Origin of the sequence: Polynucleobacter ibericus (assembly GCF_018687955.1) — a bacterium.
Lineage (GTDB): Bacteria > Pseudomonadota > Gammaproteobacteria > Burkholderiales > Burkholderiaceae > Polynucleobacter > Polynucleobacter ibericus.
Map to the genome: position 1 here is coordinate 1,763,610 of NZ_CP061309.1, position 55,083 is coordinate 1,818,692.

Sequence of the window (55,083 nt, forward strand, 5' to 3'; positions counted from 1 at the left end):
GTAGGCCAGCCTGAAAGATGCCATTTTCTTTTCCGGGGGCAAAGTAGCTAAACACACTGTATGCCAGACCGCGCTTCTCTCGTACCTCAGACATCAAACGAGATACAAAACCGCCACCACCCAAGATGTAATTACCAACCAGCAAGGGGAAATAATCGGGGTTGTTACGTGCTACAGCCGTCATCCCCATCGCAATATGGGCCTGCTGGGAATCAAAAGGGATTTGAATTTCTCGCTGCGCCAAGGGCTCTATAGGAGAACGCTCTAATTCAGGTAATTTTGCAATTGGCTGGCCTGATTGAGGAATCTCTTTCAATAAAGTCTGGACAATTTCATTGGCCTGCGCGCGATCAACATCGCCAACAATACTCACAATCATCCGATCGCCGCGATAAAACTGTTGATGGAATTTCTTCAAATCGCTCGTATTTACTGCAGCAACTGATTTCACAGTTGGCGAATCTGCCAAAGGGTAGTTTCCGTAAACTGATTTTTTGAAGCGGCGCTCAAGAACAAACTCGGGCTTAGTTTCTGCCTCAAGCAAACTTGTGATGGTTCTTTGTTTCTCGCGTTCAACTATTTTTGGATCATAAGTCGGCGCACTCAACATCGCTGCCGCTAATTGCACCGCCCTATCACGCAAATCTTTTCTACTGAGACTGCGAATACGCAAGATAGTGCGCTCACCACCTACAGACAAACCAATATTGGCGCCTAAATCTGCGATCTCATCGGCAATTTGGGCCTCACTAAGCAGGCCTTTGTTGCCTTTAGCCCCATAATTCATTAGGCTTGCTGCCATGTCCGCTAAACCGCTCTTACCTGCAGGATCATAGCGATCGCCAGCATCAATACTGACTTCAATATCTACCATTGGCAGGGCTTTGGTTTGAACCAAGTACGCTTTAGCACCCTTAAATGAATCTAACTGATCAATAGGTAAGATCGCATACGCATGACTAAGCAGCCCCATACCAAGGAGAAAAACAATAGTTGTCTTAAAAAAGGCTTTCATTATTTAGCCTCCTTAGGTGGAGAGGTGCGGGCTTGCGGATCTAATACTGCAATCGTTAAACCTTCATCAACCAGGTATTTTTTAGCAACTGCTTGTACTTGCTCAGGCGTTATGGTTTGCATTTTCTCCAGCATGTAATCAATATCTTTCCAAGAGAATCCAGCCATTTCAGTGCTGCCAATTTCCATGGCTTGTCCGAAGATAGAGTCGCGCTTATAAATTTGCTCTGACAAAATACGCACCTTAATTCTCTTGAGCTCAGTCTCCAGAATCCCATTCTTTTTTAGCTCATCAAGCGCCTTCCGAATACTTGCCTGTGCCTGAGCAACCGTCTTGCCCTTGGCCATGCTTGTGCCAATCAAAAATAGCTCGGGCCCGCGTGAGACCATGTCGTAACCAACACCGACATCATTGACCACTTTCTCTTGTTTAACGAGGACGCGATTTAAGCGGGCATTGTCATAGCCATCAAGCACTGCCGTTAAAAGCTCCAGAGCATATGGCTCAGGATCATCTAACTTGCTAGGCTCCAGGCGCGGCACCTTCCAAGCCATCGTCAACTGAGCGCTATCCGCAGGTGCTTTTACCTGTACTTGCTTAATACCTTTTTGAGGGGGCTCAATCTGTGGCTTACGAACTGGCAATTCATGAGTCTTAGCGACACCATAATATTTTTCCACCAAGCCTAAAACTTTTTTTGCATCTACATCACCAGTGATCACTACTGTTGCGTTATTTGGCGCATACCAGCTACGATACCAATCTCGTGCGTCTGATGCCGTCATATTCTGCAAGTCATTCATCCAACCAATAACAGGATGACGATAGGGTGAACTCATATATGCCGTTGCCATCAAGGATTCGTTTAGCAAGCTCCTTGGATTATCTTCGGTGCGTAAGCGACGCTCTTCCATGACCACTTGAATTTCTTTCAAAAACTCCGCGTCATCAAAATTAAGATTTGACATTCGATCCGCTTCAAGTCTGATGACATCTTCTAATTTTGATTTTTCAACTTGCTGAAAGTAGGCGGTGTAGTCACGCGAAGTAAAAGCATTTTCGCGCCCACCTACAGCAGCCACTAAGCGCGAGAACTCGCCAGCTTTCACTTTATGCGTACCCTTGAACATCATGTGCTCAAGCACATGGGCAACCCCCGTCTTGCCATTGACCTCATCCATGGATCCCGCCCGATACCAAACCATGTGAGCTACCGTTGGCGCGCGATGATCTTCTCTCACAATCAATTTAAGACCATTACTTAGCTGATATTCATGCGTATCTGCTGATTGAGCGCTGGCAGCACAAGCAAATTGTGAAAATATGACGAATAAAAAGGAAATTCGGAGTAAATTGGAAAGCATCTGCTAAATCACCATATCCCAAGAATTAAATTGATAAGATGCAAGTTTTAAATTGTATCGATTATGTTCGGCTTACGTAAATCCCTCGGATCTCTTTTCAAATCAAGCAAGGTTGATGAATCTTGGTTTGAAACTTTAGAAGAATCACTGATTCAAGGTGACGTAGGTCTACCTACGACCGAACAACTCATCACCAAACTACGCAAAGCAGCAAAGTCTGAAAAAGCCTCCAGCCCAGAAGAGTTACAAGCACTCCTTATCCAAGAGGTCAGCTCACTCCTTACTGCTATTGAGCCAATACCAAATCCACTATTTACAAGTGATAAGCCTAACACTCCAGAGGTATGGCTGGTTGTAGGGGTAAATGGTGCCGGCAAGACCACAACCATCGGCAAACTTTGTAGACTCTTTCAGTCCCAAGGTAAATCCGTTCTTTTGGCTGCGGGAGATACCTTCAGAGCTGCAGCGCGTAACCAACTTCAGGAATGGGGTGGACGTAATCAGGTGGATGTCATCACTCAAGAGGGTGGTGATGCAGCAGCTGTCGCTCACGATGCTATTCATGCCGCCATTTCTCGCAAGAATGACATCCTCATTATTGATACCGCAGGACGTCTTGCTACTCAAGATAACCTCATGGAGGAACTGAAGAAAGTGAAGCGCGTCATTGGTAAAGCGCTTCCGGGCGCGCCACATCACACATTGCTTGTCTTAGACGGCAATACAGGACAAAACGGTTTAAGCCAGGTTAAGGCATTTCATGCGGCTCTGGGCCTCACAGGAATTATTGTTACTAAGCTCGATGGCACTGCCAAGGGCGGAGTGATTTGTGCCCTGGCCCATACCCTACAAGATGTCCCAAAACCTGCTGTTTTAGCCTTAGGCAAGGGCGAAGGAATTGATGATTTAGCCCCCTTCACGGCAGGGCAATATTCATCTGAATTATTTAATTAAATCAAATACTTATAGATCATTAAAACCATTAGCACTCTCTTGACAAGAGTGCTAAAATAGACTTCTATTAACACCTCATATTTATAAAAAAATGGTTCAAAAGAAATCTGACAAACCGAATTTGCAAACACTGCCAGTCGCGCAGACTGCGGCGGCGTCTGCATTTCCAATGCTGCCAACTCTTGGGGTTGGCACTCTCGACTCATATATTGCGTACGTTAATCGCGTACCGATGCTCAGCGCTGCGGAAGAGTTACATCTTGCGCAGGAATTTCGTCGCACAGAAAATGTGGATGCTGCTAAAACTTTAGTGCTGTCACATTTACGCCTGGTGGTATCTGTTGCTCGCCAATATCTTGGCTATGGCATTCCACACGCTGACTTAATTCAAGAAGGCAATATTGGTTTGATGAAAGCAGTCAAACGCTACGACCCAAACAATGGTGCCCGCTTAGTGTCTTATGCAATTCATTGGATCAAAGCAGAGATTCATGAGTACATCCTTAAGAATTGGCGTTTAGTCAAAACTGCAACAACTAAAGCACAACGTAAGTTGTTCTTTAACTTGCGTAGCAATAAACCTACTCTGAGTGCACTCACTCCAAGCGAAGTAGATGCCTTAGCCAAAGCACTTGATGTCAAAGGTTCAGACGTTAAAGAAATGGAGATGCGTCTTGCGGGTGGTGATGTAGCGCTTGAAGGCGACGATAGTGATGATGAGGCTGCTTACGCACCAATTCAATGGCTTGCAGACAGCTCTCAGGAGCCTACTGCACGCATTGCCAGTGCTGAAGCTGATGCACTTCAAGGCCCCAAGCTGGATCAAGCCTTGATGGCATTAGACGACCGCAGTCGTAATATTGTGCAGTCTCGTTGGTTGGCAATGGATGCTGACGGTAATGGCACAAAAACATTACACGATCTTGCGGATGAATATGGCATCTCCGCAGAACGCGTTCGCCAAATCGAAACTGCTGCGCTAAAAAAGATGCGCGGCTTACTGCAAGCAGCCTAACTAAAAAGAAGTTCAATTAAGAACTTCTTTTGTCTCCTTACTTCAGCAATTCTTTCAAGTCATGCGCCAGGGTCTCTGGACCTTGAGCGTGCTTGATATATAAACGTAGGCGACCATCGGGATCAAATGCGTAGCTTCCTGCTGTGTGATCCATGGTGTAAGAGCCTGCCTTAGTTCCGGGCACTTTCTTGTAATAAATCTTAAAGTCCTTAGTTACCTTCTCTAAGCCAGCCTCGTCTGCAGGACGAAGACCCAAGAAACGAGGGTCAAATGCAGGCACATATTGCTTCAAAATCTCGGCAGTATCACGCTCTGGGTCTACTGTCACAAAAAGCACCTGCACCTTATCTGACTGGGGCCCCAATAGGGTCATGACTTGCTGCATTTCAGTTAAGGTCGTTGGGCAGATATCGGGGCACTGGGTATAGCCAAAGAACATCACTACCACTTTGCCTTTAAAGTCAGCCAAGGTTCTCACCTTGCCATCAGGATCCAGCAAGCTAAAGTCTTTACCAAAGGCTGTACTGCCAGTGATATCTATATTTTTGAATTCTGGTTTAGGACTACATGCAGTCAATACAAAACAAAGGATGGCTACAAAGCAAGCACGCAAAAAATTCATATGGATCTCAGAGGAAATAATGGTCTACCAAGAGCGCTGCAAAAAGTAGCGAAAGATAGGTAATGGAAAAACGGAAGGTTCTCTTGGCCAAGTCATCGCTGTAAGAAATAAAGAGCGCAATCACGTAAGCCAAGAACATTAGACCAAGAATAATTGCCGACACCAAATAGATAATGCCGCTCATGCCGTAAATATAAGGCAACATCGTAGCCGCAATCAATATCAGGGTGTAGAGCACGATATTGAGTAGCGTAAAGCGTTCTCCATGGGTCACGGGCAACATTGGCAGACCCGATTGAACATAGTCATCACGACGATATAAAGCCAACGCCCAAAAATGTGGGGGCGTCCATACAAAAATAATCAGAACTAAAAGCCAAGCCTCAGCAGAGACGGTATTGGTTACCGCTGCCCAACCCAGTGCTGGTGGCATAGCGCCCGATAAGCCGCCAATCACAATATTTTGTGGTGTAGCTGGTTTCAGTAACCAGGTATAGATCACTGCATAACCAACGAATGTAGCAAGTGTTAACCACATCGTTAAGGGATTGCAAAAATTCCACAAAATAATCATTCCGAGCGAACCCAGAATGATGGAGAAAACAATAATATGAAAAGGGGTTACTTCGCCTGTAGCAGATGGACGCCAAGAAGTACGTTTCATCTTGGCATCTACGGCTTGTTCAATCAAACAGTTCACCGCAAATGCAGCTCCCGCCAAAAGCCAAATACCCACGATGCCCCCAAAGAGCACTGGATAAGGAACCATCCCAGGTGTTGCCAGGAACATGCCAATCACCGCACAAAAAACGGCAAGCTGAGTCACTCTGGGTTTAGTTAAAACCCAATATTGGCGCCAACGTGGCATAGCCACTGTTACGCTGGTTTTAGAGTCGCTCATATTTATGCCATCTTCTTTTGAATGAAAGGCTTCCAAGACGCCCAATAACTCATTCTGACTAAACAGAATACCAAAGCTGCAGAGCCACCGGTATGCAATAGCGCAGCCAATAAGGGCCACTGAAATATCACATTCGAAATACCAGTCACGATCTGCAGCAGAAGTACAGCCAATAACAGCTTAGCTACCAAACCCAGACCAGATAAAACAGGGGTTGCTAGCTGCCGAGCCTTAAGGCCTAATGCACCCAGCACTACCACCACCAACACCGCAAAGAGTCGATGTGCCCAATGAATCGTTTGCAGCGCCACGGGGGAGATAAATTCACCTTGGGCATTTAAACCCAATTGGCGCCAAAGGGTAAAGCCTTCGCTCCAATTAGTTTCTGGCCATACGCTACCCATGCAGGTCGGAAAATCTGGACATGCTAAGACGGCGTAATTGGTGCTCACCCAAGCACCCAAGAAAACCTGGATAAAGAGAACCACAAAAGAAAGGGTGAGAAGCTGCGCTGAAATGGGTCGAATACGAAGAATGCGAACTGCAGAAAGTTTTTCTTCCCAAGATTCTTGTGCATACAAGGTCAGGAAGGACAACAAAACTAAAGCCAACATCAAATGAATAGTGACAATAATGGGTTGTAACTTGAGGGTCACAGTCCAGGCACCAAAGGCGCCTTGCACGCAAACCAATACAAGTAAGCCGAGACTACCCAGCAAAGGATTTTTTCCTAAAGATTTGAGCTTACTAAATGCGATTCCTACTTGTACCAAAATGAGTGCGCCTACCGTCATCGCCAAATAGCGATGAATCATCTCGATCCAAGCTTTAATAACCGTCACAGGTCCAGTGGGCATGGCGCTCTCAGCCTGCTGAATCTCACTGAGGGCATGAAATGGATTGGAGGTGCCATAGCATCCAGGCCAGTCAGGACAACCTAAACCTGAGTCAGTAAGGCGTGTAAACGCACCAAACACAATCAGATCAAAAGTCATAAAGACCAATACCCAATTGAGTTTTTGGAAAAAACTATAGCCTGGCTTTCTCCAAAGATAGAGCAGCGGCAGGCCGGCAAAAATAATTGCGATAGCCGCTAACTCTAAAAATAAAATCAAACTTGGCATTACAAATTCTCGCCCTTATGATTTAACTTCAGGAGCTTTTCTAGATCTTTTTTCATACCAGCGAACTCTTTAGGAGAGTTTGTCACCGGGAAGTACATCATCTTTGCGGGGCTTGGGTCTACTAACTGAATCTGCAGACCCGCACCCTCTTTATTTAGCCATGCCTCAAAGTCAGAACGAAGTTTAGGATCCGACGGAAGGGAAACAATTTTGAAGCCCGCAGCTTTTTCGTCATACGCTTTAATGACTTCTGGATCAACAGGCTGACCATCTGTATTAACCCATAGGAGTTGTAGGCGACCGCCCTCCCTCCCCATAGCAACCTTTACTTGACGCATCAAAAATAAGGCTTCAATACATTTCTCATCCTTAACCTTGCATTCACCAGCAGGGCGAGCAATTAAAAGACTCCATTTACCTTTTGTGGGTGTATCAAGCCATGCTGTATTGAATTCTTGAGCTGGGTAAACAAGGGTACCTAAATTGGTTTTACCGCCTGTAGGCTTAATCACGTAATACGTAAAATACGATGCGATTACTGGAGAGGCGCAAGCTAGCAATAGTAATAGCATCTGAATGCGACCACGACGGGTGCGCGCATTAATAGCAGCTGAATCTACCTGTGATGCCGGAATTAATAACTCTTTATCACTCACCCTTGATCCCCATTCGCAAAACCCTGACGTTTATATTGCCGCAAACCTGTAACCAACCAAAATACGAAACCAGCAAAAGCTAAAGCAAACCACTGGAATGCATAAGCATAATGGCGATCGACTCCACTTGTCAGAGGCGGCCACTCACGTAGCAAACCATCATCCGAGCCGACCTCAACCTCACGCAAAATAAATGGAGCTTGCGCCCAACTATGCAACTTGCTTTCTGTGGCTAAATCAAAGTTTTGCTCGATTCTGGGTTTGTCTTTCTCCACAGCGTTCTTGCCGCCACCTAGTTCATAGACTTTTCCAGGATGGGCAAAAACAATCCCTTCAACACTAACTACGGTATTGGAGGTTTGCACGGGCGGGAGAGTCTCCCGATTTTCATTATTACGTGGCGCCCAACCCCGATTAACCCACAGCACCTCACCGCCACCCTCAAGCTTCAAGGGCATCATCAGATAAAAGCCGGACTGCGCATTATTACTACCGACAGGGGGAATCGGTCTTGGCCGATTGTCCAGCCAAATGGCTGCCTCAGGGATATATTGGCCGCGCGCAATCATGCGACGCTCACGCGCCTCTTCTAGGCTCCAAGGGCCTTTATTGGCATTTAAGATGGGCATTTGTTGTCTGGCCTGCAAATTGGCAGCTAAAGCCATTTTGGTCTCAGCCCTACCTAACTGCCAAATGCCAGCGCCACAGCCAATGGCAACGACCAGCAAGGCTGATACAGTAGCAACTATGCGCTTAGTAATGAGGGCAGTTAATAGACTATTCAAGAGATTGAAAAATAAGGATTTGAAATGAAGTGGCTTATTCCGATTGTCCTACTAATGATTGTTTTTAGCTTAGGATCAGCCTTGTATTACATGATGAAAGATAAGGGTAATAGTTCGCGCATGGTTCACTCGCTCATGCTGCGTATTGGCCTATCTGTCGCCTTATTTATAGGTATTCTTTTGGCTAATTACTTTGGCTTGATTGAAGCCACCGGAATTAAAGTGGGTACCAATTAAGACGCTCTAATACATCCCAGTAATTGGGCTCTTAAAAACAAATCGGGGCTTTAGGCCCCGATTTTTATTCTGATTTACATCCAGTAAACAGCAATGTACAGACCAAGCCAGACTACGTCAACGAAGTGCCAATACCAAGCAGCGCCTTCAAATGCAAAGTGATGCTTAGATGTAAAGTCGCCACGAATCATACGACGCAACACAATCGCCAACATCGTGCCGCCAAGGAATACGTGGAAACCGTGGAAACCCGTCAGCATGAAGAAGGTTGAGCCATAGATACCTGAAGTCAATTTCAAGTTCAGCTCATGGTAAGCATGGTAGTACTCGTAGACTTGGAAGCCCAAGAAGATAACGCCCAAACCAACAGTTGCAGCCAAGCCATAAATGGCTTTTTTCATGTGGTTTTCTACTAAGGCATGGTGAGCAATCGTAATCGTCACACCAGAGCTCAAGAGCAACAAGGTATTGATTGTTGGGATTGGCCATGGGCCCATCGTTGTGAACTTCTCAACTAAGCCAGCAGGGCCATCATTTGGCCAAACAGCCTGGAAATCGGGCCAAAGCAATTTGCTCTCAACATCACCCATCCAAGGCATTGCAATATTGCGCGCATAGAAAAGGGCTGCAAAGAATGCTCCGAAGAACATAATTTCAGAGAAGATGAACCATGCCATTGACCAGCGATAAGAGATGTCTACGTTGATCCCATTCTTGCCAGCATTTGACTCTGCAATCGTGTCGCCAAACCAGTTATACAGAACATAAATCACCCATGCCACACCCGCGAGGGTCAGAGGACCACCCCAAGAAGCATGATTTACCCATCCTGAAATACCAAAGCCAAATGCAATTAAACCTAAAGCGGCCATTGCTGGATGTCTAGATAGTCCAGGGACGTAATAGTAAGGGGTTGAATTGGATGACATCTTATTCTCTCTATTCAATCAAAAAATAATCAATGGGACACAACTGCTTTCACTATCAAGAGGAGAACACCCATAAAAATCAAGGCGCCAACTACTCCTGCAATGATAATGTGCACAAAACTCAATGAAGCAACATCTTCCTGCAAACCTGCTTTTTTACGCACCCCCAAAAAGCCCCACATCACGGCTTTCATAGACTGCATAAAACTACTTTTCTTCTTCACGAAGCCAACCTTGGTTTAGGAGCTGGAGGCGTACCGCCCAAGCCCAATTCAAAGAAGGTGTATGACAAAGTAATTGTTTTTACATCATCTGGTAAACCTGCGTCGATCACAAAGATTACCGGCATCTTTTTTGTTTCTTTTGCTGCTAGCGTTTGCTCCTGAAAGCAAAAGCACTCTAATTTCGTAAAAAACTCCGTTGCGCTTTTAGGCGCATAACTCGGTATTGCTTGAGCGCGTACCGGGCGATTTTGATTGTTTGTCACTTCATAAACAATCTCGGTCATCTCACCAGGATGCACTTCTAAAAAGTTTTTTACTGGCTTAAAAGTAAACGGGCCGCGGCTGTTGGAGTCAAACTCAATTGTCACCGTCCGAGCATAGTTAACCTGAGTATTGCCAACCTTATTAGGGCTAAAGGCTCTGACACCATAATCATTCTTACTCGTTACTACATTAATTCCAGTGACCTCACATAAGGCCTTATACATTGGAACCAAAGCATAGCCAAAGCCAAACATCATGACTGAAGCAATCAGTAGCTTCAATAAGATTTGGCGGTTTGCAGAATAAATAACTGACATATTGGCAAGTGGGATTAACCCAAAACGCTCCACTTCATCACAATGCCGATAAAGAAGACAGCAGCAATGCTTAAAAGGATGAGCCCTAAGCGGCGATTATTCGCAGCCAGGGCTTGTTTAGGAGACGTATTAAATTCCTGCTTCACGCATTTGCTCTGCGCTAGGCGGAGTTTCAAAAGTATGGTGTGGTGCTGGTGAAGGGACTGTCCACTCTAGGCCTTTAGCTCCATCCCATGGCTTCATCGGTGCTTTTTCACCCTGACCACGATACGCTGGCATCACAACAAAAAGCAAGAAATACACCTGTGACAAACCAAAACCTAAGGCGCCAATCGAAGCAATCGAATTGAAATCAGCGAACTGAGTTGGGTAGTCAGCATAACGACGTGGCATACCCGCCAAGCCCAAGAAGTGCATTGGGAAGAAAGTGATGTTGAAGAAAATCATGGAAGTCCAGAAATGGATCTTTCCGCGAGTTTCACTAGCCATGTAGCCAGTCCACTTTGGACACCAGTAGTAGAAGCCGGCAAACATCGCAAACAATGAACCTGCAACTAAAACATAGTGGAAGTGCGCTACAACATAGTAAGTATCCTGCAGGCCGATATCAATTGGCGCCATGGCTAGAATCAAACCAGTAAAGCCGCCCATCGTAAATACGAAGATAAAACCAATAGCCCACAACATTGGAGTTTCAAAGGTCATTGAACCTTTCCACATTGTTGCAACCCAGTTAAAAATCTTCACGCCAGTTGGAACAGCAATCAACATGGTTGCGTACATAAAGAATAGTTGCCCAGTTACCGGCATACCAGTTGCAAACATGTGGTGAGCCCAAACGATGAATGACAAGATCGCAATGGATGATGTTGCATAAACCATTGAGCTATAGCCAAACAGGGTTTTTCTGGAGAAGGCTGGAACAATTTCACTCACGATTCCGAACGCTGGAAGAATCATGATGTAAACCTCTGGGTGACCAAAGAACCAGAAAATATGCTGGAACATGATTGGGTCACCACCGCCAACAGCGGAGAAGAATGAAGTACCGAAATGACGATCAGTCAGAACCATCGTAATTGCGCCAGCCAATACAGGCATCACAGCAATCAACAAGTAAGCAGTAATCAACCATGTCCAGCAGAACATTGGCATCTTCATCAATGTCATGCCAGGAGCGCGCATATTCAAAATGGTAACGATGATATTGATCGAGCCCATGATGGAAGAAGCGCCTAATAAATGGAGGGCAAAAATCGCCATATCCATACCAGGGCCCATTTGTGAGGTCAAAGGCGCGTAGATAGTCCAACCACCTGCTGGAGCACCACCAGGAACAAGGAATGAGCTCAATAACAAAGTTGCCGCCACTGGCAGAATCCAGAAGCTAAAGTTGTTCATACGCGCAAATGCCATATCAGATGCGCCAATTTGCAAAGGCACCATCCAGTTAGCAAAACCAACGAAGGCTGGCATGATCGCACCGAACACCATTACCAAACCGTGCATGGTAGTTAGCTGATTGAAGAATTCTGGGCGCAGGAACTGCAAACCAGGCTGGAACAATTCCAAACGAATTCCCAAGGCCATCACACCGCCAGCTAATAAGCTAACGAAAGAGAAGATCAAATACATCGTGCCGATGTCTTTGTGGTTGGTTGCAAACAACCAACGACGCCAACCATGTGGCGTGTGATCGTCATGCGCGTGGTCATGCGCGTGGTCGTGTGCGTGATCGTGGGTAGTAGAGACTGTGCTCATAAATTACTCCGGTTTCGTTTTTATCTGTATTGGTTAATCTGAATTAATTGCCGCCGCGTGCAGTCATAATGTCTTGGGTCTGAATCACTTCGCCCGTCTTATTACCCCATGCGTTACGTGTGTATGTCATTACTGCAGCGATATCGCCGTCAGAAATCACACCAGCCCACTTCGGCATCGCGCCCTTACCATTGATAAGAATGTTGTATTGCGCTGCTTTAGGTCCTAAAACCATCTTGCTGCCATCGAGCGCTGGGAATGCGCCTGCACCTTTACCATTTGGTTGGTGACAAGCCGCGCAATTCGCTGCATATACTTTGGCGCCGCGCTCTTTTTGCTCATCCAAGGTGTAAACCTTAGAAGGATCTTCGCCACCAGCGCCCATTTCTTTCTTCTTCTCTTCTACCCACTTGGTGTAGTCCTCTTGGGAAACTACTCTTACAACGATAGGCATAAATGCATGTTCTGCACCACAGAGCTCAGAACACTGACCACGAAATGTGCCAATCTTGTCTGCTCTAAACCAAGTATCGCGAACAAAACCTGGAATCGCATCTTGCTTAACGCCAAACGCTGGAATAGTCCATGCATGAATGACGTCATTAGCTGTTGTAATCAAACGAATCTTTTTGCCAACAGGCACAACCATCTCGTTGTCCACTTCCATCAAGTAAGTGTTTGATTTAGGTGCCAAGTTATTAATTGCTTCACGGGAAGTAGACAAAGTAGATAAGAAACTAATGCCTTCGCCTTCACCTTTGATGTAGTCGTAGCCCCACTTCCACTGATAACCAGTGGTCTTAATAGTGATGTCAGAGTTAGTTGTATCTTTCATTGCCACAACTGTTTTGGTTGCGGGCAGCGCCATGACAATAACAATGATTAATGGAATCACTGTCCAAATGATTTCCACAGTGGTGCTCTCGTGGAATGAGGCAGATTTGTGACCTAATGATTTACGGTGCTTCAAAATGGAATAGAACATCACTCCAAAAACACCCACAAAAATCAACGCACAAATGACCAACATCATCCAATGCAACCAATGGATCTCTTGCATGATTTTGGTTGCGGCTGGCGCAAAATTTAGCTGATTAACCGCTGGGCCACCGGGCATATTCTCAGCTGCATGAGCAAAAGCAGTACCAAAAGCTACTGCGAAATAGAGCGAAGTCTTAATGACTTTTCCAAATAAATTCATCTTATTCTCTGTTTATTGTCGTGAGCAAAGCGGCCAAAGTGCCACAAAATGCCCAAAAAACGGTCTCAAGCCAATACATCCTGCCGTGATTATAGGGTTATTTAGGCGCAACAACAAACAGGATTAACCCGGCTTGATCCAATCTTGGTCAAGGTTTAAATGATAGTAAGCACTTACACTTAAGCAGAATCTGACCTAGTCTTGCGTCCAATTTGATTTAGATCAATATAGGCAACGTTGTCCTTAGCCTTTGCAAGGTGCTTTCCGATGACCCATGCGTGCCCATAAACCACTTCTAGAGTCAGTTTTTGTGGCAAAACATTCATATTAGGGATCTCGGAAGGGGCTAATTGCATCAATTTCAGAGCGCTGACATCTGCAAGTAATAGCTCTGGCTTCTCATAATCCAACGTCAAATACTCCATGTCCATGACGGGATCGGAAAAACGCTCAGCTAGTAAGGCATCTCCCATATCGTGCATATCCCAAGGGCTTAATAAGTTCTTTAACCTTAATTCCGAAAGCTCCAGAGAACGCAGCTCTTTTCCGGTGTCGGGCCCCAAATAGCTGAAAGCAATTAAACCGCCCTCACGCAATACGCGCCAACACTCTTGTAAAAAAAGCTTAGGATCTGCCAGATCCTGCAATAAAAGATCGCTAAAAACTAAATCAACAGAATTATCTGGAATATCAAATCTTCCAGACGAGGCGTAGCTTGCCAGAGGATGGGTTTTGCCAGTAAAGAGAGAGCGCCAATTACTCATCGCTTTAGCGCGCCACATGTGAAACCCTGAAACACCTGTTTCGGTAATGCTAAAAGTACGTGCATTTGGATAGCGCTTAGCAAGCACATCTAAATGCTTGCCAGCAAAATCTGGGACGATCAAAATGTCCTTTACATCGATCTTAACAATGTCCAATTTTTGCAGCATACGATCTGCAATTTCGTCTTGTAACCATCTGATGGGCTGGGTCATTCGATCAGTATACTCAGCGCCCCATGCGAATTCCAGTGAACATTTTTAAAACGATCTGTGAACATCTTTTGCCCACAGCCTGCGTTATTTGCCAAGAGTTTCAGGCTTGCTCCATTTGCATCAAGTGTCTTGGCCGCTTAAATGATGGGGCGTTATATAACTATCAATGCTGCTACCAATGTGGCGTCGCACTGCACGAGTCAGAATTAACTCAACAACAATGTGGGTCTTGCCAAAGCTTAGCGCCATACTTTGATGAAACCTATTGCCTAGATCGCTACGATGGATTATTGCGACACCCACTTCATGAATTGAAGTATCAAAAACGCATTGCATTCGCCAATGCTCTTGGCAATACATGGAACTTACTTCTCCAAAAAAATCTGGCAGATATTTCCGCAGATTACCTACTCCCCGTCCCACTAAGTAATCAAAAATTAGCGCTACGTGGTTTTAATCAAAGTTGGGAAATTGCAAAACGCGTTCGCTGTGAAAAACAGATTCAAAAATCACCTTACATCATTCATCGACACCATTATTCGCAGCACCAAGCGGGAAGCTCTTTGGGTAATCGCTACCTCGCGATTCAGGGGATGTTTTACGTAGAAGAAAATTATATTAACGCGCTCCAAAATAAGACTGTGATCGTATTTGATGATGTCATGACTAGCGGAGCAACTCTTAATGAAATTGCACGCGTTCTGAAGGACAATGGAGTATCTCGCGTAATCAATTGGGTACTCCTCAGGGCTGCGCGGCCAACCTAAAGAGTGTCACATGTTTAATATTGTTTTATTCGAACCAGAAATTCCGCCCAATACCGGTAACATCATTCGCTTGTGCGCCAATACCGGGGCAAGACTCCATCTCATTGAGCCACTCGGATTTCCAATGGAGGATGCGAAGTTGCGCAGAGCGGGCCTTGACTATCACGAGTTCGCCAAAGTAAAGGTGCATAAAAATTGGGCGCAGTTTTTAAAGGATGAGCAACCAAAACCTGAGCATCTTTTCGCTTTAACTACCAAAGGCTCAGGAAAGTTTCATGAAGGTAAATATTCACCAAATGACTACTTTGTGTTTGGCTCAGAAACCAAAGGGATTACAGATGAAGTAAGGGACTCCATTCCTAGTGCTAATCGTATGCGTCTAGCAATGCAAGATAGCAGTCGTAGCCTGAACTTGTCGAATACTGTAGCAATTGTGGTTTACGAGGCATGGCGTCAAAATGGTCTTACTGGCGGTCAGTAAGCAACTAATGGAAGTAATTACAACTCGATTTTAGGATCTCGTCCCATCAGCTTTTTAACAGCGTCATGTGGCTGAAGCTTTCCAGAGAGAACCTCTCCCATCATGGCGGTAATAGGCATCTCAACACCTAAACGTTTTGCTAAATCTCCGACAGCAGCTGCACAAAGTACTCCCTCGGCAACATGACCAAGACTCGCCAAAATCTCCGCCAATGATTTACCAGCGGCAAGTTCAAGACCCACGCGACGATTGCGTGACAAATCACCAGTGGCAGTCAAAATTAAATCACCAACCCCGGTTAAACCCATGCAAGTTTCAGATTTGCCGCCAGCAGCCTTCACAAGGCGCATCATTTCAGCCAAACCGCGCGTGAGGACTGCAGCACGCGCATTAAGCCCCAAATCAAGACCATCGCCAATGCCTGCCGCTATAGCTAGAACATTCTTAACAGCGCCGCCTAATTCAACTCCAACCAAATCATCGCTTGAGTAAACACGCATATTGCCGTGATGAAAAGCTGCTTGAACTACCTCACAAAGCTTTGTAGATTTACTAGCAATTGTTAAAGCACACGGCATGCCAGCACCAACCTCGCGGGCAAAGCTTGGGCCAGATAGAGCGCCATACGAATGCAATATTCCGCGGGAATGGATCTTGCTCTCACGCTCCACTACTTGATGCGGTAATAAAGCGGTAATAGGCTCTAGACCCTTGCATAACCAAATAATGTTAAGTGGGTGCTCTGCAGCCTCTAATACCTGAGCAATAGTTTCAGAAAGCCCCGCCATCGGCGTAGCAATAACCAACAAGTCATTACTAGAAAGTCTTTTAATCGCTGTAGAAAAACTTTCCTCATACTTCAATCCCTCAGGCAATTTGATACCCGAAAGATAAGCGTGGTTTTCACCACTGCCTTGAATATTTTCTAGCTGCTCTTTACTGCGCGACCATAAACAAACATCGCCTTCCTGAAGATGGCGAGCGGCTTGTGCAGCCATCGCCGTTCCCCAGGCGCCAGCACCAAGCAGTGTCACTTTCATGATCTGTGGGCTCGCTCTTAAAAAGTTTAATGAGGCAGAATAATTTTGCCCTCATCAGCAGAGCTCTCATCTTTTGTAGCTGCAGCTTGCTGAGCCTGCATCAAGCGATGCTCATACATGGCGTGGAAATTAATCTCATTCAAATGAATTGGCTGGAAACCGGCACGACTAATAGTATCGGCAATGTTAGAGCGTAAGTAAGGATACAAAATCGAAGGGCATGTAATGCCAAGCATTGGGTCAATTTGCTCAACAGGAATATTGCTGAACTCAAAAATACCAGCTTGTTTTGCTTCTACTAAAAACAATACTTTGCCATCAACTTTTGCAGTCACTGTAGAACTAAGAGACACCTCAAAAATCTCGTTGCTGATAGGGGCAACCAAAATATCAACCTCTACCTCGATCTGGGGATCAGCCTGAACCAATAAAATTTGCGGCGAATTTGGCTGCTCAAGCGATAAATCTTTTAGATATACACGCTGAATACGAAATGAAGGCTCTTTTGAGTCAGCTACATCTTTAGGTGCGGAAGATTGTTCAGTCATTACTAACTTTCTTTATGTATAAATATATCAAGAACTAAGCCAACAAAGGATCGAGCTTTCCAGCGCGATCCAATGCCACTAAATCGTCATAGCCGCCAACATGAGTATCCCCAATATAAATCTGAGGAACGGTGCGACGACCCGTACGAGTCATCATCGCTTCACGCTGTGATGGGTCACGATCAATCAAAATCTTTTCTAAATTAGCAACGCCTTTTTTGAGCAATAGCTTTTCAGCCATGACGCAATATGGACAAACCTGAGTGCTATACATCGTTACTGGCGGCATTGATTTCTCCTTACTTCACTAAAGGCAGGGCTGCCTCTTTCCAGGCCTGAACGCCACCATCCAACGCACCAACTTCAGCAAAGCCAAGTTTTTGAGCTTCGGCAACCAGTTTGCGAGATTGGGCGCCTGTTTCGCAAACTAGTACTAAAGGATTCTTACGATCTAGCTTTAGCTTTTCAATGGCAGCGGTTAAATCCGCAACATTAGCGAATTTGGCACCTGGCAAATGTCCTGCTTTAAAAGCCTCTTCTGAACGCACATCCAGAACATGTGCTTTACGCCGATTAATCCAAATCGTCGCTTCAGTAGGCGACAAGCCTTTTCCGCCAATAAGCGTAGATAATGTGGGTAGGAAAAGCGCTGCGCCCGAAACCAAAAGGAGGGCAATAAGCGCTAAATTATCAATTTGCGTGAGAAAGTTCATCACCGGATTATAGAATGGCTCTATGAAACAACTTGTCCTTATTCGTCATGGCGAATCCGCCTGGAACCTTGAAAACCGCTTCACTGGCTGGGCGGACGTTGACTTAACCCCCAAAGGGGCAGAACAAGCCCTTGCGGCAGGTGAAAACCTGCGTAAAGCGGGCTACGAATTCGATATCGCCTATACCTCTGTTTTAAGGCGCGCTATTCGTACTTTATGGCATGTCCAAGACACGATGGATTTAATGTGGCTTCCTGTAGTTCATAGTTGGCGTCTCAATGAGCGTCACTATGGTGCCCTCACTGGACTCAATAAAGCAGAAACTGCAACAAAGTACGGTGACGAACAAGTTCACATTTGGCGTCGCTCCTACGATGTACGCCCACCTTTGCTAGAAAACGATGATGAGCGTAATCCCAAAAAAGATCCGCGCTATTCGAAGCTTAGTCCTTCTGATATTCCATTGGGCGAGTGCTTAAAAGATAACGTTGAGCGCGTGCTACCACTCTGGAATGAATCTATTGCACCCGCACTTAAAGCTGGTAAACGAGTTCTCTTGGTGGCGCATGGTAATAGCATTCGCTCATTAATTAAGTATCTTGATCAAATGTCTGATGAGGCCATCATGGAAGTCAATGTGCCCAATGGTGTGCCCCTTGTTTATGAATTAGATGACAACCTAAAACCTATTCAACACTTTTATTTGGATTAAATCAAAAGAGATATGCGCCAATTTCTAAAGAACTTTGCCCTCATAGCTGTTGGTCTTATCGCTGGTGTGGCAGCCACGATTCAGCTCTCCGCCACTGCCCAACAAGGCTCGCAGCTGCCTCTAGATGAACTGCGCACGCTTTCTAATGTCTTTGCGCAAATTAAGCGCGAATATGTTGAGCCAATTGAAGACAAGCAATTATTGACAGACGCTGTCAAAGGAATGGTGAGCAGTCTTGATCCACACTCCACCTTCTTGGATAAAAAAGATTTTTCAGAAATGCAAGAGCAAACCTCTGGAAAATTTGCAGGTCTCGGAATTGAAATCACCTCTGAAGATGGCGTAGTGAAAGTATTGAATCCGATTGAAGATAGCCCTGCGGCACGAGCTGGTTTGCAAGCAGGTGATTTAATTACTCGCCTGGATGACAAACCAGTGCGTGGTATGTCTTTAGATAAAGCAGTGCGCACAATGCGTGGCGCCCCTGGTACCAAAATTACTTTGACGGTATTTCGTAAGAGTGAAGAACGTAGTTTTCCAGTCACCATTACTCGCGCAGAAATTAAAGTTCAGTCAGTCAAAACCAAGATTCTCGATAACGATATTGCTTGGGTGCGAATTACAAGCTTTCAAGAACGCACTGTTCCTGACCTTGCTAAAAAATTGACTGATATTGCCAATCAAGATCCGAAGCTCAAAGGTGTCATCTTGGATCTCCGCAACAATGGTGGTGGCCTCCTCCAAGGTGCTGTAGGCGTAGCTGCCGCTTTTTTACCCGCTGATGCCATTATTGTCTCAACTAAAGGGCAATCGCCGGACTCAAAACAGGTATTTAATGCGACTCCGGCAATGTACCGCTTAAGCGAGCCTGGCGACCCCTTAGCCGGCGTTCCAGCCATGTTTAAGAAATTACCGATGGTGGTTTTGGTAAACGCCTATTCAGCCTCAGCTTCTGAGATTGTGGCTGGCGCACTTCAAGACTACAAACGCGCAACTATTATTGGAAAAACAACCTTTGGTAAAGGCTCTGTACAAACTGTACGCCCTCTAACCAATGACTCAGCACTCAAGATCACTACCGCCTACTACTACACTCCAAGCGGTAAATCGATCCAAGCCTATGGTGTGAAACCAGATATTCCAGTGGATCAAAACAAAGATGGCGATCCAGATGATGTCTTGATTACTCGCGAGATTGATAGTGAAAAACATCTACGTAATAAACAATCTGCTGAAGATAAGTTAATTAAAGATCGTGAGCAACGTCGCCTCGAAGAGTTACAGCGGATTGAGGAAAAGAATGCCAAGAAGACCCCCGAGGAAAAAGAGAAAGAAAAAAATAAGAAGCCAACTGAACTCGGTAGCGCAGATGACTTCATGCTTTCTCAAGCGGTGGCCTTTATTAATGGTCAGCCAGTAAAACGCTCTTCATCCAAACTCGAATAATCTTTAAAGCTCTACGGCCAGCAAATGAATGATGAGCAGTTACTTCGATACTCCAGGCATTTACTGCTGGAAGAAATTGATGTTGTTGGCCAAGAAAAGCTTCTTAACTCACACGTATTAGTCGTTGGTGCCGGTGGGCTAGGTAGCGCTGCCGCACCCTACCTAGCAGCCGCAGGTGTCGGTCACATTACCTTAGTAGATCACGATGATGTTGAACTCACCAATTTGCAACGACAAATCATGCATGCTGAAAGTAGTGTTGGTAAAAGCAAAGTAGCATCCGGAAAAGAGTTTTTACAACGCCTTAACTCAAGCATTCAAATTGAGACTATTCAAACTAAAGTAACCGCTTCATTATTAGATGAATTACTCCCGAGTGTTGATGTTGTTTTAGATTGCACGGATAATTTTTTAACTAGGCACCTCATTAATGCTGCGTGCGTTAAAAATCACATTCCATTAGTTTCGGGTTCGGCTCTCAAGTTTGATGGCCAAGTTAGCGTCTTTGATCCTCGCAACCCTAACTCCCCCTGTTATGCCTGCATCTTTTCTCCGGATGAGCAATTTGAAGAAGTCAGTTGCTCCAGTATGGGCGTCTTCTCGCCCTTGGTCGGGATTATTGGAGCCATGCAAGCAGCTCAAGCTTTACAAGTATTAATTGGTTTTGGAGAATCTTTGGTGGGTCGTATGCTGCTTTGGAATGGGCGCACTACCCAAATCGATGAAATCCGTATTAGCCGTAATTCCGAGTGCTCGGTATGCGGCAAAGCGCACTAAGCAGTTAAGACAGCAATCGCTCTAAAGCTTTTGCCTGCTCTTCAGGCTCATACGCCCTTAAGACCCTAGCTACACGGGCCTTTAATAGGCCTACATTGGCCTTTAAAATCTCTCGCTTTACAAGCAACAGCTGACTAAAGTGCATCGAGAAATCTGTCAAGCCCAGGGCAAGCAATAACTTGGTTAACGCGGGATCGCCCGCCATCTCACCACAAACAGCAACAGGCACATTTGCACGTTTGGCTTGATCAATAATATTTGCCAACAAACTCAAGATAGCTGGGTGCAAAGGGTCGTATAAATGTGCCACCGCATGATCTGCCCGATCAATTGCTAGTGTGTACTGAATTAAATCATTAGTACCAATGGAAAGAAAATCAAATCGATTGATAAATAAAGGGAGTACCAAAGCGGCAGCCGGAATTTCAATCATGGCACCAACTTGAATATTGGGATTAAATGCTTTGCCCCTTTGATGCAATTGTTGCTTGGCTTTTTCAATCAGCCTAAATGTTTCATCGATTTCTTTTGCATGAGCCAACATCGGAATCATGATGCGTGCCTGGCCATGTGCTGATGCACGTAGTATCGCCCTGAGCTGCGTTAAAAAGATTTCAGGCTCTGTTAAAGACCAGCGAATTGCACGCAAACCCAGCGGGGATGTACCTGTTTGCGAAACATCGCCACTACCACCCAGCGCTTTATCTGCGCCCACATCAATCGTTCTGATATTGACAGGCAAGCCATGCATCAAATCCACTACACGACGATATTCTTGATATTGCTGCTCTTCATCTGGCAAAGCCTGCTTACGATCCATGAATAAAAATTCAGAGCGAAATAGGCCAACACCTACCGCACCTAACTTAACTGCCTGAATAGCATCTTCCGGCAATTCAATATTGGCTAGAAGCTCAATCTCAACGCGGTCAGCTGTCTCAGTTTTTGCATGCTTTAACTGCTGAAGCTTACGTGCCTCTTTTAAAACTTGTGTTTGCAGTTTGCGGTATTCAGCTAGCAGCTGCTCATCAGGAGCAACTACTACAACCCCTCGATCTCCATCCAATACCAACCAATCACCATGACGAATCATTTCGCTTGCGTGACGTACGCCAACTACCGCAGGAATCTCCATACTGCGAGCCACAATGGCGGTATGGGAGGTCTTGCCGCCAAGATCGGTTACGAAACCAGTAAATGCGTGCTCCTTGAAGCGCAGCATGTCGTGCGGGGCAATATCATGAGCGACAATAATCGACTCAACACCAATATCACTCGTAGGTAAAAAATCAGAATCGTTTAACGGGGCTTTTTTCTGCGCATTTAAGGCCTTAATGACGCGCTCAGCAACCTGGCGAATATCATTGGCACGCTCTTTTAAATAAGCATCCTCAATATCTGCAAATTGTTCTAAAAGATCATTCAGTTCGGTGGTTAAGGCCCAAGCTGCGTTTAGTCGTTGCGTACGAATTAATTTAATGGGTTTTTCAGCTAAAGCGGGGTCAGCCAATATCATGCCGTGCACATCCAAGAATGCCGCCATTTCTTGTGGGGCATCTTTTGGTAGCCCTTGGCGTAGGTGCTCAAGCTCTAAACGAACCTGATCAAATGCATCCAATAACTTTTGAGCCTCAGCCTCTTCTTTACCAGCTTCAACCAAATAGTGACTCACCTCTAATGCCGCGCGCGAAATCAGTACCGCCTTGCCAATAGCAATGCCTTTAGATACTGGAATTCCGTGCAACGCAAAAGTCATAGTGCTTACTCGCCCTCACCAAAGCGATCATTAATCAATGCAGTAATAGCGACCATAGCCTCATCCGCTTTTTCACCGACAGTCTCCAGAGTCACAGTACTTCCGATGCCTGCCGCCAACATCATCACACCCATGATGCTCTTAGCATTTATTTGACGCCCATTTCGTGACAAGAGGATTTCGCAAGGAAACTGTGCGGCTAGCTGAGAAAGCTTTGCAGATGCGCGGGCATGCAGGCCTAATTTATTAATGATTTCAATTTCTGCTGAAGGCATTCTGTGCTGACCTTTATCTATTCTTGATTTACTTTTGAGCCTAGGCGCAAAATTCCGTGCTGTCCGCCGACAAGAGCTTTCTGCGCCAACTCTTCTAGACTCTCTCCGCGATGGGATATGCAACGCATCAACATAGGGAGATTTAATCCTGCTAAAACGATGACAGGTGCATTCAATCCCGATAGTGGGCCCAGGGCCTCGAGTTTAGAGGCTACATTGGCAGGGGTTGCGCCCATTACATCAGTCAAAATCAGTACACCGTTCCCTGTATTCACACCGTAAGCTGCTTTTAGAACGCGATCAAAACTGGCCTTGGTATCTTCATGGGGTGGAATATCGACCGCCCGAACTCGTTCAGGCACCACACCAAAAGTATGCTCAGCAAATCCCAGCATTGCACTAGCAACCGGTGTGTGCGCAACAATGACAATCCCAGCCATATTTATGCTAACGCTTTCTCTAGTGCTGCCAACCAAAACTGCGGGACATTAAAGTCAGTTTGGTTGGTAATTTCAACAAAACAAGTCGGACTTGTCACATTAATTTCAGTGAGGTAACCACCAATTAAATCCAATCCTACTAAGAATAATCCACGTTGATTTAATACAGGCGCTAATTTTTCAGCAATCTTCTTTTCGGTCTCAGTTAAGGGCATAGCAACACCTTTGCCGCCAGCAGCTAAATTACCCCGGATTTCACTACCCTGAGGAATGCGAGCTAGCGCATATGGCACCACCTCTCCACCAATTAAGAGCACCCGCTTGTCGCCCTGGGCAATTTCAGGCAAGAAACGCTGCACCATCAGGGTTCTTGCCCCATTTTCCCCCAGCGTTTCAACAATGCTCGCCAGATTAAGGCCATCCGCACCTACCCTAAATACACCCATGCCGCCCATACCATCCAAGGGCTTAATCACGATATCGCGATGAGTTTGATGAAAACGCTCTACCGCATCTAATTCACGCGTAACCAAAGTTGGTGGAATGAGTTCTGGGAATTCTGTAATAGAGAGTTTTTCTGAGTGATCACGAACAGCACTTGGCTCATTAAAAACTTTTGCGCCTTGACGGACTGCGGCCGATAATAACCAAGTTGTATTGAGGTATTCAATGTCGAACGGAGGGTCTGTACGCATCAATACTGCAGAAAAAGATTTGAGTGGTCTTGACTCAATATCACCCAACTCAAACCAGGCCGTAGAACTCGGTTTGATCAACAAAGACTGGCAATCGGAAACAACGACACCATCTTTCCATAAAACATTTCTACTTTGGCAAAACCATAAGCGATGTCCAGCTTCTTGAGCTATGCGCATCATTGATAGCGTTGTATCTTTTTGAATCTTGAAAGACTCAAGAGGGTCCGCAATAAAAAGTAAGTCCATTTTTTCTATTGAGAGATAAGTGTGTTTGGCTTATGCAACTTCTGCATTGGGATCAGTGCGCTCTAACTCCAATGATGCTGCAAGAAGGGCTAGACGGGCAACTACGCCATATAGATAGAAGCGATTAGGGGCAGCGCTACCAGGCTTGGCGGCTAGATCGGGCATGGAATTTTGCTCAAAGGCTAGCGGCACAAAATGCATACCTGGAGCATTCAAATTTTCATCTGGGCCACGATCAGTATGAACGCGGTAGAAGCCACCAATCACATAGCGATCAATCATGTACACCACTGGTTCAGCAACAGCCTCATTGACTTTCTCGAAGGTATACACGCCCTCCTGAATTAGCACATCGCTGACCTCTAGACCTTCCTTGACCACGCTCATTTTGTTGCGGTCTTTACGATTCAAGCCTATTAGCTGAGCAGGATCATTAACGACCATCACGCCCATACCGTAGGTTCCGGCATCCGCCTTAACAACTACATAGGGCTTTTCTTTAATGCCGTACTCACGATATTTTTTAGCAGTCTTTTTCAAGACCTGCTCAACTGCAGTTTGCAGCTCTTCCTCGCCCTTACGCTCATGGAAATTGATATTCGAGCAACTTGTGAAATAAGGATTAATCATCCATGGATCAATATCCACGACTTTGGCAAATTTCTTTGCTACCTCTTCATAAGCAGCAAAGTGATTTGATTTGCGACGTACATGCCAGCCAGCGTGTAAGCCTGGAAGCAAGTACTGCTCATAGATATTTTCCAAAATCGGCGGGATACCTGCGGACAAATCGTTATTTAATAAGATCGAACATGGATCAAAATCTTTTAAACCTAAGCGTTGTTTTTTGAGACCCAATCGAGAGAGCGGCTCCATCAACAAACGATTACCTTCTGGTAACTCAATCCAAGTTGGCTTCTTGATTTCTTCAGAGAAAGTACCGAGTCGAACGTTCAATCCAGCTTGACGCAAAATGGAAGACAAACGAGCAATATTTTGTAAATAGAAAGTATTGCGAGTGTGACGCTCAGGAATTAGCAATAAGTTTTTGGCTTCTGGACAAATCTTCTCGATAGCGGCCATCGCGGCTTGTACGGCAAGCGGTAGCATCTGTGGCGATAAGTTATTAAATCCACCAGGGAACAGATTGGTATCAACGGGGGCCAGCTTAAATCCAGAATTACGTAAATCGACTGAACAGTAAAACGGCGGCGTATGCTCTTGCCACTCTAACCTGAACCAACGCTCAATGGTTGGGGTCGCTTCTAGAACCTTTGACTCTAATTCGAGCAAAGGGCCGGTGAGTGCAGTAATGAGATGTGGAACCATTCCACCATTGTAAGATTATTAAAAGAAAGACGCGGGATCCGAGGATCCCGCGCTTAAAACTGGGCAGCCAACCAAAGCCGCCCAGTGAGGGGTAAATCTGCTAATTAAGACTCGTAGGCAGTCTCACCGTGTGAGCTGATATCCAAGCCTTCGCGCTCTTCCTCTTCCTTGACGCGCAAACCAATCACGATATCGACCAATTTGAAGGCGATAAATGAAACTACGCCGGACCAAATTAAAGTCACAATCACGCCTTGGCTTTGGATCCACAGCTGACTAGCGATGGAGTAATCAGGGGCAACAGCATTGGCTACATAGTCCCAGATACCTGTTCCGCCCAATGCTGGATCAGCAAATACGCCGGTCAAGATTGCGCCCAAGATACCGCCAACACCGTGCACACCAAAGACGTCCAAGCTGTCATCTGAACCCAAAATCTTCTTGAGACCAGAAACACCCCATAAGCAAACTACGCCAGCAGCAACACCGATGATGAGTGCGCCCATTGGGCCAACAAATCCAGCCGCAGGAGTAATAGCAACCAAACCTGCTACGCATCCTGAAGCAGCGCCCAACATAGAAGGCTTGCCTTTTGTAATCCACTCAGCAAATGACCAACCCAATACTGCGGCAGCTGTTGCCAATAATGTATTTACGAAAGCCAATACTGCGCTGCCATTTGCTTCGAGAGCTGAACCTGCATTAAAGCCAAACCAACCAAACCACAAGAGTGATGCGCCAATCATGACGAATACCAAGTTATGTGGCTTCATTGCTTCCTTACCGTAACCCAAACGCTTACCAACTACATATGAGCCTACCAAGCCTGCGATCGCAGCATTGATGTGCACAACAGTACCGCCGGCAAAGTCGAGAACACCCTTCTGCCACAACCAACCTGCACGCGCAGTAATTGCTTCGAGTGATGCTGCATCTTTGATGTCGTCAGGACCAGGCCAGAACCAAACCATATGAGCGATTGGCAAGTAACTGAAAGTGAACCAGAGAATCACAAACAAAATGATTGCAGAAAACTTTGCACGCTCAGCAAACGCACCAACGATCAAGCAGCAAGTAATCGTCGCAAATGCTGCTTGGAAAGCCATAAATACAAATTCAGGAATCACAACGCCCTTACTAAAGGTTGCCGCTACTGAATCTGGATTCATGCCCTGCAAGAACAAGCGATCTAATCCACCAATAAATGCACCGCCTTCGCTAAATGCAAAGCTATAGCCATACAGAGACCATAAGACGGTTACTAATGAGAAGATAAACATGCACTGTACGAGTACAGAGAGAATGTTTTTGCTTCGTGTTAAACCGCCGTAGAACAAAGCCAAACCAGGCAAAGTCATCAGGATTACTAATGCAGTACACACTAGCAACCAAGCTGTATCAGCTTTATTGCACTTTTCAGAGCAAAGGACTGGAGCAGGCTCTGCCGCAGCAGGAGTTGCTGCAGGAGCAGTTACCGCTGGTTTTTTTACTTCATCAGCATGGGCTGGCGAAGTAACCATTACACCAGTAGCGCCAATGGCCAAGGCCACAGCACTACCAGCAACGAGTCGTTTCATCCAAGTTAACATTTTGAACCTCTCTTTAAAGTGCTGACGCACCGGTTTCACCGGTACGAATACGAATGACGTGCTCAACTGGTGAGACAAAAATCTTGCCATCACCAATCTTGCCTGTACGTGCAGATTTTTCAATCGCTTCAATCGCACGCTCCAAGATGCCATCTTCAACAGCAGCTTCGATTTTTACTTTAGGTAAAAAGTCGACAACATACTCAGCACCGCGATATAACTCGGTATGACCTTTTTGACGGCCAAAGCCCTTAACTTCAGTGACGGTAATGCCCGAAACTCCCACTTCCGAGAGAGCTTCGCGCACTTCGTCAAGCTTGAATGGCTTGATGATTGCGGTAATTAATTTCATATGTTTCTCCGTTCAGAGGAAATTATTAAAATACTTTTGTGAGAGAAACTACAGCACCTGGACGACCAGCTGAGCTTGTTTGCAGGTTAGTTGTTGTGCTTGACCATGTGTTCCACCAATTAGGATTTGCATTGGTGCTCACATAAGCGGCTGAGAGAGATAAGCCGCCACCAAAGTCTTTAGTTGCACCAACTTTAAAGTCTGTATAGCTAAGATTGTTTTGTGGCTGGAGCAATACACCACTTGTCACTGGCTGACCAGCAACATACTGGTAACCAATATGTCCATTCAAGCTAATACCCCAAATACCAGTGTCATAGTTAGCTGTGAGGTCTGGATACACAGAACCTGTACTGTTCGGGACACCAAAGATATTGGTTAATGAATAGTTCACCTTAACAAAACCAGTAACCGGACCAAAGGTAAAGTTTTGAGCGGCATACAGTTCTGTTGTGTTTGGATTCAACATCATGCCGTTATAGTTACCGCCAGTTTGTGGATAGTAGTACTGCAGTACACCAAAGTCAGAGGCGAAGCCTTCAGCAATCAACTCTTTCTTAAAACCACCATAGAAGTCCATCTCGATCGGAGCTTTAACACCATTGTTTGTAGTGTTAGATACCCAGTTGATCGAACTGTTCCAGTTACCGATGTAGAAACCGCTCTCATGAGCATAATCAAAGCCGCCTTGTATAGCAGGCTGATAATTTGTTTGGGTGATACCACGAAAGCGGTAGTCATTAGTGACTGTCACGTTTGCTGTAATTGGGCTAACTTCAGGAGCCTCTGGGGCAGCAGCTGGAGCAGTTTGTGCAAATGCTGCAGTTGCAAATAAACCAGAGGCTGCTAGAGCGATGGCTGTCTTTTGAATTGTTTTCATTTAAAACTCCTAAGTGATCATGAAAAAGGGAAAAATGCTTATTGCATGGAGTGATCATGAAGCTCGTGGCATTCGTGCATTTCTGACAATTCCCCTAAATAAAGCTAATGCACTTTTTTGGTGCTTAATATTGCACCCTATAGGTGAATTTGGGGCATTTATCCGGTTTTAAGCTCTTTTTAGGCATTTTTAGCCATACAACTTAAAATAGGGATGTGTATCTTTTCTGCAACTCTCAATAGAACTGCGAACTCCTATCATGCAAAAACCAGGCGAAATCCTCGAGCAAATCCAGCGTATCGCAAGCGATATGCAAAACAAAGTGGGGGATGCGATCCGTAATTCGCCTGCTCAAGAGATTGAAAAGAATGTTCGCGCCATGATGAATCAAGGATTTCAGAAAATGGACTTGGTTACGCGCGAAGAGTTTGAACTGCAAAGCAAAGTGCTTACTAAGACGCGTGAAAAATTAGAGGCGCTTGAGGCTAAGGTAGCTGCACTTGAAAAACAGTAGTTGTTAGTTACCGTTGTAAAGTGAATTTTTTAATTCTGTAGATCTACTCTGGAGAGAAATCACTAAAGAAGTTTTCATACTCTTCTTTAGATAAAAAAGTTTTTGCACTATCTGCACTGGCGCCCGCATGTAACACTGAAATCTGATAGATCCAGCTATCGCCGTTAGGTGCAACTCGATTAATCCAACGCACTCGCATCAGTTGCTGCGATTTTCCATTGGTTTTCAAATCAATAAAATAATCTTTGGTCGGTAAACGTTGCTTGTCCGCTGTTTTATAAAACGCATCCTCAATAGCGACATCGCCACCAGATGCTTTTGCCCTATCAATTAAATTAGCTTGTAACTGCGCAATCAGCTTGTTTAATGACGAGGCCTGATTGACTGGCAATTGAATCGTACTCACTGAGTAAATATCATCTTCAATCTTTACCGCCTCAAGCACTTGTAAAAGTTCTTGATCAAGGTAGGGAATGCGGCGCTCCAACTTATCTGGCTTACCAGGAAATAAAGCGGTATATCTTTCTTGGGGCGAATGGACTGTACGCCAATCTAATTTGGGACTACATCCTGCCAGAAAGAATAAGGCCACTATTAAAATAGCGGCCTTTGAAATCCCTCTAAACAACCCCTGCTCCATGTGCTTGTTGATCTGCGTGATAGCTTGAACGCACCATGGCTCCCACAGCTGCATGGGAGAAGCCCATTTCATAAGCTTTTTCCTCAAACATCTTAAAGACGTCCGGATGAACATAGCGAGTAACAGGCAAATGATGGCCAGATGGGGCCAGATACTGACCGATGGTGAGCATATCGATATTGTGCTCACGCATATCACGCATGACTTCTAAGATCTCATCATCTGTTTCACCAAGACCAACCATCAAACCACTTTTAGTGGGAATATGAGGAAAGCGCTCTTTAAAGTCTTTTAACAACTTTAAAGAATGTAAGTAATCTGCTCCAGGCCTAGCTTGTTTATACAAACGTGGAACGGTTTCTAAATTGTGATTCATGACATCAGGCAAACCACTTGGTGCATGCTCAGCAAAAATATCTAATGCCTTATCAAGACGGCCACGAAAATCTGGAACCAACACTTCAATACGAGTGTTAGGCGAAAGAGCACGCGATTGAGAGATGCAATCAACATAATGCATCGCACCACCATCACGCAGATCATCGCGATCCACGCTGGTAATCACCACATAGTTGAGCTTGAGTGCGGCAATAGTACGAGCTAAATTGACAGGCTCTTTGATATCGAGTGGGTCTGGTCTACCGTGACCCACATCACAGAATGGGCAACGGCGTGTGCACTTATCACCCATGATCATGAAGGTCGCAGTGCCTTTACCAAAACATTCACCAATATTAGGGCAGCTCGCTTCTTCGCAAACTGTTACCAATTCGTTCTCGCGCAAAATCTTTTTGATTTCAGCAAAGCGAGAATTATTAGAGGCCGCTTTTACGCGAATCCAATCTGGCTTTTTTAATACCTCTGATAGAGGAATAATTTTGATCGGAATACGGGCGGTCTTCTCACTCGATTTCTGTTTACGAGATGCGTCGTAATTGAGGTCTTGTCGCGCCTCAATTGATGGGGTGGTGTCGGTCTTATTGGTTGTCATGATGGCATCAGTTGCTTTTGTAAATGCTGCAAAAGCCTTTGGCTAATAGTGTCTATATTGTCCTTGATCCCAAGGGTTTGCATATTGACTGTCTTTAAACCCTCATAACCACAAGGGTGGATGCGCCTAAATGCCTCTAGATCAGTAGCCACATTCAGGGCTAGGCCATGATAGGAGCAGCTTTTAGAGACCTTTAGACCTAATGCAGCAATCTTGGCGCCAACCCACTCAGGGGGTACTCCCACCCGCTCAGAGACATAAATTCCAGGGGCGCCGGGATGTCTTTCAGCATGAATACCAAAGTCTGCCAAGGTATCAATGAGGGCCTGCTCAATTCGGGAGACTAATTCTTTTACAAAAATTCCCAAACGCTTGAGATCAAGCAAAAGGTAAACAACAATTTGACCTGGTCCGTGATACGTAATCTCCCCACCTCGATCCACTTGCACAAGCGGGATGTCCTTGCTCGGCGAATGTAAGTTAGCAGCATCGCCAGCGAGACCCAGAGTAAACACTGGATAGTGCTCTAAAACCCAAATCTCATCGGGTGTTTCGCTAGTTCGCTCTTTAGTAAACACTTGCATTGCCTCATAAGTGGCTACGTAATCTGCCAAACTAAGTTGTTTTACTAAAGCTGACATGAATTGAATTACAGAACTACGCTAACCAGAGGATGGGTAGACAGTGTTCTATACAACTCGTCTAACTGTTCACGACTAGTAGCGGTAATCGGCAAAGTAATCCCAAGATAATTTCCATCCTTAGACGGGCGCTGCTCAACTTGACTCTCGTCAAACGTTGGATCAAATTGTTTAGCGATGTGCACTATCGCAGGAAGATATTCTGGATTTGATTTACCCATGACCTTGATAGGAAACAGTGATGGGTACTCGATTAATGATTTTTTTTCGGCCATATGATCTCTCTGGTTCAAATTATTTACGGTGATCCGGCATACCTAACCAGGCGCCGGTAATAATATTGCGAATGCAATGTAAGCGACGATGGAAAAAATGGTCGGCGCCAGGAACTACTTGCACAGTGAGTTCTTGTGGACGCGCCCAATCCAGTACATCAATCAAAGGAATGGTTTCATCTAATTCGCCGTGTATCAAAATGGTATCAGCGGGGACTTGGGCTAAGGTCCATTTACCAGCTGCGCTACCCACCATTACTAGGCGCTCAGCTGGGCGCCCCAGATCAATCAGTCTTTGCACTAAATGGCTGCCAACAAAACTTCCAAAAGAGAAACCTGAAATTACTAAAGGCAAAGTGTTGGCATTCGCAACCCAGGATTGGTTGGCAGTTACCTCAGATGCTCCCCAGCTAGATGGTGTTTGCATCCAATCTGTTACATGAAGCAAATCTTCTAGCTCGCCAACGCCATCATCATGAACGCCTTCGGTCCCGCCTACACCACGAAAGTTTGGACGCACACTAACGTAACCCAGCTGATTAAAAGCACGCGCCATAGTCTGAGCAACTTTATTGTCCATAGTTCCACCCATCAATGGATGTGGGTGTGCGACAAGAGCTAAACCACGCACTGCAAATGTGGGATCATTTTTTAATTCATCTGGAAGATCTATGGACATCTCCATTGATCCAACAATACCTTCAATATGAATTACTTTTGTACGGCTATTCATAAAAAACTTTCAACAATTTGAAATCACTTAACTAATTGCAAGCGCTCTACTGGGCGCCCTTGAACTAAATGGGATTGGATAATTTCTTCAATATCTTCTACATCAACAAAGGTATACCAAATGCCCTCTGGATAGATGACCATCACAGGTCCATCTGCGCATCGGTCTAAGCAACCGGCTTTATTCACGCGAATCTTTCCTGGGCCCGCAAGACCAAGCTCTTTGACTCTCTTTTTGGCGTAATCAAATAAGGCAAAGGCATTGTGCTGATCACAGCATTCTTCGCCATTACTACGCTGATTTAAACAAAAGAATAGGTGATGTGAAAAAGTCATAAAAAAATTATATTCATCAATGTTTCGGTTTAAAGTCCATAGCGCCTCGAATCATCCAAATGAGGGCCAGAGGTAACCATACTACCGAAACCCATTGCATCAGCTCATTAAAGTGTAATAAGCGCCCCTGATACCAATGCCTCAAAGTCAGAATGAAATAGGGGTTATCAGGCAACACATTGACTGCAATTGTGGTGCCAAGCAAGCAAATCAAGGCAATCCAAAATTTAGCCCCCACATCAAGCCGTAAAGCCCATTTCAATAAGACGCCTCCTATTACCATTCCCCAGAGAGCACCAGCCGTGAGCCAGATCAAACTAAACTCCGCGCCAAACTGAAGCGCTGTAAATAAAATCTTAATGACTACTGTGAGGCCAAGCAGCCCATTAAGAATTCGCCACTGTGGGGCCTTAGCACGCAACCCCAGCGATAGTAATAAAGCAATGCCTAGCCAGCACAGTGATGTGATGACCGCCTCTTGAATGACGTGATTAATTACTAAAGTACCCCAATCCACGGATCCAAAGATAGCGTGACCCCATACACCAGTACCCAGCCATGAGCTTTGGGGATAAATCTGTGACCATGGAAATAACAGGAATAAGGCGCATGCTGACCAATTGAGCCCAAACCATTGATCAAAGCGACGACGAATGGCGCTTCCTGATAGCCACTGTGGCCCAAGGGGGATGGCCAATAAGCCACCTAATAAGCCACCTAATATATTGGCCCACCAATCCATTTGACTGGGGATGCGTGTGGGCAACCAGGATTGCAAAGTCTCTACGCCCAGCGCTAGAACCGCGCTCAGACTCAAGGCAATTCCAAGTGCCACAAAGTTACGCCACCTCGGATAAGCAGCAAACATCACCAAAAATCCAAATGGAATATAAGCCAGAATATTGGCTGATACATCAAACAAAGTAATAAAACGTGGCAAAGGGGCATCTAGCCAAGCCCATGCAGCTATGCCGTTCTGAAAGTCAAAATCGAAGGGGTTAAGGCTGACGTAGAGGATTAAAAGTGCGTAACTTAAGCTCATAGCCCTAGCCAATGGCATAGCCTGCAGAGGCCATGCCAACTTTCGGGGACGCTGATCTTTTTGATCCATCCCACAATTCTAGGTCAGACCTTTCTACAATGGCGGAATGACTGCAAATTGCATCCTTGAGCGAGTTACCGAGACCAAATCAACCAACGATGATCTTTTGGCGCGCTGGCGAGCTGGCGAGCTTATCGACCCAGTTGCTCGCATTGCCCATAAGCAAACCGCTGGCAAAGGAAGAGCAGGTCGATCATGGTTGGCTAATCCAGAGGACTCCCTCTGCTTTTCTCTCGCGTTTCCATTTAAAAGAACTCCTGCCGAACTGAGCGGCCTGAGCTTGTTAGTTGGCCTATCAGTTATTGACGGCATTGCGCAGGCCTGCGACCTGAGTGAGTCAGAACTTCAAGCAGCTGGTCTGCATTTGAAATGGCCTAATGACTTATTGATCAATAACAGCAAATTGGGCGGCATCCTCATTGAAGGTGGACAAGCAAAAGCGGGTGATCCAACCTGGATGATTATTGGGATCGGCATTAACTTACGCAATGCAGAAGCAATTGCAGCAAATCTAGATAATGGATTGCAAGTAAGTGCGCTCTCTCAGCTCACTCAATCCCCTCCCGATATTGAATACCTTTGGCTCAAATTGATTGCCTCTCTTGAATTTAATCTTACAGAATTTGATCTCCGTGGATTTAAGCCCTGTAGAGAACGGTGGATGAGGTGGGATACCTACCAAGATCAGCCTGTGTGTATTTCGGGGGCTGGCAGAGATCCTATTTACGGCATTGCAAAAGGTATAGATGAATCTGGAGCATTACTTTTGCTACAAAATAACAAAATAATCACCATTCATGCCGGTGATGTTTCATTACGGATTCAATCATGAGCCTCTATTTATTTTTTGATGTTGGTAATACACGCCTCAAATGGGCTGCTGTGGAATCCACTCAAAATCCAAGCGCGCAACAAAAAAAATTATGGGCTTATTCAGGATCCATTAGTAGCAAGTCATTGCAGTCTGCAGAACATCGAGCTGAGTTGGCTGACTACATCTCCAAAACATTACCAAAGCCTGCAGTCATTGGATTTAGCTGTGTAGCCGGGGAAGAGGCGCTTGCCAATCTCAAATCACTATTTCCACAATGGAGTGATCTTGAATGGCAACAATTAAAGGGTGATAGCACTTACACAGGGATGCGCAGTCTTTATCAAGATTCCAGTAAGTTAGGCGCTGATCGCTGGGCTGCCCTGATTGGTGCCCGCGCACTCTCAAACAAAAACACCTTAATTGTGAATGCTGGTACAGCTACAACCATCGATGTACTGGGGTCTAACGGCGTACATTACGGCGGCTGGATCTTACCTGGACTTGCATTAATGCAGGTCAGCTTGGCAAACAATACTGCGCAACTAGATTTAGCGACACGCTCAGAGCACCATGGTTTTGGCACATGCACTAATGACGCCATTATTGGGGGTTGTGACGCAGCACAAATTGGTGCAATTCTGCATGCCATGCAACAGGCAAAAGAAATAAATATCCCGATTGAAAAAATTTGGATTGATGGCGGGAATGCCAAGCTATTAGCAAAAGAAATTACACAAACGAATTTACCAGCTCAGCAAATGGTTGAAGTAACAGAGGGACTGGTACTGCGCGGTATCTGGGCGTGGTTGCTGCAAAACCCTTAAGAGCGAATCTTGCCTAACAAAGTTGTTGTTGATCTCTCATACAAAAACGGAATCGCCACTGCTTTGCCACCCCAGCTTTTCACTAAATGTGTTTCGGCTAAGGTATCAATTTCGTAATCCCCTCCCTTGACATAAATATCAGGGCGAATTTTTTCAATGAGGTTCACTGGGGTTTGCTCGGTAAACAACACTGCCATGTCTACACTTTCCAGTGCAGCTAATAAAGCCTGACGATCAGCCTCAGAGTTAATTGGCCTGTCATCACCCTTCCCCAACATCTTGACTGAGGCATCTGAGTTAACACCCACTACCAAACTAGCGCCCAAGGCACGTGCCTGAGCTAAATAACTAGCATGGCCTCGGTGCAAGATATCAAAAACTCCATTGGTAAATACCAATGGCCTAGGAAGGCTTGCTAAACGATCAGCAAGCTGCTCCGGTGAACAAACTTTAGCTTCGAAAGAGGGTGGGCGAATATCAGTCATGCCTCAATATTAATGGCAATCCTGCAAGGTCAGCGATATTAGCCAGAATGACTTAGACTTGGCCTCTACTAGTGAATTAAAAGGGCGCAATATGCACCGCTATCTCATAAATTGCCTATTTGGCTTATTTGCATTCTTTTCTGGATTTCAGCTTGCCAACGCGGCACCTAGCTGCAGTCCCCTGCTATCACATACATTTCCGCGTCTTCAGGATGAAGCGCCACAAAATCTTTGCCAATATCAAGGCAAAGTTATTCTGGTCGTTAACACTGCGAGTTTCTGCGGCTTTACGAGTCAATACGAAGGTCTTGAGAAGCTCTATGCTAAATACAAAGATCAGGGATTTGTAGTGCTGGGCTTTCCATCCAATGACTTTGGGCAACAAGAACCCGGCAGCAATAAAGAGATTGCAGATTTCTGTAAAAATACGTATGACGTGAAATTTCCGATGTTTGCAAAAAGTACAGTTTCAGGCAACAACCCGAATCCTTTATTTAAGATGTTGATTGCCAAAACCGGCACAACTCCGAAATGGAATTTTTATAAATATTTAATTGACCGCAATGGCAATGTGATTGACTCCTTTGGAAGCATGACTAAACCAAGCAGCAGCAGCATTACAAGTCAAATTGAAAAGCTTTTAGGAGAGAAGGCTCAGTGAGTAAAAAACGAATTGCCATTATTGGCGCAGGTATTTCCGGATTAGGCTGCGCCTACGCCTTAAGACAGCATCCTGAATTTGAAATTACCTTATACGAAGCTGGCAATCATATTGGTGGTCATAGCAATACAGTCGACTTCTCTTGCAACATTGATGGCAAAGAAATCACCCACGGCGTAGACACTGGCTTCCTAGTCTTTAATCGCAAGACTTATCCAAGACTTGTGCGACTATTTGAAGAAATTAAAGCGCCTGTAGCGCCTTCGGAAATGTCTTTTTCCGTCTCAATTGACGCCTCCGGAAAATCTGGATCAAACAAAAAAATTGAGTGGGCGGGCAATGACATTAATTCCTTTTTTGGTCAACGATCCAATCTCCTTTCTCCATCCTTTTGGAGAATGGCCTACGATATCTTGCGCTTTAATCGCCTAGCAACTGAATTAGCACATCAGCAAATTGAAGCTGGTCATTTATACAAAGAACCTGATGAAAAAATTGCGGATTTTTTAACACGCCATCGCTTCAGTCAAAGTTTTAAAGAAAATTATTTTCTCCCAATGATTGGGGCTATTTGGTCATGCTCAGTTGAGCAAATGCTTGAGTTTCCGATTCAGACTATGGTGCGCTTCTGCCATAACCACGGTCTTCTACAGATTCAAAATCGCCCCCAATGGTTAACCATCCAAGGCGGATCACGCGAGTATGTCAAACGGATCGTGGCGGCGCTTGAAAAATATCAGGTGACTATTAAACGCGAATGCGTCCTGCGCGTGAATGCCAATCACAGCGGCGAACATGCTGAAGTAATCAGTCAGAATGGTTCAGCTTATTTTGATGAGGTCATCATGGCTTGTCACAGCGACCAAACCTTGGATTTGGTCCATGGTATTGATCAACAAGCACGAAATATTCTTGCAGCAGTTCCTTACCAAAAGAATCGGGCAATATTACATACTGATATCCGTTTCCTTCCAGAAGCAAAACGCTGCTGGGCCGCATGGAACTACACCGCCAAATCTGGCGACAAGCCAAACGCCAAACAACATGTCAGCGTTAATTATTTAATTAATCGCCTGCAGCCATTGCCGGACCAACTTCAAGATACACAAATTATTGTTAGCCTAAACCCCTCCGAGGAGCCTGATCCAAAACTGGTGCATCAAGAGATCCATTATTCACATCCAGTATTTGATATGAGCGCAATACAAGCCCAGAAAGAGTTACCCTTAATTCAAGGGACTTCATCTATTTGGTATTGCGGTGCATGGACTGGCTTTGGATTCCATGAGGATGGCTTGCGCTCCGGCGAATTAGTAGCTGAGGCTTTAATTGAAAGCATTCGCCAACCCATCAAAACCAAACAAGATGTGTAGTTAATGTCAGATGCAAAGATTAACTTTGGAGTAGTAAAGCACCAGCGCTTACGTCCGGCCAAGAATGCTTTTGGCTATGGCGTATTTACTGTTTCTATTCCCATGCGCGCTCGTAGCGTTAATCCTGACTTACTTCATCATCACGGCTTAAGTGATAACCGTTGGGGTCTGTGTGCTTTTTTTGATAAGGATCACGGTCTAGGAGAGCCAAATAGTCTTGCCTGGATAGAAAGGATTCTTGCAGAGAATCACATACACAATATTGACGGAGAGATTTGGCTGCAGACTTTTCCAAGAGTCCTAGGTTATGTTTTTAATCCAGTCAGCTTTTGGATCTGCACCCGTGCCAACGGCAAAGTACAGGCAGTGTTAGCTGAGGTCAACAATACTTTTGGTGAGCGTCATTGTTATTTGCTATACAAAGATTCTGGTGAGGCCCTACGCTCCGGAGAAACACTCACCAGCAAGAAGGTATTTCATGTTTCACCGTTTTGCGAAGTTCGGGGTGATTACCACTTCCGCTTTCTCTTCCCTCAAGATAGTAGTAGTGGCAAAAATAGTGTCTGCCGCATTGAGCTACATGAGGACGGCGAGCCTCTGATCAACACCAGCATCAGCGGTACTAGCCGCCCACTCAGCAAAGCCAATATCATTCTGGCCCTCATGCGCTATCCTTTAATGAGTTTAGGAGTGATTTTCCGTATTCACTGGCAAGCATTGAAATTGTGGCTAAAAGGTGTACCCTTTCACTCAAAACCCAAACCACCAGAACTTGAAGTCAGCAGATGAATCGTCCCGGACAATCCCTTCTCTCTAGATTAAATTTTTCTCGTCCACAAGGTCGAGCTAGTGCTTCGCCGCAATATCAAATCAGCACCAAGACACTTCTGACCCTACTCACCCAACTGAGTAGCGGGCATTTGAAGCTGATTTTGCCAAATGGTGAAATGCGTGAATTTGGTAATCACAGCGATACCTTGCATGCTGAAATCCACATTTTGGAGTGGTCAGTATTTAAAGAGATCATGTCGCATGGTGATATTGGTTTTGCTGAGAGCTACATCCAAGGCAAATGGAATACGCCTGATCTCAAAGCACTGCTTGAGCTTGCCATCCGTAATCGCACTATTTTAGAAAAAGCCATCTATGGCAATTGGTATGGCTCTATTTTTTATCGCCTGAAACATTGGCTTAGAGACAACAGCAAAGCGGGTAGTCGCAAGAATATCCATGCACATTACGATCTTGGTAACGCCTTCTATACGCTTTGGCTTGACCCCACGATGAGTTATTCCAGCGCCTGGTTCTCAGAAGGCGATAAGCAAGCTTTAGCTGATGCACAGCGTGCAAAGATTGGGCGCATTCTCGACTCTCTGCAAACAAAGTCTGGAGATCATGTTTTAGAAATTGGCTGCGGTTGGGGCGGAGTGATGGAAGAGTCTCTGCGTAGCAATCGAGCTATTACTGGCCTGACTTTATCTACGGAACAAAAAGCGTTCGCAGAAAAGCGTTTGACTGCCGTACAAACCCAAATATCTAACCCTCCAGCGTTTGAAGTTCGCCTTCAGGACTATCGTGATTGCCAAGAAAAATTTGATGGGATCGCTTCAGTCGAAATGTTTGAAGCAGTCGGTGAGAAGCACTGGCCAGAGTATTTTGAAACTGTTGCTCATTGCCTCAAGGCTGGCGGTAAAGCCTGCATTCAAACTATTGTGATCGCAGAAGATCTCTTTGATCGCTACCGTCGCAATACCGACTTTATTCAGCAATATGTCTTTCCTGGCGGTATGTTACCCTCGCGAGCGAGCTTTAAAGCGAGTGCAGCTAAGGCCGGACTAAAAGTCGAACAAGAATTTGCCTTTGGCGTCGATTACTCAAAAACACTTTGCATTTGGCGTGATAACTTTAATCAAAAACTAAATGAGGTACGTCAGCTAGGCTTTGATGAAGCATTCATTCGCCTTTGGAACTTCTACCTCATGTATTGCGCTGCTGGCTTCACGGAGCGTAATATTGATGTGGTGCAATTCACATTAAGTCATCAACCCCCACAAGCATCTTCCGATGCGCTAAGCTCATGAAACAACAAGGTATTGATCAGTTCCCTGGAAAAAGGGTCTGGGTCATTGGAGCCTCTAGCGGAATTGGCGAAGCTTGCGCAAAAGCATTGCTATCCCAAGGCGCCAAAGTTGCCCTTTCCAGTCGAAGAGTCGAGCGTTTAAACGAAATCGCCCTGATGGGACAGATTGATCAAACGCTCGTTATTCCGCTAGATGTCACAGATGACGTACAACTTCAGGATGGCTACAAAACCATCTTGAATGCTTGGGGTGGAATTGATCTTCTACTGTTTGTATCGGGGATGTATGTCCCGCTACGCGCAGACAACTTTGATATCAAAATTGCTGAAAAAACCATCGATGCAAATTTGCTGGGACCCATGAGAGCGGTTGCGTTAACGCTTCCTGAGATGCTGAAGGCTCGCTCAGGACATATTGCCATTGTTGGCAGCGTTGCAGGGTATAGCGGCTTACCAAAAGCATTAGCATATGGCCCAAGCAAAGCTGCCATCATCAATTTTTGTGAGAATTTATATTACGACTTACTGCCAACTGGAGTCAGCGTACATATGATCTCCCCTGGGTTTGTTGCTACAGAGGCTACTGCTCAAAATGATTTTGAAATGCCGGCACTGATTACTGCTGATGTAGCAGCCCAAGAGATTTTGAGCGGCATTCAAAAAGGGGAATTTGATATTCACTTCCCAAAACGATTCTCAAGATTCTTAAAATTTCTCAGAATCTTGCCGTACCCAATCTACTTTTGGATCGTGCGCCGCTTCGTCAAAATTTAAGCAGTCCCTTTTTTAGGATTACTGCTTGTACTTATCTTTGCGGATTTTTTCTACTAAATAATCCATTACAACGATCGCCTTAGCTTTAGATCCAGCAATAGAAGGAGATGTAACGTACTTGCCTTGCATGACGATGGTAGGCACTCCATCAATACGATAGGCTTCAGCCATCTGCTTAGCAGCGCGTGCTTTAGAAATCACTGCAAAGGATCGATAAGTAGCTAAGAAGGTATTGCGATCAATGCCTTGAGATGCAACCCAATCAGCGATTTCATTTTCAGTTAATAGACGCTTATTTTCCTTATGCATCGCATACATCACTTTTTCATTAAAAGCATCGCCTTTGCCCATTGCCTCTAAGGCATAGAACAGTTGGCTGTGCGGCATAAAGTCGTCACGGAAGGCCACAGGAACTCTACGAAATACAACATCTTTAGGCTGACGCTTTACCCAGCTACTCAGCTCAGGCTCAAAGTCATAGCAATGCGGGCAACCATACCAAAAGAATTCAATAACCTCTACTTTCCCCTTAGTTTCCACAGGTTGTGAAACGGGCAATATGCGGTAATCAAAACCTTCTTCAACTTTTTGGCCTTGCGCATTAGCAAAACTACTTAAAGAAAGGAGTGCTAATACGACAATGAATCTTTTGCTAAATGAAATCATGATTTACTGGATTTAATCAAAGTTGGTTTAATGCCCATGCCACTCAATTTATCTCGTACTGAGTTGCTCTCTTCAACACTGTTATATGGCCCAACGCGCACACGCCAAAGAGTATTTCCATCGCTGGTGACTTCACTTAACTGAGCCTGAATTCCTTGAATAGCCAAATTCGCTTTTTGTGCATCTGCATCGGCACGCTTCACAAAAGCGCCGACTTGCAAGAAATATATTGAGTCTGATTTTGCTGAAGCTGCATCTGCTGGCTTCTCTGCAGATTTCTTACCATTGACTAAATCACCAATCGGATCTGCTGAAGCAGGAGCGGGTGATTTACCTTGGAGTGGCTTATTTAAGTCGACCGGTTCGGACGGAGCAGCTGCCTCACCTTCAGCGGGCGCTGGCGAAGGCTTCATCATTAACGGCAGATTGGGGGCGCGCATGCCAGGTCTTTCTTGAGGCGTATTTTTTGAAAGATAAAAGGCGATGACAAAAGCTATTCCAAGACCGGCGCCCAGACCCAAAATGAAGCCGAGGATTGTGCCACCGTATTGGCCATTTTGGCTATCGACGCGGCTCAGAGACTGAATAGGGCTAATTTGTTGATTCGGTGTTTTCATCATTTCCTCATCTTACCTCTTCACTTCACGCCTCGCCATTACATCTTTGCTGGCGCGGATACTCCGAGTACTTTTAGGCCATTTTGCAAGACCTGGCGAGTTGCTGAAAGCAAGGCAAGGCGGGCTAGCTTCAAATTCTGATCATCCACCAATACCCGATCAGCGTTATAGAAGGTATGGAAGTCACCCGCTAAATCTCGCAGATAAAAAGCCAATGCATGAGGAGCCAATTCTTCTGCAGCCGCAGTAAGCACTTCTGGATATTCTGCTAAACGACGCAGTAAATGATCAGATGCTTTACTTTGCAATAGTGATAAATCGGCCTTGTTTAAATCCGACGTTTGTCCACCCCATTGCTGCAAGATTGAACTAATACGAGCATGCGCATACTGAACATAGAAAACTGGGTTCTCATCATTTTGTTGCAATGCTAAATCAATATCAAATACGAACTCAGTATCTGCCTTACGCGAGATCAAGAAAAAGCGCACAGCATCACGACCGCGTTGTAACGCAAGCTCTCTTTCGTCCGATGTCATCTCTGGAGTAATGCCTCCAGACCATTCAACTAAATCACGTACAGTGACATAAGAACCAGCACGCTTAGAAATCTTAACTTCTTCACCATTGCGCATGACGGTAACCATCTTGTGCAAAACATATTCTGGATATGTTTTGGGGATATCCCAACCACGTTTCTGCGCTACGCCCTGTAAGCCTGAGCGCACACGGGCAATCGTGCCATGGTGGTCGCTACCTTGAACATTAATGACTTTCTCAAAGCCACGATTCCATTTACTGGTGTGATACGCAACATCAGGCACAAAGTAGGTGAAAGTGCCATCTGACTTGCGCATGACACGATCCTTATCGTCGCCATCATCTGTACTCTTTAACCAAAGAGCGCCTTCGGATTCATAGGTCTTACCGATGCTTTGTAAATCACCAACGATTTGTGCAACACTGCCGTCGGTGTACAGAGAAGACTCTAGGTAATAGCAATCAAATTTCACGCCAAAAGTTTTTAGATCAATGTCTTGTTCATTACGCAAATACGCAACAGCAAATTGACGAATCGATTCAATATCTTCTTTAAATTCTGGGGAGGCTTTAAATGCTGCGGCAATCTCCGCAATGTATTCGCCGTTGTAAGCTTGTTCAGGCCAATTGGTATCGCCCGGCTTTAAACCCTGTAAGCGCGCTTGAACTGATAAAGCTAAGTTCGCAATTTGGACACCAGCGTCGTTGTAATAAAACTCGCGGTGTACTTTAATTCCTTGGGTTGCCAATAAGTTGGCCAAGGCATCGCCAAGGGCTGCTTGCCTACCATGGCCAACATGTAGTGGACCGGTTGGATTGGCAGAAACAAACTCAATCATGGCGCTTTGGACAGATCCAGCACTTGGGACAGATTCACCAAAATGAGGCCCAGCGGAAAGTATCTCTTCCACTACTGCAGTTTTGGCAGCATTACTAAGGCGGAAATTAATAAAACCAGGCCCAGCGATTTCACAAGATGCAATTAGCTGCCCAAAGCCAGCCTGTTGCTGTAAGCGCTCCACCAAAGCCTGTGCAAGCTCGCGTGGATTTAGCTTCCAAGCCTTGGAAAGCTGGAGGGCAATATTGCAAGCAACATCCCCATGGTCAACAGCCTTAGGGCGCTCCAGACGGGGGGCAGGCGCCTCCCCTAGGCCGCGTTCCTGAGCCAAGCCTGCTAGAGCAGCGCTCAGCATTTCAATTAAACGATTTTTATTGGTCGACAACATAGATAAGTGAGTTTATCAGGTGGTAAGCTATTGAAATGATCTATCAATTTCGCTCAAAAGCTGGTCCAGATGTCATCATGCTGGCGGACCTGACTAAACGAATTTTTGATATTTTGGGGCGCCCTCTGGAGCCTCGCGGCATACTGACGGTAGAGCAACTACCAGACCTGATCACTGCACTAGAAACTGCCATACTCAAAGATCTTGAGGAGCGAGCCAAAGCAAATGACGAGACCGAGAAGGGCGCTGAAAAGCCTAAATTGGCAGATCGTCTCGGACAACGTGCTTACCCATTTCTAGAACTCATGAAGCAGGCTAAAGCCAAAGACGAACCAGTTATGTGGGGCGTTTAGTCTAGCAAGCTCGCCAATTGGCGACGGGTGTCCTCTACGCTCTGTCCACGACGCTTTGCCAAGTCTTCAACTTGATCATCCGATAACTTGCCCACGTTGAAATAACGTGCATCTGGATGAGCCAAATAGAAACCACTCACACTTGAAGCTGGATTCATAGCCATAGACTCAGTCAGCGTCATACCAATATCTTCTGAGCCAATGACGCGCAATAAATCTTCTTTGACCTCATGTGCGGGGCAAGCTGGGTAACCAGGTGCTGGACGAATACCGCGATATTCCTCGTTGATCATCTGATCATTAGTCAGAATCTCATCGCTTGCATAGCCCCACAAATCAGTACGCACACGATGATGCATTAATTCTGCAAATGCTTCGGCTAACCGATCAGCTAAGGCTTTCAACATAATGGCACTGTAGTCATCATGCTTAGCTTGAAACTCGGCAACCTTCTTTTCAACACCGTGGCCTGTGGTCACTGCAAAGCAACCAAGGTAGTCAGCAACGCCAGAATCTTTTGGCGCAACGTAATCAGCTAAGCAACGATTCGGCCTACGCACCCCATCTACAACCGGACGCTCAGACTGTTGACGCAAATTGTGCCAAACAAATAATGGGTGTTCGCGCGCTTCATCGCTATACAAAACAATATCGTCCCCGACTGTATTAGCAGGATAGAAAGCAACCACCGCATCAGCTTGTAGCCATTGGCCTTTAATCAGCTTGTCGAGCAGCACCTTGGCATCTTCAAATACTTTGCGCGCCTCAACACCAACTACTTCATCATCTAGGATTGCAGGAAACTTGCCAGCCAAATCCCAAGTCTGAAAGAATGGTGTCCAGTCAATGTATTTAGCAATATCACTCAAGGCAAAGTTTTTAAATACACGGCGTCCGATAAATTTTGGCTTCTCCGGAACATAAGAAGACCAATCAATCATCTCGCGATTTTTGCGTGCAGCAGTCAATGAAATCGTTGGGGCAGCTTTCTTGTTCGCATGTTGCTCACGAATACGCACATAGTCATCACGCAGATCTTGAATAAATTTCTTGGCACTTTCATCTGAAAGCAGACTAGAGGCAACAGATACTGAGCGGGAAGCATCAGGAACGTACACTACTGGACCATCGTAGTGAGGGGCAATCTTCACGGCAGTATGAACCCGCGAAGTAGTAGCACCACCAATCATTAAGGGGATTTGACGCTCACGGAACCAATCGTCACGCTGCATTTCTTGTGCGACATAGGTCATTTCTTCGAGAGATGGCGTAATCAAGCCTGATAAACCAACGATATCAGCATTCTCTTCCTTGGCGCGCTTCAAAATCTCTGCACATGGAACCATTACACCCATATTGGCTACTTCAAAATTATTACATTGCAGAACAACCGTCACAATATTCTTGCCGATATCGTGCACGTCACCCTTCACAGTCGCCATCACAATTTTGCCCTTGGCTTTGGCTTCACCACCAGCGGCAATATGTTGACGCTTTTCTTCTTCAATGTATGGAATCAAAATAGCAACCGCTTGTTTCATCACACGGGCACTCTTGACTACTTGAGGTAAGAACATTTTGCCGGCGCCAAACAAATCGCCAACGACATTCATACCATCCATGAGGGGGCCTTCAATGACTTCAATTGGTCTACCGCCAGCACCCATGATCTCTGCACGCAACTCTTCAGTATCTTCTTCGATAAATGTCGTAATACCATGTACTAAAGCATGAGTTAAGCGCTCACGAACGAGGGCCTCGCGCCATACCAAATTCTCAACCTGTTTCGCACCACCACCTTTAAATTGATCTGCAATATCTAACAGACGTTCAGTTGGTGTTTTGCCATCCTTCTCTTTAAAGCGATTGAGGACAACATCCTCAACACGCTCACGCAACTCGGGGTCTAGATCGGCATATACGCCCAATTGGCCTGCGTTCACAATGCCCATATCCATACCAGCTTGAATAGCGTGATACAAGAATACTGTGTGAATAGCTTCACGCACGCGATCATTGCCGCGGAATGAGAAGCTCACATTGGAAACACCACCGCTTACCTTGGCGCCCGGGAGGTTTTCTTTAATCCAACGTGTAGCATTAATAAAGTCGACCGCATAGTTATCGTGCTCTTCAATGCCCGTAGCAATTGCAAAAATATTCGGGTCAAAAATAATGTCTTCAGCAGGGAAGCCAATTTCATTTACCAAAATTTCATAGCAACGCTGACAGATTTCAGTCTTACGCTGAAAGGTATCTGCTTGTCCTACTTCATCAAAGGCCATGACCACAGAGGCAGCGCCATAGCGACGAATTAAGCGAGCCTGATGCCTGAAAGGCTCTTCGCCCTCCTTTAGGGAGATCGAATTCACAATGGGCTTACCTTGAATGCACTTCAAACCCGCTTCGATGACACTCCACTTAGAGGAGTCGATCATGATAGGAACGCGTGCAATATCAGGTTCGGATGCAATCAAATTCAGGAAGCGCGTCATCGCTGCTTCAGAATCCAACATCGCCTCATCCATATTGATGTCAATGACTTGGGCGCCATTCTCCACTTGCTGACGGGCCACCACCAGCGCTTCATCAAATTGATTATTCAAAATCATTCTGGAAAATGCTTTAGAACCTGTGACGTTTGTACGTTCACCAATATTCACAAAGCCTACATCAGCGGTAACATTAAATGGCTCGAGACCAGAAAGCTTCATTAGTGCCATTGCTTTTTTATCGATCTTGCTCATACTGCGGCCTCTGCATTCTCACGATAGAAAGCACGCGGCTTGCGCTTAGCAACTGCATCTGCAATTGCCCGAATGTGATCAGGTGTAGTGCCACAGCAACCACCAACTAAGTTAACTAAGCCATCTTTGGCAAAACCATCAACCAAGCTAGAGGTAATTTCTGGTGTCTCATCAAAGCCAGTGTCACTCATTGGGTTAGGCAAGCCCGCATTGGGGTAGCAGGAGACTGCTGCGTCACAAATCCTTGCAAGCTCAGCGATATAGGGGCGCATCAGCGCGGCACCTAACGCACAGTTCAAGCCAAAGGTAAGAGGCTTAATGTGGCGCAAGCTATTCCAGAACGCTTCTACTGTTTGACCAGACAAAATTCGCCCAGATGCATCAGTTACTGTTCCAGAAATCATGACTGGTAATCTTTCGCCAGTCTCTTCAAAAAATTCATCAAGCGCAAACAAAGCTGCTTTGGCATTGAGCGTATCAAAAATGGTTTCGACCAAAAATAAATCAACGCCACCTGCAAACAAACCTTCAATCTGTTCACGATACGAAGCACGCAAAGCATCAAAGGTGACATTTCGTGCACCTGGATCATTAACGTCTGGTGAAATACTTGCCGTTTTCGGTGTAGGTCCAATGGCACCTGCTGCAAAACGTGGCTTATCAGGAGTGCTGTATTTTTCACAAGCAGCGCGCGCCAATCTAGCGGAGACCTCGTTCATCTCACGAGCTAAGCCAGCCATTTTGTAATCTTCTTGCGCTACTGAAGTGGCACCAAAAGTATTAGTCTCAATGATGTCTGCGCCCGCATCCAAATATTGCTCATGAATTTTGCTGATGATTTGTGGCTGAGTGAGTACTAGCAACTCGTTGTTACCTTTGATGTCTCCGGGATGCTCAGCAAAACGGGTATTGCCTGGTAAACCGCGATAGTCCGCTTCGGTAAGTTTGTACTGCTGAATCATGGTGCCCATGGCGCCATCCAAAATCAGGATGCGCTGCCTCAGTAGCTCGGGGAGCTTTTGACCTCGGGTGTAGGGCTGGGACAAACCATTAGATTGCATTGTTAAACCGGGATTAATCTCTAGAATCCCTTATTCTATTGGAAAAGCCACTTTTCATTTACCCCGGAGCCCCTTATGTTTGGAACCATTCCAGAATTCAATCAAAGCCTAGAAATGTTTAAAACCATGTGGGGACAAGGCGCAGCAGGTCAAGCAGGACAATTCCCCTTCACAACCGATGCCTCTAAGGCTGCTGGAGGCTTTGGCGCAGCTTTTCCTGGCTTAGATGTAGATGAGCTAGAAAAACGCATCAAAGACCTCAAAAGCGTGGAAAACTGGCTTAATTTGAATCTCAATATCCTTAAATCGACCATTCAAGGGCTAGAAGTCCAGCATGCGACCATGATGGCGCTGAAGTCCTTTGGTGATGCTGTCTCAGCTGCAGGTGCAGCGGCAACAGCCCCTAGCGAAGAGTCCGAGACTAAGACGACTAGCGCTAAACCACGGAAAACCGCAACACGCCGTCGTCGCAAAGCTGGCGACGCAACTTACCTCGACGAAGTAGGTAATTCAGATGAGCAATAGCCTCACCCATCGCAAATGTAAGTTGATGAATATCTAATTCACGCTTAAACAAGACCGGCACAATCTCCCTTGCATGTGCCGGTTTTTTACAGGCGCTTAAGGTGTCTGCCAAGCGCTCTTCATGATGCGCTTTCAGTTGAGCAACACGTGGTCTGATTCCAGTAAATGGCTTGCCATGAGAAGGAAGTACTAAGGCATCTTCGGGTAACGCCAAATACTTTTCAATAGAGTCTAAATACAATCCGAGAGGATCGGCATCCGGATCAGCATCATAGACACTCACATTAGTGGAGATGCGGGGTAGCAACATGTCTCCAGAGATCAGCACTCCCAGCTCTTTGCAAAAAAGAGAAGCATGCTCAGGCGCATGTCCATACCCCATGATGACTTGCCAAGCATGACCGCCAATCGAAATCAATTCTCCATCCAAAATACGTCGGTACTGACGTGGTACTCCAGGAACCATATTGCTATAGTAGTTTGAGCGCGCACGAATTTTTTCTAAATCTTCAGAGCCTGTTAAACCATGTTTTTGAAAATGATCAGCAGAACCTCCACTACCAGCACGCGAACCAACTGCAGCACCACCCTCTTTGCAACTTAACCATTGCGCAGTTAAATAATCTGTCATGGAGATCCACATAGGAACGTTCCACTTTTCACAAAGCCATTGTGATAAACCCACATGATCAGGATGCATATGCGTCACAATGACACGCAAGACTGGCATGCCCTCAAGCTGGGTAGCAAATACTTGCTCCCATGAGGCTCTTGTCTCATCATTGGCAATACCGCAATCGACAATCGTCCAGCCCGCTACACCATCAATTTCATCACGCAGCAACCACAAATTGATGTGGTCTAAAGCAAAGGGTAGGCGCATTCTGATCCAGCGAACACCTGGCGCAACCTCAATACTGCTGCCCACTTCCGGAAGCGCCTCTCCTAAGGGATAATGAACTGCGGCTTCAGTGCTTGCTTGTTTTTGAGTATTCATGGCTTAGTGTTATTTATTTTTACTTTTAGGTTTACTTTGACAACAGTTCCATCGCCTTGCATTAATTGGTGTGACATCAACCCTGAAAATGGTTACTGTCGTGGCTGCTATCGTACCTTGACTGAAATCGCTGACTGGTCAGAATTAACCAATCCCGAGAAACTTGAGGTCTGGTCACAACTTCCTAGTCGCAAACCTCAAGTGCCGCAGTAAAACCAATCTTTATTTATTGACGTCGACAATTAAACGTCCACGTACATTTCCCGCCATTAATTCTTGCGCGTATTTAATGGAATCCTCAAGAGAAATTTCATGAGAGATTGCATCTAACGTTTTTAGATCCACCAGCTTAGCAAGTTGCTCATACGCAGCAATTCGTTTTGCACGTGGCACTGTTACGCTATTAATGCCATACAAAGTAACGCCACGCAAAATAAATGGAGCAACACTCGAAGGAAAATCCATTCCTTGAGCAAGGCCACAAGCCGCTACTGCACCATCGCTCTTGGTTTGTGCACAAGCATTAGCTAAAGTATGACTACCCACACTGTCAACTACCGCAGCCCAACGCTCTTTTGCTAATGGCTTGCCAGGGGAAGATAAAGTGGCACGATCAATGACTTCGCTTGCGCCTAATTTTTTCAAGTAATCAGCCTCAGCCATACGGCCAGTGCTGGCAACCACTGTAAAACCCAACTTACTCAACAAGGTGACTGCAAAGCTACCAACACCCCCTGCTGCACCAGTTACCAACACTTCACCATCGCTAGGCTTGAGTCCATGTTTTTGTAAAGCCATGACACAGAGCATGGCGGTGTAGCCAGCTGTTCCAATAGCCAACGCTTGCTTTGCAGTAAATCCTTGAGGTAATGGAATCAACCAGTCGGCTTTCACACGAGCTTGTTGACCTAGACCGCCCCAATGTCCCTCGCCTACTCCCCAGCCATTGAGAAGCACCATATCGCCTGCTTTGAAGTCAGGGCTAGTACTGTCTAGAACTTCACCAGCAAAATCAATTCCAGGCACCATGGGAAAGCTGCGCACTACTGGGCCTTTACCGGTAATTGCTAGGCCATCCTTATAGTTCAGAGTGGAATACAGCACTTTTACGTGCACATCGCCCTCAGGGAGGCTAGCCTCGTCCACCTGAGCTAATTCTGCGCGATACCCCTGATCATCCTTATTTACCAATATTGCTTTAAACATGTCTCATCCTTTTAGAGCGAGGTATTTCCCCGCAGCAATGACTTAATAGGTTTATCCTAACGAGCATTGCTGATTATGGAGGCTTCCATGAAAAAAATTCTACTATTAACTACGATTTCTGGCTTGCTGCTAGCTGGGTGCTATTCCACCCGCATCAGTATGTCCATGGGCAATATGCGGCTTATAAGCTCTAGCGCTGCCCCACAGGATGTGATGGACTTCGCGACTACAACCTGTAGAAATGATTTCTATGAGGGTGCCAGCTTTCTTTCCAAGGCGGGCAAAGACTATCGCTTTAAATGCGTAAAAGCCGAAGAAAACGAAATCTTGAATCCTATTCCTGGCACAACCATCCCAGCCGCAGCAAAAACTGAATCTAAATAAACAAAACCTAATGACTCCATTTACATCACAAGAGCTGCGCAAAGGTTTCGCGTCATTTGCAACTGGGGTCACTGTCATCACCTGCCTAGATGAAGAAAACAATCCTCATGGCATTACGATCAGCTCCTTCAATACCGTCTCACTAGAGCCACCACTCATTCTTTGGAGCCTCAAAAAGCATTCACGCCTGATGCCCTGGGTAGAGCTTGGCAAAAAACATCTCATTCATGTTCTAGAGCGCTCCCAAGAAAACTTAGCGATGCATTTTGCTACCGTAAAGGTGGATCAATTTAATGGGGTCGATCATCAATTAGCAGCCAGCGGACTTACCCAAATTGATCATTGCGTTGCCTATTACGAATGTGAAACGATCTGCGTACATATTGGCGGCGATCACAACATCATTGTGGCTAAAGTGATTAACTTAAAAAATTACCCTGAACGGGAACCTCTCATTTTTGCGCGCAGCAAATTTATTGGTCTCGATTTATCAGAAGTCAAAGCTAGCTAAAGCTAATTCATCTCGCAAGGAAATACCATGATGCGTTTATGGGGTCGCAAAAGTTCTATTAACGTTCAAAAAGTACTCTGGTGCCTCGCTGAGCTTGGCCTCAAGGAGGACAAAGACTTTGAGCGCATCGATGCTGGACTACAGTTTGGCAAAAACAATACGCCCGAGTTTCTCAAGATGAATCCGAACGGACTTGTTCCTACCCTGGAAGATGGCGATATCGTACTTTGGGAATCCAACACTATCCTACGTTACTTGGCTCGCCAGCATGATCAAGCTGGGCGCTTTACCAGTGATATACAAACCCAATACGAATCCGAGAAGTGGATGGATTGGCAATTAGGAACAATGTGGCCAGCACTACGCATTGCTTTTCTAGGTCTAACCAGAACACCGGAACCAGAGCGCAATTACGACGCCATACTAAAAGGCTATCAAGAGACAAATCGATTACTGGGAATGCTTGATCAAACATTAGCTAAGCAAAGTTACTGCTCAGGCAATCAATTTCAGATCGGCGATATTGTTTTAGCGCTTTGTGTCAGTCGGTGGATTCTGCTAAATAAGACTTTCCCTCAAGAAACAGGGGAACGTGCAAATCTCAAGAACGTTGATGCTTGGCTGAAGCGCTTAGAAGAGGAAACTTGCTTTAACGATATTGCTGAAAAAGAGCTCAATATCGTTAAGTAGCCCCTTTCCTTTACTGCTGCTTAAATTTCTTAGCGTGGTGATCTGCGCCAATAAACAGATACATTGCCGGCACTACAAAGAGTGTGAAGAGCGTACCAATTGAAAGGCCAGTGAAAATCACAATGCCCATCGATTGTCGGCCAGCAGCCCCAGCCCCAGAAGCGATCACCAAAGGCAATACACCTAAAACCATTGCTGCAGTTGTCATCAAAATTGGGCGTAAACGAACGCTACTCGCTTCAACAATGGCATCAAGCTTACTGCGCCCAGCTTCTTGAAGTTCATTAGCAAACTCCACAATCAAAATACCGTGCTTACTAATCAAGCCCATCAGCGTCACCAAGCCAACTTGGGTGTAGACGTTTAAGGTCGTGAATCCTAGATTAATAAAAATCAGGGCGCCAAACAAAGCTAGGGGAACAGACACCAAGATCACAATCGGGTCACGGAAACTTTCGAACTGGGCAGCAAGTACTAAGAACACGATCAAGATCGCAAAGAACATAGTGACTAAGAAGCCGCCAGATTCAGCCATAAATTGGCGTGATGGGCCCGCGTAGTCCATGCTGTAGCCGCTAGGTGCGACCTCTTTCAGGGTCTGGCGCATGAACTCCAATAAATCCGCTTGTGAAATAAATGGGGTACTTACACCGGAGATCGTTGCTGAGTTCAATTGCTGGAAGTGATTAATGGATTGCGGCACTACTCTTTGTTTAATCGTCGCAATGGTACGTGCTTGAACCATTGCGCCACTTGGAGTACGAATGTAGTAATCTAAAATTTGATCTGGGTTCAAACGATCGACTTGTTTGACTTGCGGAATCACGCGATAAGAGCGGCCCGCTACTGAGAAGTAGTTCACATAGCCTCCACCCAAAGCTGCCGAGAGCGCGCTACCCACTTGCTGCTGAGTCATTCCTAATGCAGCCACTTTTTCACGATCAATTTCTAATACATCTTGGGGCTTATCAATCTTGAGATCGGAGTCGACGAAGAAGAAATTACCGCTACGACGTGCTTTATCAAGCACTGCTTGCGATACCTCATTTAATTGCGTATAGGATTCTGTTGTATTGATAACTACCTGTACCGGCAAACCTTGTGCACCCGGTAGCGCAGGGAATTGGAAGGCAGCCACTCGTGCACCAGCAATAGTATTCCACTTTTGCTGCATATCTTCTTGGAACTTCGTCGCATTACGATTACGCTCACCCCAGTCTTTTAACAAAATACCGCCAAAGCTCGAGGTAGGACTTGTAATCTGAAATGCTTGTTCGTATTCCGGTTCTGCAGCAGCGATCGCATAGATTTGATCCGCATAAGTCTGCATTTGATTAACCGTACTATTGGGTGGTCCTGACGCTTGCATCAAAACAATACCCTGATCTTCAGTTGGCGCTAACTCAGCACGGGCAGTTGCATATAAATAAGCAACTCCGCCCAGCAAGATTACGCCCATCACAATAATGACTTGCCACGTACTTAATAATTCACGCAAAGTACTTTGGTAGCTGTGATGCACCTTATCAAAAATACGATCAATCTTTTGGACAAATGGCGAGGCTTCTTGTTCTTCGGTAAAAATACGAGAGCACATCATCGGCGACAGAGTTAAGGCAATCAAGCCAGAAACAGCTACCGCACTAGCCAAAGTAAAGGCGAATTCCGTAAACAGCGCACCCGTTAATCCACCCTGGAAACCAATCGGAATATATACCGCAATGAGCACTACCGTCATTGCCAAAATAGGACCGCCTAGTTCACGTGCAGCGATTAAGGAAGCCTCTAAAGGAGATTTTCCCTCCTTCATATGACGGTCAACGTTTTCAACCACAATGATGGCGTCATCCACCACTAAACCAATCGCCAATACTAAGGCCAGCAGGGTCAGCAAGTTAATCGAATAACCCAAAATCTGCATCAGAAAGAAGGTGCCAATGAGCGATAGGGGCATTGCAATTAATGGAACAGCAACGGCACGAGCACTACCCAAGAAGAGATAGATCACCACAGTCACAATTACCAAAGCCTCCAGCAAAGTGGTAACCACTTCGTCAATTGAGCTAGTAATAAATTTGGTGGAGTCATAAACAATCTTGCCAGTCATACCAATAGGCAATTGCTTCTGAATATCTGGAACCACATCTCGAACACGCTGTGCAACATCTAATAGATTAGCTTGAGGCGCAACCTTAATTGCAATGAAAACGGACTTCTTGCCGCTAAAAGCTACATTGGTGTTGTAGTCCTCAGAACCCAAAGTGACATTAGCTACCTGCTCTAGGTAAACAATGTTCACACTGTCTTTTTTAATAATTAACTTGCGAAACTCTTCAAGGGTATGTAAGTCAGTACCAGCAACTAAATCGACAGAAACCATATCACCCTTGGTGCTGCCAACTGCTGATAGGTAGTTGTTAGCCGACATGGCACTATAGACATCATCCGCACCAACACCCAGACCAGCCATTTTTTCGCGATCTAGCCAGGCACGTAAGGCAAACTTTCTACCGCCAGTGATTTCGGCATTTTGTACGCCCTCAACTGAGTCTAGTTTTGGCTTTACAACGCGCAATAAATAATCGGTAATCGCATTGTTGGGAAGTTCGTCGCTGTAAAAACCCATATACATCGCAGCGGTAGATTGTCCAACTTGCACAGTCAAGATGGGCTGCTGTGCTTGGGTAGGCAATTGATTTTTGACTGCGCTAATTTGCGTCTGTATCTGCGTTAGTGCAGCATTTGAGTCGTAGTTCAACTTCAACGTGGCCACAATAGTGGAGACCCCACTCACACTGGCTGAAGATAGGTAATCAATACCTTGTGCTTGAGCAATAGATGCTTCAAGAGGTTGAGTAATAAAGCCTGCAATCGTTTCAGGATCTGCACCATAGTAGGCCGTAGTGATCGTCACAATCGCATT

64 protein-coding genes (2 of these 64 running past the window's edge) are annotated in these 55,083 nt (G+C 45.5%); 22 read left to right on the forward strand and 42 right to left on the reverse strand.

Translation table 11 applies throughout. From position 1 onward, the window contains the following. A protein-coding gene (locus tag AOC20_RS08925) for a M16 family metallopeptidase (protein ID WP_215360393.1) crosses the window boundary here: on the reverse strand, nt 1-1,015 show its 5' portion. 323 nt of this gene lie to the left of the window's left edge; 1,015 of the gene's 1,338 nt are visible here — the first part of the coding sequence; the start codon lies at nt 1,013-1,015; its stop codon lies off the left edge, out of view. Continuing rightward, nucleotides 1,015-2,379, reverse strand: a complete 1,365-nt coding sequence (locus AOC20_RS08930) for a M16 family metallopeptidase (protein ID WP_215360395.1) — start codon at nt 2,377-2,379, stop codon at nt 1,015-1,017. Before AOC20_RS08930 ends, AOC20_RS08925 begins: the two co-directional genes overlap by 1 nt. Nucleotides 2,380-2,442: 63 nt before the next feature. Here AOC20_RS08930 and ftsY point away from each other — a divergent pair, with 63 nt between their 5' ends. Continuing rightward, entirely contained in the window at nt 2,443-3,333 is an 891-nt protein-coding gene (gene ftsY, locus AOC20_RS08935) for a signal recognition particle-docking protein FtsY (RefSeq protein ID WP_215360397.1), read from the forward strand. A 91-nt stretch (nt 3,334-3,424) separates the two neighbouring features. After that, on the forward strand, nt 3,425-4,348 hold the full coding sequence (gene rpoH / locus AOC20_RS08940) for an RNA polymerase sigma factor RpoH (protein ID WP_215360399.1): 924 nt from the start codon (nt 3,425-3,427) through the stop codon (nt 4,346-4,348). 37 nt (nt 4,349-4,385) lie between these two features. Here rpoH and AOC20_RS08945 read toward each other — a convergent pair whose 3' ends face one another. Genes AOC20_RS08945 through AOC20_RS08965 form a run of 5 tightly spaced genes read right to left on the reverse strand, consistent with a single transcriptional unit; the run spans nt 4,386 to nt 8,436 of the window. Further along, nucleotides 4,386-4,970, reverse strand: coding sequence for an SCO family protein (locus tag AOC20_RS08945; RefSeq protein WP_215360401.1), 585 nt, complete (start codon nt 4,968-4,970; stop codon nt 4,386-4,388). Between the two features lie 7 nt (nt 4,971-4,977). Further along, a complete protein-coding gene (gene cyoE, locus AOC20_RS08950) occupies nt 4,978-5,871 on the reverse strand; it encodes a heme o synthase (protein ID WP_215360403.1) in 894 nt (297 codons plus the stop codon). Nucleotides 5,872-5,873: 2 nt separating this feature from the next. Further along, nucleotides 5,874-6,995 (reverse strand): COX15/CtaA family protein, encoded by a 1,122-nt coding sequence (locus AOC20_RS08955; protein WP_215360405.1) that lies wholly within the window; start codon nt 6,993-6,995, stop codon nt 5,874-5,876. Further along, complete coding sequence (locus tag AOC20_RS08960) at nt 6,995-7,651, reverse strand: redox-active disulfide-containing membrane protein (protein ID WP_215360408.1); 657 nt, start codon at nt 7,649-7,651, stop codon at nt 6,995-6,997. Before AOC20_RS08960 ends, AOC20_RS08955 begins: the two co-directional genes overlap by 1 nt. Then, nucleotides 7,648-8,436, reverse strand: a complete 789-nt coding sequence (locus AOC20_RS08965) for an SURF1 family protein (RefSeq protein ID WP_251373092.1) — start codon at nt 8,434-8,436, stop codon at nt 7,648-7,650. Before AOC20_RS08965 ends, AOC20_RS08960 begins: the two co-directional genes overlap by 4 nt. A gap of 24 nt (nt 8,437-8,460) precedes the next feature. On the opposite strand from AOC20_RS08965, the gene AOC20_RS08970 reads away from it, so the two are divergent. After that, entirely contained in the window at nt 8,461-8,673 is a 213-nt protein-coding gene (locus AOC20_RS08970) for a twin transmembrane helix small protein (protein WP_215360409.1), read from the forward strand. 74 nt (nt 8,674-8,747) lie between these two features. Here the strand turns inward: AOC20_RS08970 and AOC20_RS08975 are convergent, their stop codons facing one another. The 7 genes from AOC20_RS08975 to AOC20_RS09005 form a co-directional block, all read right to left on the reverse strand. After that, on the reverse strand, nt 8,748-9,602 hold the full coding sequence (locus tag AOC20_RS08975) for a cytochrome c oxidase subunit 3 (RefSeq protein ID WP_215360411.1): 855 nt from the start codon (nt 9,600-9,602) through the stop codon (nt 8,748-8,750). A 29-nt stretch (nt 9,603-9,631) separates the two neighbouring features. Further along, nucleotides 9,632-9,805, reverse strand: a complete 174-nt coding sequence (locus AOC20_RS08980) for a DUF2970 domain-containing protein (protein ID WP_174220964.1) — start codon at nt 9,803-9,805, stop codon at nt 9,632-9,634. A gap of 17 nt (nt 9,806-9,822) precedes the next feature. Beyond that, nucleotides 9,823-10,407, reverse strand: a complete 585-nt coding sequence (locus AOC20_RS08985; protein ID WP_215360413.1) for a cytochrome c oxidase assembly protein — start codon at nt 10,405-10,407, stop codon at nt 9,823-9,825. Between the two features lie 14 nt (nt 10,408-10,421). Beyond that, on the reverse strand, nt 10,422-10,517 hold the full coding sequence (locus AOC20_RS08990) for a cytochrome oxidase small assembly protein (protein WP_433915474.1): 96 nt from the start codon (nt 10,515-10,517) through the stop codon (nt 10,422-10,424). A 19-nt stretch (nt 10,518-10,536) separates the two neighbouring features. Further along, a complete protein-coding gene (gene ctaD / locus AOC20_RS08995) occupies nt 10,537-12,168 on the reverse strand; it encodes a cytochrome c oxidase subunit I (protein WP_215360417.1) in 1,632 nt (543 codons plus the stop codon). Nucleotides 12,169-12,211: 43 nt separating this feature from the next. Beyond that, nucleotides 12,212-13,369 (reverse strand): cytochrome c oxidase subunit II, encoded by a 1,158-nt coding sequence (gene coxB, locus AOC20_RS09000; protein WP_215360420.1) that lies wholly within the window; start codon nt 13,367-13,369, stop codon nt 12,212-12,214. 179 nt (nt 13,370-13,548) lie between these two features. After that, the gene (locus AOC20_RS09005; RefSeq protein WP_215360422.1) at nt 13,549-14,346 is read right to left on the reverse strand and encodes a methyltransferase domain-containing protein; all 798 of its coding nucleotides are present in this window, start codon (nt 14,344-14,346) and stop codon (nt 13,549-13,551) included. Between the two features lie 23 nt (nt 14,347-14,369). On the opposite strand from AOC20_RS09005, the gene AOC20_RS09010 reads away from it, so the two are divergent. Continuing rightward, entirely contained in the window at nt 14,370-15,113 is a 744-nt protein-coding gene (locus AOC20_RS09010) for a ComF family protein (protein WP_215360423.1), read from the forward strand. Nucleotides 15,114-15,123: 10 nt separating this feature from the next. Then, nucleotides 15,124-15,594 carry a tRNA (uridine(34)/cytosine(34)/5-carboxymethylaminomethyluridine(34)-2'-O)-methyltransferase TrmL gene (gene trmL, locus AOC20_RS09015; RefSeq protein WP_215360425.1) on the forward strand — a complete coding sequence of 157 codons (471 nt, stop codon included), beginning with the start codon at nt 15,124-15,126 and terminating at the stop codon, nt 15,592-15,594. A gap of 17 nt (nt 15,595-15,611) precedes the next feature. Here the strand turns inward: trmL and AOC20_RS09020 are convergent, their stop codons facing one another. The 4 genes from AOC20_RS09020 to AOC20_RS09035 are packed head-to-tail and all read right to left on the reverse strand — an operon-like array spanning nt 15,612 to nt 17,895. Continuing rightward, on the reverse strand, nt 15,612-16,634 hold the full coding sequence (locus AOC20_RS09020; protein WP_215360427.1) for an NAD(P)H-dependent glycerol-3-phosphate dehydrogenase: 1,023 nt from the start codon (nt 16,632-16,634) through the stop codon (nt 15,612-15,614). Nucleotides 16,635-16,660: 26 nt separating this feature from the next. Then, a complete protein-coding gene (gene secB, locus AOC20_RS09025) occupies nt 16,661-17,182 on the reverse strand; it encodes a protein-export chaperone SecB (protein ID WP_215360429.1) in 522 nt (173 codons plus the stop codon). A 34-nt stretch (nt 17,183-17,216) separates the two neighbouring features. Continuing rightward, a complete protein-coding gene (gene grxC / locus AOC20_RS09030; protein WP_215360431.1) occupies nt 17,217-17,471 on the reverse strand; it encodes a glutaredoxin 3 in 255 nt (84 codons plus the stop codon). Between the two features lie 10 nt (nt 17,472-17,481). Then, nucleotides 17,482-17,895, reverse strand: a complete 414-nt coding sequence (locus AOC20_RS09035; protein ID WP_215360433.1) for a rhodanese-like domain-containing protein — start codon at nt 17,893-17,895, stop codon at nt 17,482-17,484. Nucleotides 17,896-17,917: 22 nt separating this feature from the next. On the opposite strand from AOC20_RS09035, the gene gpmA reads away from it, so the two are divergent. Genes gpmA through AOC20_RS09050 form a run of 3 tightly spaced genes read left to right on the forward strand, consistent with a single transcriptional unit; the run spans nt 17,918 to nt 20,830 of the window. Continuing rightward, nucleotides 17,918-18,607, forward strand: a complete 690-nt coding sequence (gene gpmA, locus AOC20_RS09040; protein ID WP_215360435.1) for a 2,3-diphosphoglycerate-dependent phosphoglycerate mutase — start codon at nt 17,918-17,920, stop codon at nt 18,605-18,607. A gap of 12 nt (nt 18,608-18,619) precedes the next feature. Further along, on the forward strand, nt 18,620-20,053 hold the full coding sequence (locus tag AOC20_RS09045; RefSeq protein ID WP_215360437.1) for a S41 family peptidase: 1,434 nt from the start codon (nt 18,620-18,622) through the stop codon (nt 20,051-20,053). A 24-nt stretch (nt 20,054-20,077) separates the two neighbouring features. Beyond that, nucleotides 20,078-20,830 (forward strand): HesA/MoeB/ThiF family protein, encoded by a 753-nt coding sequence (locus tag AOC20_RS09050; RefSeq protein ID WP_215360439.1) that lies wholly within the window; start codon nt 20,078-20,080, stop codon nt 20,828-20,830. A 4-nt stretch (nt 20,831-20,834) separates the two neighbouring features. Here the strand turns inward: AOC20_RS09050 and ptsP are convergent, their stop codons facing one another. From ptsP to AOC20_RS09090, 8 genes are all read right to left on the reverse strand, one after another. Further along, nucleotides 20,835-22,586 (reverse strand): phosphoenolpyruvate--protein phosphotransferase, encoded by a 1,752-nt coding sequence (gene ptsP, locus AOC20_RS09055; protein ID WP_215360441.1) that lies wholly within the window; start codon nt 22,584-22,586, stop codon nt 20,835-20,837. A 5-nt stretch (nt 22,587-22,591) separates the two neighbouring features. Further along, nucleotides 22,592-22,861, reverse strand: coding sequence for an HPr family phosphocarrier protein (locus tag AOC20_RS09060; protein ID WP_215360442.1), 270 nt, complete (start codon nt 22,859-22,861; stop codon nt 22,592-22,594). Between the two features lie 17 nt (nt 22,862-22,878). Beyond that, nucleotides 22,879-23,301: a PTS sugar transporter subunit IIA gene (locus tag AOC20_RS09065; RefSeq protein WP_215360444.1), complete on the reverse strand. Its 423-nt coding sequence runs from the start codon at nt 23,299-23,301 to the stop codon at nt 22,879-22,881. A 2-nt stretch (nt 23,302-23,303) separates the two neighbouring features. Beyond that, nucleotides 23,304-24,245, reverse strand: coding sequence for a glutathione synthase (gene gshB, locus AOC20_RS09070; RefSeq protein ID WP_215360446.1), 942 nt, complete (start codon nt 24,243-24,245; stop codon nt 23,304-23,306). Between the two features lie 30 nt (nt 24,246-24,275). Beyond that, nucleotides 24,276-25,574, reverse strand: a complete 1,299-nt coding sequence (gshA, locus tag AOC20_RS09075) for a glutamate--cysteine ligase (protein ID WP_215360448.1) — start codon at nt 25,572-25,574, stop codon at nt 24,276-24,278. Between the two features lie 104 nt (nt 25,575-25,678). Then, nucleotides 25,679-27,163 (reverse strand): ammonium transporter, encoded by a 1,485-nt coding sequence (locus AOC20_RS09080; protein WP_215360450.1) that lies wholly within the window; start codon nt 27,161-27,163, stop codon nt 25,679-25,681. Between the two features lie 13 nt (nt 27,164-27,176). After that, a complete protein-coding gene (locus AOC20_RS09085; RefSeq protein WP_011903792.1) occupies nt 27,177-27,515 on the reverse strand; it encodes a P-II family nitrogen regulator in 339 nt (112 codons plus the stop codon). Between the two features lie 25 nt (nt 27,516-27,540). Then, nucleotides 27,541-28,395, reverse strand: coding sequence for a TorF family putative porin (locus AOC20_RS09090; RefSeq protein WP_215360452.1), 855 nt, complete (start codon nt 28,393-28,395; stop codon nt 27,541-27,543). A 259-nt stretch (nt 28,396-28,654) separates the two neighbouring features. On the opposite strand from AOC20_RS09090, the gene AOC20_RS09095 reads away from it, so the two are divergent. Beyond that, entirely contained in the window at nt 28,655-28,909 is a 255-nt protein-coding gene (locus tag AOC20_RS09095) for an accessory factor UbiK family protein (protein ID WP_215360454.1), read from the forward strand. A 43-nt stretch (nt 28,910-28,952) separates the two neighbouring features. Here AOC20_RS09095 and AOC20_RS09100 read toward each other — a convergent pair whose 3' ends face one another. Genes AOC20_RS09100 through AOC20_RS09130 form a run of 7 tightly spaced genes read right to left on the reverse strand, consistent with a single transcriptional unit; the run spans nt 28,953 to nt 33,635 of the window. After that, the gene (locus AOC20_RS09100) at nt 28,953-29,501 is read right to left on the reverse strand and encodes a hypothetical protein (RefSeq protein WP_251373093.1); all 549 of its coding nucleotides are present in this window, start codon (nt 29,499-29,501) and stop codon (nt 28,953-28,955) included. Between the two features lie 28 nt (nt 29,502-29,529). After that, on the reverse strand, nt 29,530-30,540 hold the full coding sequence (lipA, locus tag AOC20_RS09105; RefSeq protein ID WP_215360457.1) for a lipoyl synthase: 1,011 nt from the start codon (nt 30,538-30,540) through the stop codon (nt 29,530-29,532). Continuing rightward, a complete protein-coding gene (gene lipB / locus AOC20_RS09110) occupies nt 30,537-31,181 on the reverse strand; it encodes a lipoyl(octanoyl) transferase LipB (protein ID WP_215360459.1) in 645 nt (214 codons plus the stop codon). The genes lipA and lipB overlap by 4 nt, the downstream gene beginning before the upstream one ends. Before the next feature lie 8 nt (nt 31,182-31,189). Further along, nucleotides 31,190-31,456, reverse strand: a complete 267-nt coding sequence (locus AOC20_RS09115) for a YbeD family protein (RefSeq protein WP_215360462.1) — start codon at nt 31,454-31,456, stop codon at nt 31,190-31,192. A 19-nt stretch (nt 31,457-31,475) separates the two neighbouring features. Then, the gene (locus AOC20_RS09120; RefSeq protein ID WP_215360464.1) at nt 31,476-32,189 is read right to left on the reverse strand and encodes an alpha/beta hydrolase; all 714 of its coding nucleotides are present in this window, start codon (nt 32,187-32,189) and stop codon (nt 31,476-31,478) included. Nucleotides 32,190-32,212: 23 nt separating this feature from the next. After that, nucleotides 32,213-32,524 carry a (2Fe-2S) ferredoxin domain-containing protein gene (locus tag AOC20_RS09125; protein WP_215360466.1) on the reverse strand — a complete coding sequence of 104 codons (312 nt, stop codon included), beginning with the start codon at nt 32,522-32,524 and terminating at the stop codon, nt 32,213-32,215. A 16-nt stretch (nt 32,525-32,540) separates the two neighbouring features. Beyond that, nucleotides 32,541-33,635 (reverse strand): VanZ family protein, encoded by a 1,095-nt coding sequence (locus AOC20_RS09130; RefSeq protein ID WP_215360468.1) that lies wholly within the window; start codon nt 33,633-33,635, stop codon nt 32,541-32,543. A 37-nt stretch (nt 33,636-33,672) separates the two neighbouring features. On the opposite strand from AOC20_RS09130, the gene AOC20_RS09135 reads away from it, so the two are divergent. Together AOC20_RS09135 and AOC20_RS09140 are read left to right on the forward strand one after the other, a co-directional pair. After that, nucleotides 33,673-34,458 carry a biotin--[acetyl-CoA-carboxylase] ligase gene (locus AOC20_RS09135; protein ID WP_215360470.1) on the forward strand — a complete coding sequence of 262 codons (786 nt, stop codon included), beginning with the start codon at nt 33,673-33,675 and terminating at the stop codon, nt 34,456-34,458. Then, entirely contained in the window at nt 34,455-35,264 is an 810-nt protein-coding gene (locus tag AOC20_RS09140) for a type III pantothenate kinase (RefSeq protein ID WP_215360472.1), read from the forward strand. Before AOC20_RS09135 ends, AOC20_RS09140 begins: the two co-directional genes overlap by 4 nt. Here AOC20_RS09140 and rfaE2 read toward each other — a convergent pair. Beyond that, entirely contained in the window at nt 35,261-35,749 is a 489-nt protein-coding gene (gene rfaE2 / locus AOC20_RS09145; protein ID WP_215360474.1) for a D-glycero-beta-D-manno-heptose 1-phosphate adenylyltransferase, read from the reverse strand. The genes AOC20_RS09140 and rfaE2 overlap by 4 nt on opposite strands. Before the next feature lie 58 nt (nt 35,750-35,807). Between rfaE2 and AOC20_RS09150 the strand changes: the two genes are divergently transcribed. The 5 genes from AOC20_RS09150 to AOC20_RS09170 are packed head-to-tail and all read left to right on the forward strand — an operon-like array spanning nt 35,808 to nt 40,637. Then, nucleotides 35,808-36,410: a glutathione peroxidase gene (locus AOC20_RS09150; protein WP_251373094.1), complete on the forward strand. Its 603-nt coding sequence runs from the start codon at nt 35,808-35,810 to the stop codon at nt 36,408-36,410. After that, a complete protein-coding gene (locus AOC20_RS09155) occupies nt 36,407-37,783 on the forward strand; it encodes an NAD(P)/FAD-dependent oxidoreductase (RefSeq protein ID WP_215360476.1) in 1,377 nt (458 codons plus the stop codon). Before AOC20_RS09150 ends, AOC20_RS09155 begins: the two co-directional genes overlap by 4 nt. 3 nt (nt 37,784-37,786) lie before the next feature. Further along, nucleotides 37,787-38,572 carry a DUF1365 domain-containing protein gene (locus tag AOC20_RS09160; RefSeq protein WP_215360478.1) on the forward strand — a complete coding sequence of 262 codons (786 nt, stop codon included), beginning with the start codon at nt 37,787-37,789 and terminating at the stop codon, nt 38,570-38,572. Further along, nucleotides 38,569-39,864 (forward strand): SAM-dependent methyltransferase, encoded by a 1,296-nt coding sequence (locus tag AOC20_RS09165; RefSeq protein WP_215360480.1) that lies wholly within the window; start codon nt 38,569-38,571, stop codon nt 39,862-39,864. Before AOC20_RS09160 ends, AOC20_RS09165 begins: the two co-directional genes overlap by 4 nt. After that, nucleotides 39,861-40,637, forward strand: coding sequence for an SDR family NAD(P)-dependent oxidoreductase (locus tag AOC20_RS09170; RefSeq protein ID WP_215360482.1), 777 nt, complete (start codon nt 39,861-39,863; stop codon nt 40,635-40,637). Before AOC20_RS09165 ends, AOC20_RS09170 begins: the two co-directional genes overlap by 4 nt. Nucleotides 40,638-40,655: 18 nt before the next feature. Here the strand turns inward: AOC20_RS09170 and AOC20_RS09175 are convergent, their stop codons facing one another. Genes AOC20_RS09175 through argS form a run of 3 tightly spaced genes read right to left on the reverse strand, consistent with a single transcriptional unit; the run spans nt 40,656 to nt 43,686 of the window. Continuing rightward, nucleotides 40,656-41,303 carry a thiol:disulfide interchange protein DsbA/DsbL gene (locus AOC20_RS09175; RefSeq protein ID WP_215360484.1) on the reverse strand — a complete coding sequence of 216 codons (648 nt, stop codon included), beginning with the start codon at nt 41,301-41,303 and terminating at the stop codon, nt 40,656-40,658. Then, entirely contained in the window at nt 41,300-41,923 is a 624-nt protein-coding gene (locus tag AOC20_RS09180; RefSeq protein WP_215360486.1) for an SPOR domain-containing protein, read from the reverse strand. The genes AOC20_RS09175 and AOC20_RS09180 overlap by 4 nt, the downstream gene beginning before the upstream one ends. 35 nt (nt 41,924-41,958) lie before the next feature. Further along, nucleotides 41,959-43,686 carry an arginine--tRNA ligase gene (argS, locus tag AOC20_RS09185; RefSeq protein ID WP_215360488.1) on the reverse strand — a complete coding sequence of 576 codons (1,728 nt, stop codon included), beginning with the start codon at nt 43,684-43,686 and terminating at the stop codon, nt 41,959-41,961. A gap of 35 nt (nt 43,687-43,721) precedes the next feature. On the opposite strand from argS, the gene AOC20_RS09190 reads away from it, so the two are divergent. Next, entirely contained in the window at nt 43,722-44,039 is a 318-nt protein-coding gene (locus AOC20_RS09190) for a DUF1840 domain-containing protein (protein WP_215360490.1), read from the forward strand. On the opposite strand, the gene metH is transcribed toward AOC20_RS09190, so the two are convergent. Further along, nucleotides 44,036-46,786 carry a methionine synthase gene (metH, locus tag AOC20_RS09195; protein ID WP_215360492.1) on the reverse strand — a complete coding sequence of 917 codons (2,751 nt, stop codon included), beginning with the start codon at nt 46,784-46,786 and terminating at the stop codon, nt 44,036-44,038. The two genes, AOC20_RS09190 and metH, sit on opposite strands and share 4 nt — an antisense overlap. Next, nucleotides 46,783-47,847 carry a homocysteine S-methyltransferase family protein gene (locus tag AOC20_RS09200; RefSeq protein ID WP_215360495.1) on the reverse strand — a complete coding sequence of 355 codons (1,065 nt, stop codon included), beginning with the start codon at nt 47,845-47,847 and terminating at the stop codon, nt 46,783-46,785. Before AOC20_RS09200 ends, metH begins: the two co-directional genes overlap by 4 nt. Before the next feature lie 75 nt (nt 47,848-47,922). Here AOC20_RS09200 and AOC20_RS09205 point away from each other — a divergent pair, with 75 nt between their 5' ends. Beyond that, on the forward strand, nt 47,923-48,372 hold the full coding sequence (locus tag AOC20_RS09205; protein ID WP_215360498.1) for a PhaM family polyhydroxyalkanoate granule multifunctional regulatory protein: 450 nt from the start codon (nt 47,923-47,925) through the stop codon (nt 48,370-48,372). Here the strand turns inward: AOC20_RS09205 and AOC20_RS09210 are convergent. Continuing rightward, nucleotides 48,284-49,369 (reverse strand): MBL fold metallo-hydrolase, encoded by a 1,086-nt coding sequence (locus tag AOC20_RS09210; RefSeq protein WP_215360501.1) that lies wholly within the window; start codon nt 49,367-49,369, stop codon nt 48,284-48,286. The genes AOC20_RS09205 and AOC20_RS09210 overlap by 89 nt on opposite strands. Nucleotides 49,370-49,405: 36 nt before the next feature. On the opposite strand from AOC20_RS09210, the gene AOC20_RS09215 reads away from it, so the two are divergent. Further along, on the forward strand, nt 49,406-49,582 hold the full coding sequence (locus AOC20_RS09215; RefSeq protein WP_215360503.1) for a DUF1289 domain-containing protein: 177 nt from the start codon (nt 49,406-49,408) through the stop codon (nt 49,580-49,582). 9 nt (nt 49,583-49,591) lie between these two features. Here the strand turns inward: AOC20_RS09215 and acuI are convergent, their stop codons facing one another. Next, on the reverse strand, nt 49,592-50,575 hold the full coding sequence (acuI, locus tag AOC20_RS09220) for an acrylyl-CoA reductase (NADPH) (RefSeq protein ID WP_215360504.1): 984 nt from the start codon (nt 50,573-50,575) through the stop codon (nt 49,592-49,594). Nucleotides 50,576-50,662: 87 nt separating this feature from the next. Here acuI and AOC20_RS09225 point away from each other — a divergent pair, with 87 nt between their 5' ends. The 3 genes from AOC20_RS09225 to AOC20_RS09235 are packed head-to-tail and all read left to right on the forward strand — an operon-like array spanning nt 50,663 to nt 52,160. Beyond that, complete coding sequence (locus AOC20_RS09225) at nt 50,663-50,959, forward strand: hypothetical protein (RefSeq protein WP_215360505.1); 297 nt, start codon at nt 50,663-50,665, stop codon at nt 50,957-50,959. 10 nt (nt 50,960-50,969) lie between these two features. Further along, nucleotides 50,970-51,470: a flavin reductase family protein gene (locus tag AOC20_RS09230; RefSeq protein ID WP_215360506.1), complete on the forward strand. Its 501-nt coding sequence runs from the start codon at nt 50,970-50,972 to the stop codon at nt 51,468-51,470. A gap of 27 nt (nt 51,471-51,497) precedes the next feature. Then, the gene (locus AOC20_RS09235; protein ID WP_215360507.1) at nt 51,498-52,160 is read left to right on the forward strand and encodes a glutathione S-transferase family protein; all 663 of its coding nucleotides are present in this window, start codon (nt 51,498-51,500) and stop codon (nt 52,158-52,160) included. Between the two features lie 10 nt (nt 52,161-52,170). On the opposite strand, the gene AOC20_RS09240 is transcribed toward AOC20_RS09235, so the two are convergent. Further along, a protein-coding gene (locus tag AOC20_RS09240; RefSeq protein WP_215360508.1) for an efflux RND transporter permease subunit crosses the window boundary here: on the reverse strand, nt 52,171-55,083 show its 3' portion. The gene runs 123 nt beyond the window's last position; the window shows 2,913 of its 3,036 coding nt (coding positions 124-3,036); the start codon falls outside the window, past its right edge; it ends in the stop codon at nt 52,171-52,173.

Excerpts from the sequence above, each read along its gene's own strand:
- ctaD (WP_215360417.1), bottom strand. The coding sequence starts at position 12,168 with ATGAGCACAGTCTCTACTACCCACGATCACGCACACGACCACGCGCAT.
- AOC20_RS08980 (WP_174220964.1), bottom strand. The coding sequence starts at position 9,805 with ATGCAGTCTATGAAAGCCGTGATGTGGGGCTTTTTGGGGGTGCGTAAA.
- AOC20_RS09160 (WP_215360478.1), top strand. The coding sequence starts at position 37,787 with ATGTCAGATGCAAAGATTAACTTTGGAGTAGTAAAGCACCAGCGCTTA.
- AOC20_RS09235 (WP_215360507.1), top strand. The coding sequence starts at position 51,498 with ATGATGCGTTTATGGGGTCGCAAAAGTTCTATTAACGTTCAAAAAGTA.
- AOC20_RS08985 (WP_215360413.1), bottom strand. The coding sequence starts at position 10,407 with ATGTCAGTTATTTATTCTGCAAACCGCCAAATCTTATTGAAGCTACTG.
- AOC20_RS09010 (WP_215360423.1), top strand. The coding sequence starts at position 14,370 with ATGCGAATTCCAGTGAACATTTTTAAAACGATCTGTGAACATCTTTTG.
- AOC20_RS09035 (WP_215360433.1), bottom strand. The coding sequence starts at position 17,895 with ATGAACTTTCTCACGCAAATTGATAATTTAGCGCTTATTGCCCTCCTT.
- AOC20_RS09225 (WP_215360505.1), top strand. The coding sequence starts at position 50,663 with ATGAAAAAAATTCTACTATTAACTACGATTTCTGGCTTGCTGCTAGCT.
- AOC20_RS09210 (WP_215360501.1), bottom strand. The coding sequence starts at position 49,369 with ATGAATACTCAAAAACAAGCAAGCACTGAAGCCGCAGTTCATTATCCC.
- cyoE (WP_215360403.1), bottom strand. The coding sequence starts at position 5,871 with ATGAGCGACTCTAAAACCAGCGTAACAGTGGCTATGCCACGTTGGCGC.
- AOC20_RS09020 (WP_215360427.1), bottom strand. The coding sequence starts at position 16,634 with ATGAAAGTGACACTGCTTGGTGCTGGCGCCTGGGGAACGGCGATGGCT.
- argS (WP_215360488.1), bottom strand. The coding sequence starts at position 43,686 with ATGTTGTCGACCAATAAAAATCGTTTAATTGAAATGCTGAGCGCTGCT.
- AOC20_RS08955 (WP_215360405.1), bottom strand. The coding sequence starts at position 6,995 with ATGCCAAGTTTGATTTTATTTTTAGAGTTAGCGGCTATCGCAATTATT.
- AOC20_RS08975 (WP_215360411.1), bottom strand. The coding sequence starts at position 9,602 with ATGTCATCCAATTCAACCCCTTACTATTACGTCCCTGGACTATCTAGA.
- AOC20_RS09135 (WP_215360470.1), top strand. The coding sequence starts at position 33,673 with ATGACTGCAAATTGCATCCTTGAGCGAGTTACCGAGACCAAATCAACC.
- AOC20_RS09090 (WP_215360452.1), bottom strand. The coding sequence starts at position 28,395 with ATGAAAACAATTCAAAAGACAGCCATCGCTCTAGCAGCCTCTGGTTTA.
- ftsY (WP_215360397.1), top strand. The coding sequence starts at position 2,443 with ATGTTCGGCTTACGTAAATCCCTCGGATCTCTTTTCAAATCAAGCAAG.
- AOC20_RS09050 (WP_215360439.1), top strand. The coding sequence starts at position 20,078 with ATGAATGATGAGCAGTTACTTCGATACTCCAGGCATTTACTGCTGGAA.
- AOC20_RS09230 (WP_215360506.1), top strand. The coding sequence starts at position 50,970 with ATGACTCCATTTACATCACAAGAGCTGCGCAAAGGTTTCGCGTCATTT.
- AOC20_RS09120 (WP_215360464.1), bottom strand. The coding sequence starts at position 32,189 with ATGAATAGCCGTACAAAAGTAATTCATATTGAAGGTATTGTTGGATCA.
- AOC20_RS09175 (WP_215360484.1), bottom strand. The coding sequence starts at position 41,303 with ATGATTTCATTTAGCAAAAGATTCATTGTCGTATTAGCACTCCTTTCT.
- AOC20_RS09095 (WP_215360454.1), top strand. The coding sequence starts at position 28,655 with ATGCAAAAACCAGGCGAAATCCTCGAGCAAATCCAGCGTATCGCAAGC.
- AOC20_RS09205 (WP_215360498.1), top strand. The coding sequence starts at position 47,923 with ATGTTTGGAACCATTCCAGAATTCAATCAAAGCCTAGAAATGTTTAAA.
- AOC20_RS09140 (WP_215360472.1), top strand. The coding sequence starts at position 34,455 with ATGAGCCTCTATTTATTTTTTGATGTTGGTAATACACGCCTCAAATGG.
- coxB (WP_215360420.1), bottom strand. The coding sequence starts at position 13,369 with ATGAATTTATTTGGAAAAGTCATTAAGACTTCGCTCTATTTCGCAGTA.
- AOC20_RS09115 (WP_215360462.1), bottom strand. The coding sequence starts at position 31,456 with ATGGCCGAAAAAAAATCATTAATCGAGTACCCATCACTGTTTCCTATC.
- AOC20_RS09125 (WP_215360466.1), bottom strand. The coding sequence starts at position 32,524 with ATGACTTTTTCACATCACCTATTCTTTTGTTTAAATCAGCGTAGTAAT.
- AOC20_RS09170 (WP_215360482.1), top strand. The coding sequence starts at position 39,861 with ATGAAACAACAAGGTATTGATCAGTTCCCTGGAAAAAGGGTCTGGGTC.
- AOC20_RS09130 (WP_215360468.1), bottom strand. The coding sequence starts at position 33,635 with ATGGATCAAAAAGATCAGCGTCCCCGAAAGTTGGCATGGCCTCTGCAG.
- AOC20_RS08970 (WP_215360409.1), top strand. The coding sequence starts at position 8,461 with ATGAAGTGGCTTATTCCGATTGTCCTACTAATGATTGTTTTTAGCTTA.
- AOC20_RS08930 (WP_215360395.1), bottom strand. The coding sequence starts at position 2,379 with ATGCTTTCCAATTTACTCCGAATTTCCTTTTTATTCGTCATATTTTCA.
- AOC20_RS09190 (WP_215360490.1), top strand. The coding sequence starts at position 43,722 with ATGATCTATCAATTTCGCTCAAAAGCTGGTCCAGATGTCATCATGCTG.
- gshA (WP_215360448.1), bottom strand. The coding sequence starts at position 25,574 with ATGGTTCCACATCTCATTACTGCACTCACCGGCCCTTTGCTCGAATTA.
- grxC (WP_215360431.1), bottom strand. The coding sequence starts at position 17,471 with ATGCCGCCAGTAACGATGTATAGCACTCAGGTTTGTCCATATTGCGTC.
- AOC20_RS09005 (WP_215360422.1), bottom strand. The coding sequence starts at position 14,346 with ATGACCCAGCCCATCAGATGGTTACAAGACGAAATTGCAGATCGTATG.
- rpoH (WP_215360399.1), top strand. The coding sequence starts at position 3,425 with ATGGTTCAAAAGAAATCTGACAAACCGAATTTGCAAACACTGCCAGTC.
- gpmA (WP_215360435.1), top strand. The coding sequence starts at position 17,918 with ATGAAACAACTTGTCCTTATTCGTCATGGCGAATCCGCCTGGAACCTT.
- AOC20_RS09045 (WP_215360437.1), top strand. The coding sequence starts at position 18,620 with ATGCGCCAATTTCTAAAGAACTTTGCCCTCATAGCTGTTGGTCTTATC.
- lipB (WP_215360459.1), bottom strand. The coding sequence starts at position 31,181 with ATGTCAGCTTTAGTAAAACAACTTAGTTTGGCAGATTACGTAGCCACT.
- lipA (WP_215360457.1), bottom strand. The coding sequence starts at position 30,540 with ATGACAACCAATAAGACCGACACCACCCCATCAATTGAGGCGCGACAA.
- AOC20_RS09065 (WP_215360444.1), bottom strand. The coding sequence starts at position 23,301 with ATGGCTGGGATTGTCATTGTTGCGCACACACCGGTTGCTAGTGCAATG.
- ptsP (WP_215360441.1), bottom strand. The coding sequence starts at position 22,586 with ATGACTTTTGCGTTGCACGGAATTCCAGTATCTAAAGGCATTGCTATT.
- gshB (WP_215360446.1), bottom strand. The coding sequence starts at position 24,245 with ATGGACTTACTTTTTATTGCGGACCCTCTTGAGTCTTTCAAGATTCAA.
- rfaE2 (WP_215360474.1), bottom strand. The coding sequence starts at position 35,749 with ATGACTGATATTCGCCCACCCTCTTTCGAAGCTAAAGTTTGTTCACCG.
- AOC20_RS09080 (WP_215360450.1), bottom strand. The coding sequence starts at position 27,163 with ATGTTAACTTGGATGAAACGACTCGTTGCTGGTAGTGCTGTGGCCTTG.
- acuI (WP_215360504.1), bottom strand. The coding sequence starts at position 50,575 with ATGTTTAAAGCAATATTGGTAAATAAGGATGATCAGGGGTATCGCGCA.
- metH (WP_215360492.1), bottom strand. The coding sequence starts at position 46,786 with ATGAGCAAGATCGATAAAAAAGCAATGGCACTAATGAAGCTTTCTGGT.
- AOC20_RS09180 (WP_215360486.1), bottom strand. The coding sequence starts at position 41,923 with ATGATGAAAACACCGAATCAACAAATTAGCCCTATTCAGTCTCTGAGC.
- AOC20_RS09060 (WP_215360442.1), bottom strand. The coding sequence starts at position 22,861 with ATGCCTTCAGCAGAAATTGAAATCATTAATAAATTAGGCCTGCATGCC.
- trmL (WP_215360425.1), top strand. The coding sequence starts at position 15,124 with ATGTTTAATATTGTTTTATTCGAACCAGAAATTCCGCCCAATACCGGT.
- AOC20_RS09165 (WP_215360480.1), top strand. The coding sequence starts at position 38,569 with ATGAATCGTCCCGGACAATCCCTTCTCTCTAGATTAAATTTTTCTCGT.
- AOC20_RS09200 (WP_215360495.1), bottom strand. The coding sequence starts at position 47,847 with ATGCAATCTAATGGTTTGTCCCAGCCCTACACCCGAGGTCAAAAGCTC.
- secB (WP_215360429.1), bottom strand. The coding sequence starts at position 17,182 with ATGACTGAACAATCTTCCGCACCTAAAGATGTAGCTGACTCAAAAGAG.
- AOC20_RS08945 (WP_215360401.1), bottom strand. The coding sequence starts at position 4,970 with ATGAATTTTTTGCGTGCTTGCTTTGTAGCCATCCTTTGTTTTGTATTG.
- AOC20_RS09085 (WP_011903792.1), bottom strand. The coding sequence starts at position 27,515 with ATGAAATTAATTACCGCAATCATCAAGCCATTCAAGCTTGACGAAGTG.